At 59.4% G+C, this 56821-nt stretch carries 49 protein-coding genes, 2 tRNA genes and 2 pseudogenes (1 of these 53 running past the window's edge); 35 read left to right on the top strand and 18 right to left on the bottom strand.

Translation table 11 applies throughout. The features are described from left to right. Positions 1 to 600, top strand: the 3' portion of a protein-coding gene (locus RSO68_RS02490) for an energy-coupling factor ABC transporter permease (protein ID WP_315585317.1). 72 nt of this gene lie to the left of the window's left edge; only the last 600 of its 672 coding nucleotides appear in the window; the start codon falls outside the window, past its left edge; its stop codon occupies positions 598 to 600. Between the two features lie 62 nt (positions 601 to 662). Here RSO68_RS02490 and dinB read toward each other — a convergent pair whose 3' ends face one another. Next, positions 663 to 1718: a DNA polymerase IV gene (gene dinB / locus RSO68_RS02485; protein WP_315585316.1), complete on the bottom strand. Its 1056-nt coding sequence runs from the start codon at positions 1716 to 1718 to the stop codon at positions 663 to 665. 145 nt (positions 1719 to 1863) lie between these two features. Further along, a complete protein-coding gene (lexA, locus tag RSO68_RS02480; protein ID WP_315585315.1) occupies positions 1864 to 2520 on the bottom strand; it encodes a transcriptional repressor LexA in 657 nt (218 codons plus the stop codon). Positions 2521 to 2824: 304 nt separating this feature from the next. Here lexA and RSO68_RS02475 point away from each other — a divergent pair, with 304 nt between their 5' ends. Together RSO68_RS02475 and RSO68_RS02470 are read left to right on the top strand one after the other, a co-directional pair. Continuing rightward, on the top strand, positions 2825 to 3493 hold the full coding sequence (locus RSO68_RS02475; protein ID WP_315585314.1) for a TetR/AcrR family transcriptional regulator: 669 nt from the start codon (positions 2825 to 2827) through the stop codon (positions 3491 to 3493). Beyond that, positions 3493 to 4011 (top strand): L,D-transpeptidase, encoded by a 519-nt coding sequence (locus tag RSO68_RS02470; RefSeq protein WP_315585313.1) that lies wholly within the window; start codon positions 3493 to 3495, stop codon positions 4009 to 4011. The genes RSO68_RS02475 and RSO68_RS02470 overlap by 1 nt, the downstream gene beginning before the upstream one ends. A 102-nt stretch (positions 4012 to 4113) precedes the next feature. Here the strand turns inward: RSO68_RS02470 and RSO68_RS02465 are convergent, their stop codons facing one another. Both RSO68_RS02465 and pilB read right to left on the bottom strand, forming a co-directional pair. Continuing rightward, on the bottom strand, positions 4114 to 5346 hold the full coding sequence (locus tag RSO68_RS02465) for a type II secretion system F family protein (protein ID WP_315585735.1): 1233 nt from the start codon (positions 5344 to 5346) through the stop codon (positions 4114 to 4116). Between the two features lie 38 nt (positions 5347 to 5384). Next, positions 5385 to 7172, bottom strand: coding sequence for a type IV-A pilus assembly ATPase PilB (pilB, locus tag RSO68_RS02460; RefSeq protein WP_390882374.1), 1788 nt, complete (start codon positions 7170 to 7172; stop codon positions 5385 to 5387). A gap of 482 nt (positions 7173 to 7654) precedes the next feature. Between pilB and RSO68_RS02455 the strand changes: the two genes are divergently transcribed. The 5 genes and pseudogenes from RSO68_RS02455 to RSO68_RS02435 all read left to right on the top strand — a co-directional run bounded on the left by RSO68_RS02455 (position 7655) and on the right by RSO68_RS02435 (position 12987). Continuing rightward, positions 7655 to 8017 (top strand): pilin, encoded by a 363-nt coding sequence (locus RSO68_RS02455; RefSeq protein ID WP_315585733.1) that lies wholly within the window; start codon positions 7655 to 7657, stop codon positions 8015 to 8017. Between the two features lie 176 nt (positions 8018 to 8193). After that, positions 8194 to 9684, top strand: a complete 1491-nt coding sequence (locus tag RSO68_RS02450; RefSeq protein WP_315585312.1) for an O-antigen ligase family protein — start codon at positions 8194 to 8196, stop codon at positions 9682 to 9684. A gap of 423 nt (positions 9685 to 10107) precedes the next feature. Continuing rightward, the gene (gene cysQ / locus RSO68_RS02445) at positions 10108 to 10944 is read left to right on the top strand and encodes a 3'(2'),5'-bisphosphate nucleotidase CysQ (RefSeq protein ID WP_315585311.1); all 837 of its coding nucleotides are present in this window, start codon (positions 10108 to 10110) and stop codon (positions 10942 to 10944) included. 96 nt (positions 10945 to 11040) lie between these two features. Further along, a complete protein-coding gene (locus tag RSO68_RS02440; RefSeq protein WP_315585310.1) occupies positions 11041 to 12477 on the top strand; it encodes an MBL fold metallo-hydrolase in 1437 nt (478 codons plus the stop codon). A 103-nt stretch (positions 12478 to 12580) separates the two neighbouring features. Then, positions 12581 to 12987, top strand: a pseudogene (locus tag RSO68_RS02435) (arsenate reductase/protein-tyrosine-phosphatase family protein). Positions 12988 to 13026: 39 nt separating this feature from the next. Here the strand turns inward: RSO68_RS02435 and cysQ (RSO68_RS02430) are convergent. The 4 genes from cysQ (RSO68_RS02430) to RSO68_RS02415 form a co-directional block, all read right to left on the bottom strand. Continuing rightward, positions 13027 to 13809 carry a 3'(2'),5'-bisphosphate nucleotidase CysQ gene (gene cysQ, locus RSO68_RS02430; protein ID WP_315585309.1) on the bottom strand — a complete coding sequence of 261 codons (783 nt, stop codon included), beginning with the start codon at positions 13807 to 13809 and terminating at the stop codon, positions 13027 to 13029. Positions 13810 to 13881: 72 nt separating this feature from the next. After that, positions 13882 to 15786 carry a sulfate adenylyltransferase subunit CysN gene (gene cysN / locus RSO68_RS02425; RefSeq protein ID WP_315585308.1) on the bottom strand — a complete coding sequence of 635 codons (1905 nt, stop codon included), beginning with the start codon at positions 15784 to 15786 and terminating at the stop codon, positions 13882 to 13884. Then, a complete protein-coding gene (gene cysD / locus RSO68_RS02420) occupies positions 15786 to 16688 on the bottom strand; it encodes a sulfate adenylyltransferase subunit CysD (RefSeq protein WP_315585307.1) in 903 nt (300 codons plus the stop codon). Before cysD ends, cysN begins: the two co-directional genes overlap by 1 nt. A 38-nt stretch (positions 16689 to 16726) precedes the next feature. After that, positions 16727 to 17557 (bottom strand): helix-turn-helix domain-containing protein, encoded by an 831-nt coding sequence (locus RSO68_RS02415; RefSeq protein WP_315585306.1) that lies wholly within the window; start codon positions 17555 to 17557, stop codon positions 16727 to 16729. Positions 17558 to 17705: 148 nt separating this feature from the next. Here RSO68_RS02415 and RSO68_RS02410 point away from each other — a divergent pair, with 148 nt between their 5' ends. The 8 genes from RSO68_RS02410 (at position 17706) to RSO68_RS02375 (ending at position 27677) form a co-directional block, all read left to right on the top strand. Beyond that, positions 17706 to 19433 carry an SLC13 family permease gene (locus RSO68_RS02410; RefSeq protein ID WP_315585305.1) on the top strand — a complete coding sequence of 576 codons (1728 nt, stop codon included), beginning with the start codon at positions 17706 to 17708 and terminating at the stop codon, positions 19431 to 19433. A 680-nt stretch (positions 19434 to 20113) separates the two neighbouring features. Next, entirely contained in the window at positions 20114 to 21823 is a 1710-nt protein-coding gene (locus tag RSO68_RS02405; RefSeq protein WP_315585304.1) for an ABC transporter ATP-binding protein, read from the top strand. Positions 21824 to 21850: 27 nt separating this feature from the next. Next, positions 21851 to 23455: an aldolase catalytic domain-containing protein gene (locus RSO68_RS02400; RefSeq protein WP_315585303.1), complete on the top strand. Its 1605-nt coding sequence runs from the start codon at positions 21851 to 21853 to the stop codon at positions 23453 to 23455. Continuing rightward, positions 23452 to 24144 carry an acylneuraminate cytidylyltransferase family protein gene (locus tag RSO68_RS02395; RefSeq protein WP_315585302.1) on the top strand — a complete coding sequence of 231 codons (693 nt, stop codon included), beginning with the start codon at positions 23452 to 23454 and terminating at the stop codon, positions 24142 to 24144. Before RSO68_RS02400 ends, RSO68_RS02395 begins: the two co-directional genes overlap by 4 nt. Further along, positions 24141 to 24821, top strand: a complete 681-nt coding sequence (locus RSO68_RS02390) for an HAD family hydrolase (RefSeq protein WP_315585301.1) — start codon at positions 24141 to 24143, stop codon at positions 24819 to 24821. The genes RSO68_RS02395 and RSO68_RS02390 overlap by 4 nt, the downstream gene beginning before the upstream one ends. A gap of 29 nt (positions 24822 to 24850) precedes the next feature. After that, the gene (locus RSO68_RS02385; RefSeq protein WP_315585300.1) at positions 24851 to 25912 is read left to right on the top strand and encodes a hypothetical protein; all 1062 of its coding nucleotides are present in this window, start codon (positions 24851 to 24853) and stop codon (positions 25910 to 25912) included. Continuing rightward, a complete protein-coding gene (locus tag RSO68_RS02380) occupies positions 25909 to 26682 on the top strand; it encodes a sulfotransferase family 2 domain-containing protein (protein WP_315585299.1) in 774 nt (257 codons plus the stop codon). Before RSO68_RS02385 ends, RSO68_RS02380 begins: the two co-directional genes overlap by 4 nt. 29 nt (positions 26683 to 26711) lie before the next feature. Continuing rightward, positions 26712 to 27677 carry a glycosyltransferase family 2 protein gene (locus tag RSO68_RS02375; protein WP_315585298.1) on the top strand — a complete coding sequence of 322 codons (966 nt, stop codon included), beginning with the start codon at positions 26712 to 26714 and terminating at the stop codon, positions 27675 to 27677. 188 nt (positions 27678 to 27865) lie between these two features. Here the strand turns inward: RSO68_RS02375 and RSO68_RS02370 are convergent. Continuing rightward, positions 27866 to 28333, bottom strand: a pseudogene (locus tag RSO68_RS02370) (transposase); the annotation flags it as partial. 118 nt (positions 28334 to 28451) lie between these two features. Beyond that, on the bottom strand, positions 28452 to 28655 hold the full coding sequence (locus tag RSO68_RS02365; RefSeq protein WP_315585297.1) for a hypothetical protein: 204 nt from the start codon (positions 28653 to 28655) through the stop codon (positions 28452 to 28454). A gap of 607 nt (positions 28656 to 29262) precedes the next feature. On the opposite strand from RSO68_RS02365, the gene RSO68_RS02360 reads away from it, so the two are divergent. The 12 genes from RSO68_RS02360 to RSO68_RS02305 all read left to right on the top strand — a co-directional run bounded on the left by RSO68_RS02360 (position 29263) and on the right by RSO68_RS02305 (position 44027). Beyond that, a complete protein-coding gene (locus RSO68_RS02360) occupies positions 29263 to 30090 on the top strand; it encodes a glycosyltransferase family 2 protein (RefSeq protein ID WP_315585296.1) in 828 nt (275 codons plus the stop codon). Positions 30091 to 30182: 92 nt separating this feature from the next. Beyond that, positions 30183 to 31175, top strand: coding sequence for a glycosyltransferase (locus RSO68_RS02355; RefSeq protein ID WP_315585295.1), 993 nt, complete (start codon positions 30183 to 30185; stop codon positions 31173 to 31175). Then, positions 31172 to 32281: a glycosyltransferase gene (locus tag RSO68_RS02350; RefSeq protein ID WP_315585294.1), complete on the top strand. Its 1110-nt coding sequence runs from the start codon at positions 31172 to 31174 to the stop codon at positions 32279 to 32281. The genes RSO68_RS02355 and RSO68_RS02350 overlap by 4 nt, the downstream gene beginning before the upstream one ends. A gap of 1 nt (position 32282) precedes the next feature. Beyond that, the gene (gene galE, locus RSO68_RS02345; RefSeq protein WP_315585293.1) at positions 32283 to 33296 is read left to right on the top strand and encodes a UDP-glucose 4-epimerase GalE; all 1014 of its coding nucleotides are present in this window, start codon (positions 32283 to 32285) and stop codon (positions 33294 to 33296) included. Next, the gene (asnB, locus tag RSO68_RS02340) at positions 33296 to 35314 is read left to right on the top strand and encodes an asparagine synthase (glutamine-hydrolyzing) (RefSeq protein WP_315585292.1); all 2019 of its coding nucleotides are present in this window, start codon (positions 33296 to 33298) and stop codon (positions 35312 to 35314) included. Before galE ends, asnB begins: the two co-directional genes overlap by 1 nt. Before the next feature lie 137 nt (positions 35315 to 35451). Beyond that, the gene (locus tag RSO68_RS02335) at positions 35452 to 36765 is read left to right on the top strand and encodes a hypothetical protein (protein WP_315585291.1); all 1314 of its coding nucleotides are present in this window, start codon (positions 35452 to 35454) and stop codon (positions 36763 to 36765) included. Between the two features lie 46 nt (positions 36766 to 36811). Continuing rightward, a complete protein-coding gene (locus RSO68_RS02330) occupies positions 36812 to 37933 on the top strand; it encodes a glycosyltransferase family 4 protein (RefSeq protein ID WP_315585290.1) in 1122 nt (373 codons plus the stop codon). Positions 37934 to 37968: 35 nt separating this feature from the next. Continuing rightward, a complete protein-coding gene (locus RSO68_RS02325) occupies positions 37969 to 39255 on the top strand; it encodes a sugar transferase (RefSeq protein WP_315585289.1) in 1287 nt (428 codons plus the stop codon). 443 nt (positions 39256 to 39698) lie between these two features. Then, a complete protein-coding gene (locus RSO68_RS02320; RefSeq protein ID WP_315585288.1) occupies positions 39699 to 41021 on the top strand; it encodes an O-antigen ligase family protein in 1323 nt (440 codons plus the stop codon). Further along, on the top strand, positions 41018 to 41923 hold the full coding sequence (locus RSO68_RS02315; RefSeq protein WP_315585287.1) for a glycosyltransferase family 8 protein: 906 nt from the start codon (positions 41018 to 41020) through the stop codon (positions 41921 to 41923). The genes RSO68_RS02320 and RSO68_RS02315 overlap by 4 nt, the downstream gene beginning before the upstream one ends. Before the next feature lie 92 nt (positions 41924 to 42015). After that, the gene (locus RSO68_RS02310) at positions 42016 to 43173 is read left to right on the top strand and encodes a glycosyltransferase (protein WP_315585286.1); all 1158 of its coding nucleotides are present in this window, start codon (positions 42016 to 42018) and stop codon (positions 43171 to 43173) included. Positions 43174 to 43319: 146 nt separating this feature from the next. Further along, entirely contained in the window at positions 43320 to 44027 is a 708-nt protein-coding gene (locus RSO68_RS02305; protein WP_315585285.1) for a hypothetical protein, read from the top strand. A gap of 47 nt (positions 44028 to 44074) precedes the next feature. Here the strand turns inward: RSO68_RS02305 and RSO68_RS02300 are convergent, their stop codons facing one another. From RSO68_RS02300 to RSO68_RS02290, 3 genes are read right to left on the bottom strand one after another with little or no spacing between them, the layout of a single operon-like run. Then, the gene (locus RSO68_RS02300; protein WP_315585284.1) at positions 44075 to 44980 is read right to left on the bottom strand and encodes a glycosyltransferase family 2 protein; all 906 of its coding nucleotides are present in this window, start codon (positions 44978 to 44980) and stop codon (positions 44075 to 44077) included. Positions 44981 to 44988: 8 nt separating this feature from the next. Next, the gene (locus RSO68_RS02295) at positions 44989 to 45726 is read right to left on the bottom strand and encodes a lipopolysaccharide kinase InaA family protein (RefSeq protein WP_315585283.1); all 738 of its coding nucleotides are present in this window, start codon (positions 45724 to 45726) and stop codon (positions 44989 to 44991) included. A 28-nt stretch (positions 45727 to 45754) separates the two neighbouring features. After that, a complete protein-coding gene (locus tag RSO68_RS02290) occupies positions 45755 to 46822 on the bottom strand; it encodes a glycosyltransferase (RefSeq protein WP_315585282.1) in 1068 nt (355 codons plus the stop codon). A 118-nt stretch (positions 46823 to 46940) separates the two neighbouring features. On the opposite strand from RSO68_RS02290, the gene RSO68_RS02285 reads away from it, so the two are divergent. The 4 genes from RSO68_RS02285 to RSO68_RS02270 all read left to right on the top strand — a co-directional run bounded on the left by RSO68_RS02285 (position 46941) and on the right by RSO68_RS02270 (position 51199). Beyond that, positions 46941 to 47948 carry an NAD-dependent epimerase gene (locus RSO68_RS02285; RefSeq protein ID WP_315585281.1) on the top strand — a complete coding sequence of 336 codons (1008 nt, stop codon included), beginning with the start codon at positions 46941 to 46943 and terminating at the stop codon, positions 47946 to 47948. Between the two features lie 94 nt (positions 47949 to 48042). Then, positions 48043 to 49386 (top strand): UDP-glucose dehydrogenase family protein, encoded by a 1344-nt coding sequence (locus RSO68_RS02280; protein ID WP_315585280.1) that lies wholly within the window; start codon positions 48043 to 48045, stop codon positions 49384 to 49386. A gap of 29 nt (positions 49387 to 49415) precedes the next feature. Further along, a complete protein-coding gene (locus tag RSO68_RS02275) occupies positions 49416 to 49874 on the top strand; it encodes a tellurite resistance TerB family protein (RefSeq protein WP_315585279.1) in 459 nt (152 codons plus the stop codon). An 83-nt stretch (positions 49875 to 49957) separates the two neighbouring features. Further along, positions 49958 to 51199, top strand: a complete 1242-nt coding sequence (locus tag RSO68_RS02270; protein WP_315585278.1) for an NAD(P)/FAD-dependent oxidoreductase — start codon at positions 49958 to 49960, stop codon at positions 51197 to 51199. Positions 51200 to 51268: 69 nt separating this feature from the next. Here the strand turns inward: RSO68_RS02270 and RSO68_RS02265 are convergent, their stop codons facing one another. Then, on the bottom strand, positions 51269 to 51694 hold the full coding sequence (locus RSO68_RS02265) for a hypothetical protein (RefSeq protein ID WP_315585277.1): 426 nt from the start codon (positions 51692 to 51694) through the stop codon (positions 51269 to 51271). A 382-nt stretch (positions 51695 to 52076) separates the two neighbouring features. On the opposite strand from RSO68_RS02265, the gene pyrC reads away from it, so the two are divergent. Then, entirely contained in the window at positions 52077 to 53114 is a 1038-nt protein-coding gene (pyrC, locus tag RSO68_RS02260; RefSeq protein WP_315585276.1) for a dihydroorotase, read from the top strand. A 94-nt stretch (positions 53115 to 53208) separates the two neighbouring features. Here pyrC and RSO68_RS02255 read toward each other — a convergent pair whose 3' ends face one another. From RSO68_RS02255 to folD, 4 genes are all read right to left on the bottom strand, one after another. After that, complete coding sequence (locus RSO68_RS02255) at positions 53209 to 54102, bottom strand: alpha/beta hydrolase (RefSeq protein ID WP_315585275.1); 894 nt, start codon at positions 54100 to 54102, stop codon at positions 53209 to 53211. A 3-nt stretch (positions 54103 to 54105) separates the two neighbouring features. Then, entirely contained in the window at positions 54106 to 54840 is a 735-nt protein-coding gene (gene mtnN, locus RSO68_RS02250; protein ID WP_315585274.1) for a 5'-methylthioadenosine/S-adenosylhomocysteine nucleosidase, read from the bottom strand. Beyond that, entirely contained in the window at positions 54837 to 55304 is a 468-nt protein-coding gene (locus tag RSO68_RS02245; protein ID WP_315585273.1) for an S-ribosylhomocysteine lyase, read from the bottom strand. The genes mtnN and RSO68_RS02245 overlap by 4 nt, the downstream gene beginning before the upstream one ends. A 132-nt stretch (positions 55305 to 55436) precedes the next feature. Then, on the bottom strand, positions 55437 to 56297 hold the full coding sequence (folD, locus tag RSO68_RS02240) for a bifunctional methylenetetrahydrofolate dehydrogenase/methenyltetrahydrofolate cyclohydrolase FolD (protein WP_315585272.1): 861 nt from the start codon (positions 56295 to 56297) through the stop codon (positions 55437 to 55439). A gap of 205 nt (positions 56298 to 56502) precedes the next feature. Here folD and RSO68_RS02235 point away from each other — a divergent pair. Both RSO68_RS02235 and RSO68_RS02230 read left to right on the top strand, forming a co-directional pair. Beyond that, a tRNA-Pro gene (locus tag RSO68_RS02235) sits at positions 56503 to 56579 on the top strand. Between the two features lie 68 nt (positions 56580 to 56647). Beyond that, positions 56648 to 56724 (top strand) — tRNA-Arg (locus RSO68_RS02230). Positions 56725 to 56821: the final 97 nt, after the last annotated feature.

The raw sequence follows: 56821 nt of genomic DNA, 5'->3' as shown, positions 1-56821 counted from the left end.
GGCCTGGCGCTGAGCCGGCGGCCCTGGGTGGCGCTGATCGAGGATAACGCCCTGCAGCATCGCTGGCTGGCCGCGACCGTCATCGTGATGCTGTTCTGGCAGCTGCGTGCCCAGGCCGTGGACTGGCTGACCCTGCACCTGATGTTCACCGCGCTGCTGACGCTGATCTTCAAGGCGCCGCTGGCGCTCTTGTCGATCACCGCTATCAACGTCGCCATGGTGCTGCTGGGGCGCATCGACTGGCCGCTGCTCGGGGTCAACGTGCTGGTCACCGGGGTGGTGCCGGCGCTGGTGACCGGCATCGTCTGGCGACTGGTCGATCGTCGCCTGCCCGACAACCTGATGGTCTTCCTGTTCGTCTGCGGCTTCTTCGGCTCGGCGCTCGCCACCCTGGTCGCCGGCCTGGCCATGGTAGGCCTGATGGCCGTGGGGGCCAGTGATGCCGAGGCGCTGCGCCAGGCGCTGGAGTATGCCCGCTTCCTGCCGCTGCTGATGCCGAGCGAGGCCTTTATCACCGGCATGCTGATGAGCATCCTGCTGGTCTACCACCCCGGCTGGGTCGCCACCTTCAACGACCATCGCTATATCGATACGAAGTAAGCGGCCAATGGTTAATCGCCGAGGGGATTATCCTTGCTTCTCGGTGCTTGGCCGCTTGGCGCTTATAACGGCAGCGTCAGCTGCTGCCTCGCGTGTTCCGGTACCAGGCGAACGCCGACGCCGAGCAGGCGCACGGGGCGACTGGCTCTGGCCCAGGCCTGTTCCAGCAGTCGGGTGTAGCTTTCGGGCGCTGGTGACAGCCCGCGGCTCTCCAGGGTGGTCAGGCTGAAGTCGTCGAAGCGCACCTTGACGAAGAGCCCGGCGAGCGGTGGATGGCCGTGGCGCTCGAGGCGGCCCTGGAGCTTGTCGCAAAGCGGGGCGAGGGCGGCGCTGGCGCTCGCCAGGTCCGGAAGGTCGCGGTCGAAGGTGGTCTCCACGCTGATCGACTTGCGTTCCCGTTCGACGCGTACCGGGCGGTCGTCGATGCCTCGGGCGAGTTCGAAGAGCCGGCGGCCGAACTTGCCGAACTCCTCAATCAGCCGCTCGATGGGCAGCTCGCGCAGATGCGAGCAGGTGGTGATGCCCATGGCGTCGAGCCTGGCCCCGGTGGCCGGGCCCACGCCGTGGAGTTTCTTCACCGGCAGCTCGCGCACGAAGGCATCGACCCGCTCCGGCGGGATCACCGTCAGGCCGTCGGGCTTCTCCCAGTCGCTGGCGATCTTGGCTAGAAACTTCGAGGAGGCCGCGCCGACCGAGATCGTGATACCGGTGCGTCGGTAGCACTCCTCCTTGATCCAGCGTGCCATCCAGGTGGCGCTGCCGCGAAAGCCCTCGACGTCGGTGACGTCCAGGAAGGCCTCGTCCAGCGACAGCGGCTCGACCAGCGGGGTGAGCTCGTGAAAGACCGCCTGGATCTGCGCCGAGACCTCGCGATACTTCTCGAAGTGGCCGGGCAGCAGGGTGAGGTGGGGGCAGAGGCGCAGCGCCCGGGCGGTCGGCATCGCCGAGTGGATGCCGAATGCCCGGGCCGGGTAGTTGCAGGTGGCGATTACCCCGCGCCGCTCCCGAGAGCCGCCGATGGCCAGGGGGATGTCACGCAGGCTCGGGTCGTCACGCATCTCCACCGCCGCATAGAAGCAGTCGCAGTCGGCGTGGAGAATCTTGCGAAGTTGGCTCATGCGATCAAGACGGCATGTTCTGAAGCGAGTCGAGCGAAGGCCAGACAAGGCAAAAACCAGCGAAAAAGCGGAGTCTACAAGTCAGTAAATGAGCATTTTAAGCTGATTTTTAACGCAGTATGGCCGAGCGCAGCCCGCTTCAGGGCTAGCCCAGCGCCTGGCCGTTGCCGCCACGGATGACGCCGACGCCGACGCCCTCGATCTCCAGCGGGTCATGGCGCAGGTCGACCTCGATGGGGGCGAAGTCCGGATTCTCGGCCTCGAGGGTGACCACATGCCCCTGGCGATGGAAGCGCTTGACGGTGACCTCGTCCTCCAGGCGAGCGACCACGATCTGGCCGTCGCGGATGCGCTCGGTGCGGTGCACCGCCAGCAGATCTCCCTCGAGGATACCGACATCCTTCATCGAGAGGCCGCGAACGCGCAGCAGGTAGTCGGCGCGGGGGGTGAAATACTCCGGCGGCAGCGGGCAGTAGCGGTCGATATGCTCGGCGGCGAGAATCGGACTGCCGGCGGCCACCTCACCGATGATCGGCAGGCCCTGGCTGGGCTCCTCCGGGGGCTGCTCACCGAGGGATTCAGGCTCCTGGGCCGGCAGGCGAATGCCGCGGGAGGTGCCGCGGATCACCCGGATCGCGCCCTTGCGCTCCAGGGCGCGCAGGTGCTCCTCGGCGGCGTTGGCCGACTTGAACCCCAGGGCTCGGGAGATCTCCGCCCGGGTCGGCGGATAGCCCAGCTCGTTCATGGTCTTGACGATGAAATCGAGCACGTTCTGTTGCCGAGCGGTAAGGGAGCGGCTCATGGGACCTCCGGGGTCGGTAACCGTTGGGGACGATGCCATCGTCGCGTCTGGTCAAGTATACAGCATGTCTTTCCATCCAGTAAAAGCGATAAGCAGCCAAGCAGACTAGCAGCCAAGAAAAACCTCCAGCAGATTTCTCTGCTGGAGGTTTTTCTTGTTGCCATAGATGGGGGGCGAGCACCATCCTGCTCGGCGCTCGGTAGCGTTTCAAACGCCATGACGTTGGTGGCATTGAGCCATCCCATTGTCTGTCATAGACTCCTGCCACATTCAAACAAATGTTTCTAATCACGTGGAGCCTCCGATGGCCCAGCAGCCCGACACCGTCACGCGCATCCTCGATACCGCCGAGGTGCTGTTCGCCGAGCGCGGCTTTGCCGAGACCTCGCTGCGCAACATCACCAGCAAGGCCAAAGTCAATCTGGCCGCGGTGAACTATCACTTCGGGTCCAAGAAGGCACTGATCCAGGCGGTGTTCGCTCGCTACCTCGATCCCTTCACCGTGCGCTTCCACGCGGCGCTCGATGAGCTCGAGACTCGCCATGAAGGCGGCGTCATTCCCCTGGAGGAATTGCTCGAGACCATGGCGCGCTGCGTGCTGGAGGTGCCGGCGGAGCGCAACAGCTTGAAGGTCTTCATGCGCCTGCTGGGGCTCGCCTACAGCCAGGCCCAGGGCCACCTGCGGCGCTATATCCAGGAGGAGTACGGCAGCGCCTTCTCCCGGTTCACGGAGCTGGTGCGCCTGGCGACGCCGGAGTTGCCCGACGCGGAGCGCTTCTGGCGCCTGCACTTCATGCTGGGCACGGTGATCTTCACGCTCTCGGGGCTCGATGCCCTGCGTGACATCGCCGAGCAGGATTACGGGGAACGCGTGGGGGTGCGCGACCTGGTGCGTCGCATGCGTCCGGTGGTGGTGGCGGCCATGAACGCGCCGCTGCCGGAGTCCCTTCACACGCAGCAAGAGGCCGGCTGATGCGCACGCCCGTGCTCACCGAGCTGCCGCCGGAGGCGGGGCCCTGGCTGGAGATCGATACCGCCGCCCAGCGGCTGAGCGTGTGGCGAGGCCGCGAGCGGCAGTGGACGTGCGATGTGTCTACCGGTGCCAACGGTACCGGGGAGGAGGAGGGCAGCGGTGCCACGCCGCTGGGCTGGCACTATGTTCGTGCCGCCATCGGGGCGGGCAACCCGCCGGGCAGCGTCTACCGGGGGCGCCGCCCCACTGGCGAGGTTTATTCCGAGGCGTTGGCGGCCGAGCACCCGGGGCGCGACTGGATCCTCACGCGCATTCTCTGGCTCTGTGGGCTGGAGCCGGGCCGTAACCGCGGCGGCAACGTCGACTCCCAACGGCGCTACATCTATCTGCACGGCACCCCGCCGAGCGAGCCCATGGGCGTGGCCCGCTCCCACGGCTGCGTTCGAGTGCGCGATGACGACCTGCTGGCGCTTTTCGAGATCGCCGTATCGGGCACCCCTGTTTGGCTGCACGACTGAGGGCCAAGCAGCCAACCAGCCAATAAAAACCTCCAGCAGACAACTCTGCTGGAGGTTTTTAGTATCGCCATAGAGGATTTCGAGCACCATCCTGCTCGGCGCTTAAATCACGCTGCCCAGCTCGAAGATCGGCAGGTACATCGACACCACCAGCCCGCCGACCAGCACGCCGAGCACCACGATGATCAGGGGTTCGAGCAGCGAGGTCAGCGTATCGACCTTGTTGTCGACTTCCTCCTCGTAGTAGTCCGCCACCCGGTTGAGCATGGCGTCCAGCGAACCGGCTTCCTCGCCGATGCCGACCATCTGCACCGCCAGCGCCGGAAACCGCTCGGTCATGCGCATGGCGAAGTGCAGCTGCTGGCCGGTGGCCACGTCTTCGCGGATCTGGGCGATCGCCCGCTCGTAGACCATGTTGCCCGCCGCGCCTTCGGCGGTTTCCAGCGCCTCCACCAGCGGCACACCGGCGCCGAAGGTGGTGGCCAGGGTGCGTGAATAGCGCGCCACCGAGGACTTGTCGAGGATGTCGCCGATCACCGGGATGCGCAGCGCCACTTTGTGCACGCGGTAACGAAACGCTGCGGACTGCTTCATGCCGCGGCGCACCAGGAAGATGGCGGCCACGATGCCGATCAGCCCCCACCACCAGTACTGCTGGGCGAATTCCGACATGGCGATGGTCATGCGCGTCATGGCGGGCAGCTCGGCACCGAAGCCGTTGAACAGGCTCTCGAACTGCGGCACGACCTTGATCAGCAGCAGGGCGGTCACGCCGATGCCCACCGAGATCACCGCCGCCGGGTACCAGAGCGCCTTCTTGACGCGGCTCTTGAGCGACTCGATCTTCTCCTTGTAGGTGGCGACCCGCTCGAGCATATGATCCAGCGAACCGGACTGCTCGCCGGCCTCCACCATGTTGGCGAAGAGTCGATCGAAGTGGTCGGGATGGCGCTTTAGCGCCTCGGAGAAGCTCGCGCCGGCCGCCACGTCGTTCATCAGCTCCTGCACGAGCGCGCGCATGGCCGGCTTCTTGAGGCTCTCCGCCACCACCTGGAAGGCCTGCAGCACCGGCACGCCGGCGCGGATCATGGTGGCCATCTGGCGGGCGAAGAGCATGATGTCGCGCGGCTTGATCGTGCCCATGCCGCCGCCGATACCGCTCTTGCGACGCACCTGCTTGACGATGATGTGCTGGTCGGCCAGGATCTGGTTCACTTCCGCGCGCTTGGTGGCGATGATTTCGCCGCCGATCTTGCGGCCGTTAGGTCCCTTGCCCGACCAGCGCCAGCGATAGAGCTTGAGCTTCTGGTGCTTGCGCGTGGGGCGCGTTGCCATGTTCATCGTCTAGGTTCCTGCGTCGCGTTATCGTGGTGTCAGTCCTTGGTGACCCGGTTGACCTCGGCCAGGCTGGTCAGCCCCTGCATCACCTTGAGGATCCCGCTGCGTCGAAGGTCCGGGTAGCCCTCCCGGCGGGCCTGGGCATCGAAGTCCCGCGAGTTGCCCTCGGTCATGATCAGCTGGCTCATGGCGTCAGAGATCGGCACCACCTCGTAGATGCCCACCCGGCCCTTGAAGCCCTGGGTGCAGTGCTGGCAGCCCACCGGCTCGTAGATGGTGGCGCTGGCGACCTCGTCTTCGGTGAAGCCCTGGGCGAGCAGTGCCTCGCGGGGGATCTCTGCCGGCTGCTTGCAGCGCTGACAGAGTCGGCGCGCCAGGCGCTGGGCGATGATCAGGCTCACCGAGCTTGCGATGTTGAAGGGCGCCACGCCCATGTTGGCCAAGCGTGTCAGCGTCTCCGCCGCCGAGTTGGTGTGCACGGTGGAGAGCACCAGGTGGCCGGTCTGGGAGGCCTTGACGGCGATCTCGGCGGTCTCCAGGTCGCGAATCTCGCCGACCATCACCACGTCCGGGTCCTGGCGCAGGAAGGCGCGCAGGGCGCTGGCGAAGCTCAGGCCGATCTTCGGCAGCACGTTCACCTGGTTGACGCCCGGCACCTTGATTTCCACCGGGTCTTCGGCGGTGCAGATGTTGCGCTCCACCCGGTTGAGCAGATTGATGCCGGTGTAGAGCGAGACCGTCTTGCCGCTGCCGGTGGGGCCGGTGACCAGTATCATGCCCTGAGGATCGTCGAGCACGCCCTCGTACATGGCCCGCTGCTCGGGGGTGAAGCCGAGCTGTTCGATGCCCATCTGTGCCGAGCTCGGGTCGAGGATGCGCAGCACCACCTTCTCGCCGTAGACGGTAGGCAGCGAGTTGACGCGAAAATCGATGGAACGGGTGGTGGAGAGCTTGAGCTTGATGGCGCCATCCTGGGGCAGGCGGCGCTCCGAGATATCCAGCCGCGACATCACCTTGAGGCGCGCGGAGATGCGCGAGCGCATGGCGAAGGGCGGATGGGCCACGTCGTGCAGGATGCCGTCGATGCGAAAGCGCACCCGATAGCTGGTCTCGTAGGGCTCGAAGTGGATGTCCGAGGCGCCGCGCTGGATGGCATCCAGCAGGATCTTGTTGACGAACTTGACGATCGGGGCGTCATCGCCGGCGGCCGCCACCGCGGCCTGCTCGTCGGAGGCATCGACCACGCCCTCGTCGTAGGCGAGCTCGCCGACGGCGTCGTCGACGCTTGCCAGCTCATCGAGCATGCCGCTTTCACTGTTGGCGAGATAGCTCTCGAGCACCGGGCCAAGCTGGTCGACCGGGGCCAGCACGCCTTCCAGCGTCAGCCCGGTGGCGAACTGCAGCTCGTCGAGCAGGGTGAGCGTGGCGGGGTAGGGCACGGCGACGGTCAGCCGGTGGCCGTGGCGCATCAGCGGCAGCACCATCAGCCGGCGCAGAATCCGGTCCGGGTAGTCCCTGGCCGGCGGCAGGCTATCCAGGCGCAGGGCATCGAGATCGAAGATCGGCAGGCCGTACTCCCAGGCCGCACACAGCGTGGCCTGGCGCGCCGGCAGCATGCCCGTCACGATCAGGTGTTCGAGCAAGGAGCGCTCCGCCTCGCGGGCCTCGGTCTCGGCACGCGCCGCCGCCGCCTCGCCCAGCAGGCCATCGGCGACCAGGCGCCTCGCCAGGCCGCCGCGCCGTGTCGCGCCCTGCAGGGCGGAAGGCTCGGGCTTCGGCATGGCCGGGGGCTGCTCAGGAGATGGGGGGCGGTAGTCGTTCATGGTGCCTCGTGGTGTGGCGGGCCTCGGGGTGTCGCGACAGGGCGCGGTGGACGTTCGTCGGCTGTGTCGATTCTAGCCCCTGGGAACCCGCCGCGCCCAGCGCCACGTCATGCGTTGGCGAGGTTTTGCCCATCATTAGTCTCATGCTTTAGCATCAAATATCGGGTGATACCTCGCCTGCCGCGGGTAATACCGCTTGCAGGGCGATGGAGCGTAAATTAATGTAACGCCTAGCGAGCGATGTCATGCTTGAGGCACTGGATGGCGGGATTCGTATGATACGTGGCATGTGAGGGGATAGGGCTCTGTGAGCGGGGCTTGCACCGCGAAAACGTACCCCAGCCCCTGACGATCCACGGATCATTCTCATCCCTGACATCAACGTAAATCCGCACGGGCGCCAGATGAAGGCTCACGCCAGGCCCGATACGGCGAACATGAGTAAGGAACAGGTAATGTACGGTATGATGAAGAAAACGCAGATGAACAAGGCGCAGGGCGGCTTTACCCTGATCGAGTTGCTGATCGTGGTTGCGATTATCGGGGTGCTGGCGGCGATTGCGATTCCGCAGTATCAGAATTACGTTGATAGATCTGAAAATGCAGCTTGTCTTTCGGAAGCACGTTCGTTCGCTACATACGTAGCAGCCGAGCGTTCATCAGGCGCTGCTGATCCTGATACTGATGCTGCTTTCGGATCAGGTTACACATCGTCTTGCGATACAATTGGTATTGGCAGTGAAAGTGAAGTATCTGCTCAGGGCGACTTTATTTATTACGAATCTGGAACGGGCCAAGGCGATAGCACAGGCGCGGTACGAATTGGTGTAGCTTTTAATAGCTAATTGGCGATGGCTACTTTGGGACTTCCCCCTTTCCCATCTAGCCTGTACTAACTAGCGGCCGGCAGTGATGCCGGCCGCTGGCGTTTCTGCCTTTCAGTTTTATAGCCGTTTCGCTAGGTGATCGGGAAGTGTAACCATCTTTCCTCCTTGTCCCGAATCGATAATGTCGAGGCATCATGCCCTTTTCCCTTACCTCATCCGCCGATCGTCGCGGAATCGCCCTTTCATGGCCGGTATTCGTCCTGGTCATTGGCATCGCTTTGGGCATATTGCTGCCATGGCAGGCGGGTGGGGCGAGCTCTTTCGCCGCCCAGCGCGGCGCTCAGTTCGTGAGCCTGATGCTGCTTATCGCGGTAGGAGGCTGGCCGATGCGTCGAACGTTGTCGTCGTCGCTGCCCCCGGTCAGCCGCCTTGGGCGTTGGCTGTCCATCGGCGGCGTGTTGTTGGCATCGCTGTCGGTGCTGCTGGCGCCGTTGCCCGCTGTGGCGCTGCTGGAGCTGGCCTATCTGTCGATGCTTGGCGTGGCGGCAGTGCTGGTGTGGCATGGCGCCCGCTGCCTGCCGCGGCTTGGCTGGGTCATCCTGGGGGGGCTCATAGCCCTGTTCATGCTGATCTATGCGGCCCTGGCCGCGGATCACCTGCAACTGGTATGGGCGTTTGCCAACCGCCACGATTTTGGCCCGGGGTTCGCCAATGTGCGCTTCTTTGCCGATGTGGCGGTGGGGTTAATGCCGTTGGCGATGCTCTACGCGCTGGCCCGACGGCGGCCTTCCCTGATCGCGTGCCTGCTGTGTTTCCTGCCGTTGAGCTTTTGGTGGTGGCTGCTGTGGGTATCCGAGAGCCGGGCGGCGCTCCTGGGGCTCTTCGTGGGGGCGGCCTGTGCCTTCCTGGTGGTGGGCCGTGCCGCGCGCTGGCCGGTGCTGCTGCTGGCCCTCTCTGCCGCGCTGGGGCTTGCCGGATGGTGGACCGTCAATCCGCTCGGTGGCGGCAGCGGTGGCGAGGAGGCCGTCTTCCTTCGCGACATTACCTCGAGTTCCCGTCGATTCATCCTCTGGCCCGAGGCGCTGGGCTACGCAGTGGACCACTTTCCCCTGGGTATTGGGCCCATGGGCTTTGCCTATAGCGGCACGTTGCTCGAGGGACACGCCCATAATCTGTTCTTCAATACCGCGGCGGAATGGGGATTTCCGCTGATGGCGCTGTTGGTAGGGGTGTCGCTCTACGGCGCCTGGGTGATTCTGCGGCGCGGCCGCAACATGGGTGAAGAGGATAAGCGGGGCTTTGCCTGCCTGGTGATCGCCTTCGTCGGGGTGATGGTGAACGCGCAGTTTGCCGGCTCGCACATCATCCCGTTGAGCGCGATGGTCATGGTGCTCGTCATTGGTTTGGTTTTCGGTTATCGCCCTAGTCACCTGCGGCCATCTAATGTGCCTGCTAGTCAGGTGCCGTTGGGGGCTACCCTGCTGTGGGCCGCGTTGATGCTGGTGCTGGCATATCTACTTTATGCGGGCGCGGAGCTCTATTGGCTTGCAGAAAATTCGACTTCTCGCTGCTTTCAGGAACTCGGCCGCGCCTACTACTACCCGCGCTTCTGGGCGCAGGGGCGATTGGAGTGCATGCAGATGACGACTCCAGATCATTGGTTGTTCTGGACGTGGCGAGGTTAACCGAGCATCCATGGGTTTGACGCCTCGCTCGGCGGACGCGGTTGTGAGCGATGGCGTCCCCGATATTCTTCTCGGGATCCCCCCAGCGCGTCGAACAGGGAGCTGTTGAGCACAATGCCGGTATCGCCGATGCGCACGCCGCCGCGGTACTCTTCATTGGCCGTCCGTGATGCTCGGCCCAAGGTGGCTTGTGAGGTGCGGCAAGGCTTTGCCGGCGGTACACCAAACGCCGCTATGTTGTTATGTCGCCCAGTAACTGCCATGCATCCCTTTCATGCTGGAGGGGCGGTAGCCGAATGAGTGGGCCAGGTCACCGTAGGCGCCCTGATGGGGCATGCAGGTGAAGCCCCAGAAACCGATCCGAGGCAAGTGTCGAACTGGCGGGGCGGTCGAACGGTGTGCCGGGTAAGGAGGAGAACGCGAATGTGGCTGGAACATGAAACGCTCATGCGGCTGATTGCTGGGGTGGAGGACGCCGGACGCCAGGTCATGGCGGTGTATCGGGGAGACTACGCCATCGAACACAAGGCGGATCACAGCCCACTCACCGAGGCCGATATGGTCGCGCACCATGCGCTTCTGGCGCTGATCGAGCGTGAGACGCCGGGTGTTCCGGTGCTCTCGGAGGAGTCCGGCGATATCCCCTTCGCCATTCGCCGAGGCTGGTCGCGCTACTGGCTCGTCGACCCCCTGGACGGCACGCAGGAATTCATCGCCGGCAACGGCGAGTTCACCCTCAACCTGGCGCTGATCGAGGACGGCGTGCCGGTGCTTGGCATCGTGCATGCGCCGGCGCTTTCCTTGGATACAGTCACCTGGTGGGGGCAGGTCGGGCAGGGCGCTTTCAAGCGCGAGGGCCATCGTGAGGGGCCGATCCATGTGCGGCCGCTGCCGGACCCCGGGCGCGAGCCCTGGCAGGTGGTCGGCAGCCGACGCAACGGCATGCAAGCCTTTGCAGCCTTCTGTCGGGCGCTGCCGGCCCACAAAACCCAGTCCATCGGCAGCTCGCTGAAGTTTTGTTTGATCGCCGAGGGCCGGGCGGATCTCTATCCGCGACTGGCGCCCACTCGCGAGTGGGATACCGCCGCGGCCCAGGCCATCGTCACCGCGGCCGACGGGCAGGTGCTCGACGCCGAGACGCTCAGGCCGCTCGTCTGCAACCGCCGGGAGAGCCTGCTCAATCCTCATTTCATCGCCTGTGGGCAGCGCGATGCTCGCTGGGAGCGGGCGCTGTCCGAGGCCCTGAGAAGCGAGCCCTAGCGCCGCGAGTGAGCATCGTGAGCTTGAGTTAGCATTTGTGCGCTTTGCCTGGCCTACACTGACGGCACTGAATAGTCGGCAGGGAGGCCGCCGCTAATGTCATTGTCACCATCTCACTCGCCACGAATTGTTCACCACGGCGCCGCCGAGGGCGTGACCGGCAGCTGCCATCGTTTGCAAGTCGGTGACGATCGCGCCCTGCTGGTCGACTGCGGTCTCTTCCAGGGTCAGGACGCCGACCATCTCGACAACCTCCAGCAGCACCGGGTGCGCTTTCCGGTTCACGACGTGCTGGCGCTGGTGGTGACCCACGTGCATATCGATCATATCGGCCGGCTGCCCTATCTGCTGGCCGCGGGATACGAGGGCCCGATTCTCTGTTCTGTGCCCTCAGCGCGGCTGCTGCCGCTGGTGATTGAGGACGCCCTGAAGATCGGCTTTACCCGTGATCGTGCATTGATCGAGCGCTTCCTGGCCGAGGTGGAGAAACGCCTGGTGCCGTTGGACTACCGGCAGTGGCATACCGTCATCGACGATGAGCGCCACCGGGTTCGCGTCAAGCTGCAGCGCGCCGGGCATATCCTCGGCTCGGCCTATGTAGAGGTCGATACGCTCGATCGTGCGACCGGTGAGAGTCACCGCACGGTGTTCTCCGGCGACCTGGGCGCGCCTTATGCGCCGCTGTTGCCGGCACCGAGATCCCCCTATCGCGCCGATACCCTGGTGCTCGAAAGCACCTATGGCGATCGATGCCATGAGGGGCGGCGAGCTCGTAGACAGCGCCTCAAGGGCGCCATCGGCCGGGCTTTGGCGAATGGCGGCAGCGTGGTGATTCCCGCCTTCAGCATCGGCCGCACCCAGGAGCTGCTCTATGAGCTCGAGGGCCTGATCCATGGCACTCATGACGCGCGTTGGCAGGAGCTCGAGATCATCGTCGACTCCCCGCTGGCCGCGCGCTTTACTCAGGTGTATCGCGAGCTCAGGCCCTGGTGGGATGCCGAGGCGCATCGTCGACTTCGCAATGGCCGCCATCCGCTCAGCTTCGAGAATCTCTATACCGTGGAGAGCCATGAGGAGCATGAGCAGACCGTCGATTACCTTGCCCGCACCCATCGCCCGGCGGTGGTGATTGCCGCCAGCGGCATGGTCACCGGCGGGCGAGTGGTCAACTACCTCAAGCGCATGCTCGATGATCCGCGCCACGCCGTGGTGTTCATCGGCTATCAGGGGGCCGGCACGCCGGGGCGAGACATCCAGCGCTTCGGGCCGCGCGGCGGCTGGGTAATGCTCGACGGCGAGCGCCTCGACATCCGCGCCCATATCGAGACCGTCAGCGGCTACTCCGCCCACGCCGACCAGCAGAACCTGCTCGACTTCATTCGCCGCATGCGCCATCCGCCGCGCCATGTGCGCCTGGTGCATGGCGAGCGCGATGCTCAGCTCGCACTCAAGGCCCGTATCGAACAGTGGGCGAGGGAGGCGGGACGGCATATCGAGGTGAGTCTGGGAGCCGATCTTCTGGCTTTGCGATGAGCCGGGGAGCAGAAGGTCTTGATGGGAGCCGTGTTTGCGCGGCGATCAATGGTATTCAGCAGGTCGGAGTGCGTCGGCCCCTGCCTACCGCCTGGTTCGAATCATGAAGGAAAAGCCCGCGATGTTTCATCACATCCTGGTGGTTTGCACCGGCAACATCTGCCGCAGCCCTGTGGCTGCGGCGATGCTCGCTCGTGCGCTGCCGAATCACAGGGTGGAATCCGTCGGCCTAGGCGCGCTGGAGGGTCACGGTGTCGAGTCGACCGCCAGCTCACCGTCGAGATGGTTCGAGAGGCCGACATCATGCTGGTGATGAGCGAAGGCCAGCGCCAGGCGGTGGGTCAGCTCGACCCCGAGGCCCTGGGTAAGACCCTGCTGCTGGTGCGCTGGCTGGAGGCGCAGCGGGGCAGGGAGATTCCCGACCCCTATCGGCAAGCTCCTGCCATGTTCGGTAGGGTGCATCGCCTGCTGCGCGAAGCCTGTGAGGCCTGGGCGGCTCGACTCGGTTGAGCCGGTAAAGCCCGTTCGACTTATAGGGCTAAAAGGCAATCAGTGGCTTCCCCAGACCACGAAGTAGGGATTCAGGTGCTGCTCGGGCGTGGCATAAGAGAGCGGCTGCCTCTCCAGGGTCTCGACGCGACCGCCGGCCTGTTCGACCACGGCATGAGCAGCGCCGGTATCCCACAGGCATGTCGGTCCGAGGCGTGGGTAGACATCTGCTGCGCCTTCGGCGATCAGGCAGAGTTTCAGCGAGCTGCCCATGGGGACCATCTTGTGCGCCCCTAGCTTCTCCAGCCATTCGGCGAGATCGGGGCTGGGATGGGATCGACTGCCCACCACCCTCCAGGCGGCGCCTTCGGCGGGCTTGCCGGTGACGCTGATAGGCTCTCGCTCGCCGCTCTGACCTTCGCCCCAGGCCACCTTGAAGGATCCCACCCCTTCAGCAGCGAGGTAGGACACATCCAGCGCCGGTGCGACGACCACGCCGAGCACCGGCTTGCCGTGCTCGATCAGCGCGATATTCACCGTGAACTCGCCGTTACGCTTGATGAACTCCTTGGTGCCGTCCAGCGGGTCGACCAGCCAGTAGCGTCCGTCGGCATCCGGCCCGTCGAAGCCCTCGGTATGCTCCTCGGAAAGCACCGGGATGCTCTCCGGCAGGGCGTTCAGCCCGGCAACAATGAACTCATGGGCTGCCTTGTCGGCCTCGGTGAGCAGGCTCTTGTCGGCCTTCTCTTCGATGGAAAAGTCGCGGGCGTAGACGGCCATGATGGCCTGCCCGGCATCTTTGGCGATGCGCTCGACGTCGTTCAATAGTTGTGCAGATGACATAGCAATCTCAGCAAGCTTTGGGGTCAGCCCCCCCCCTCAGGGAACTTTGGGGTCTGACCCCGCAGGGGGGGGTTAGGCGATGATCTGGCGCTCACGCAACAGCGCGATGATCGCGTCGGCGGCTTCTTCGGTGGTCATCTCCGGGGTTTTGAGGTGCAGATCCGGGTTCTCCGGCGCCTCGTAGGCCGAGTCGATGCCGGTGAAGTTCTTCAGTTCGCCGCGGCGCGCCTTTCGGTAGAGCCCCTTGGGGTCGCGCTCCTCGGCCACGTCGAGCGGCGTGTCGACGAAGATCTCGATGAACTCGCCGTCTTCGACCAGGTCTCGGGCCAGCTGGCGCTCGCTGCGGAAGGGTGAGATGAAGGCGGTCAGTACGACCAGGCCGGCATCCACCATCAGCTTGGCCATCTCGCCCACCCGGCGGATGTTCTCGACGCGATCGGCATCGGTGAAGCCCAGGTCGCGGTTGAGGCCGTGGCGCACGTTGTCGCCATCCAGCAGGTAGGTGTGCTGGCCGGCGGCGTGCAGCTTCTTCTCCACCAAGTTGGCGATGCTCGACTTGCCGGCGCCGGAGAGGCCGGTGAACCACAGCACCGCGGGCTGCTGGGCCTTGGAGAGGGCGCGCGCCTGCTTGTCGATATCCACGTGCTGCATGTGGATGTTCTGGCTGCGCCGCAGGGCGAAGTGCAGCATGCCGGCGCCGACCGTATTGTTGGTCATGCGGTCGATGAGGATGAAACCGCCGGTGTCCTGGCTCTCCTGATAGGGATCGAAAGCCACGGGCTTGTTCAGGCTCAGGGTGCAGATGCCGATGCCGTTGAGATCCAGCTGCTTGGCCGCGGTGTGCTCCAGGGTGTTGACGTTCACCTGGTACTTGATGTCGGTGACGGTGGCCGAGACGGTCTGGGTGCCCAGCTTCATCAGGTAGGGGCGGCCCGGCAGTAGCGGTTGCTCGTGCATCCATACCAGGGTGGTCTCGAACTGGTCGGCGGTCTGGCTCGGCTGCTCGACGCCGGAGATGATGTCGCCGCGCGAGATGTCGATCTCGTCATTCAGCAGCAGGGTGATGGACTGGCCGGCCACGGCCTCGTCCAGATCCCCGTCCCAGGTGTAGATGCGCGATACCGTACTGGTCTTGCCGGAGGGCTGCACGCGAATGGCGTCGCCGGGCTTGACCGTGCCGCTGGTGACCATGCCGGTGAAGCCGCGGAAGTCCAGGTTGGGACGGTTGACCCACTGCACCGGCAGGCGGAAGGGATCGCGCTGCAGGCGCTCGTCGTCGACCTCCACGGTCTCCAGGTAGGCCATCAGCGTCGGGCCGTGATACCAGGGCATGTGGTGGCCGTGCTCGATGACGTTGTCACCCTTGAGCGCCGACATGGGGATGAAGGTGATGTTCTCCAGCCCCAGTTGCTTGGCGAAGGCCCGGTACTCCTCGACGATCTCCTCGAAGCGCGCCCTGGAGTAGTCCACCAGGTCCATCTTGTTGATCGCCACCACGACCTTGCGCATGCCGATCAGCGACATCAAAAAGCTGTGGCGGCGGGTCTGGGTGAGGATGCCGTGACGGGCATCGACCATCAGGATGGCGGCGTCGGCGTTGGAGGCGCCGTTCACCATGTTGCGGGTGTACTGCTCGTGCCCCGGGGTGTCGGCGACGATGAACTTGCGCTTGTCGGTGGAGAAGAAGCGGTAGGCCACGTCGATGGTGATGCCCTGCTCGCGCTCCGCGGCCAGGCCATCGACCAGCAGCGCGAAGTCTATCTCGGTGCCCTGGGTGCCGTACTTCTTCGAATCCGCCTCGATGGCGGCCAGCTGGTCCTCGAACAGCAGCTTGGACTCGAACAGCAGGCGGCCGATCAGCGTGCTCTTGCCGTCATCCACGCTGCCGCAGGTGATGAAGCACAGCAGGCCCTTGTGCTCGTGGGACTTGAGGTAGCCGGCGATGTCATCGGCGATCAGGTCGGAGGAATGAGCCATCAGAAGTACCCCTCTTGCTTTTTCTTTTCCATCGACGCGGCGCTGTCATGGTCGATCACCCGGCCCTGGCGCTCGGAGGTGTTGGTCAGCAGCATCTCCTGGATGATCGCCGGCAGGGTGTCGGCCTCGGACTCGATGGCGCCGGTCAGCGGATAGCAGCCCAGGGTGCGGAAGCGCACCTTGCGCATCATTGGCACCTCGCCGGGCTCCAGCGGCATGCGCTCGTCGTCGACCATGATCAGCGTGCCGTCGCGCTCCACCACCGGGCGTTCGGCGGAGTAGTAGAGCGGCACGATGGGGATATCCTGCAGGTAGATGTACTGCCAGATATCCAGCTCGGTCCAGTTGGAGAGCGGGAAGACGCGGATCGACTCGCCCTTGTGCTTGCGGGTGTTGTAGAGCTTCCACAGCTCCGGGCGCTGGTTCTTGGGGTCCCAACGGTGCTGGGCGGTACGGAAGGAGAAGATGCGCTCCTTGGCGCGGGACTTCTCCTCGTCGCGCCGCGCCCCGCCGAAGGCGGCATCGAAGCCGTACTTGTCCATCGCCTGCTTGAGGCCCTCGGTCTTCATCACATCGGTGTGGATGGCCGAGCCGTGGGTGAAGGGGTTGATATCCTTCTCGATGCCCTCGGGATTGATATGTACCAGCAGGTCCATGCCGACTTCCTCGGCCATGCGGTCGCGGAACTCGTACATGGCCCGGAACTTCCAGCGGGTATCCACGTGCAGCAGCGGAAAGGGCGGCGGGGAAGGCGCGAAGGCCTTGCGTGCCAGGTGCAGCATCACCGCGCTGTCCTTGCCGACGGAGTAGAGCATCACCGGATTCTCGGTCTCCGCGACCACCTCGCGCATGATCTGGATGCTCTCGGCCTCCAGGCGCTGTAAGTGTGTGAGTGTCGTCATGGGCTTTCCATCCAAAGAGAATGTTGGGGTCAGACCCCTCAGCGAATTTTGGGGTCTGACCCCAAGCGAAGGTTCGGCAGCGTGTTGATCAGGTGGAACTGCGGGTGATCCTTGAGCCAGGCCTGGATCTCCGGGCTGGCCTGAAACCAGGCGCCGTGGAAGAGCAGGGCGACGGGACCCTCGGCGGCCAGTCGTTCGAACATCGTCAGGTAGTCGTTGGCTTGGGGTGGCGCCGGTAGGCAGCGAGTGAAGAGGGCGCCGCGCTTGCCATGCAGATAGAGCTGGTAGCGGCGGGGGACGTTGTCCGCCGACTTCGCGGCCATCGCCACGCGAACCCCGCCCTGCCAGTTGGCGCCGCCGGCCTGGCGGACCTGCTCGAGCACCGGCTGCACCTGCTGGCGAACCCAGCGACCCGCGGTGGAGCGCTTGCGGGCCAGGCCTTCCAGCGACAGCGGGGACGGTTTCAGGTCTTGCGCCTCCAGCCAGTGCTCGATGGCGCGCGGCGACACCTCGCGCCCGCTACCATCACCCGGTGCCTCGGCAGTCAGGTCCTTGGCGAGACCAGCCGCCAGATCCTGGCTGCTCCAGGCCGGCCGGGGAGGTTCGGGCTGCTCGGCCAGGAGTCGCCACAGGACGCCTTGTTCACGCTCACCAAGCGAGCTCGCCTGGCCCGGCCGGCGTCCCCGTTGGCGCACCGGCACGGTCTCCCAGCCGCCGTCCCGGAAGGCCTTCCAGGCGGCCGACACCGTGGGCGCGGAAAGCCCGGTCCGCTTGGCCACCTCGGCCACGGTATGGCCATCCAGGCGCAGCCGAACGGCCTCCAGTCGGCGCTCATTCAGCACTTCAGGCGATAAATGTTTAGTGTTCAATACGTTACCAAGCCATTGAATATACTGGATATTAAATCGATAGGCGCAAAACGTATTACCCCGTATTCGACATCATCATAAAACCACCAGTAGAATCCCACAAGCTAGATTCAACCCCGCCCTTAACAACAATCGAGGACGAGCCACCATGATGACCTGGGCGGTACTGATCTCCATCGCGGCCTTGCTGACCCTGCTGATCACCGGGTGGGTGCGTCCGTCCATCGCCTTCGTCAGCCTGGCCGGGGCCTACCTGCTGTTCGGGCTGGTGGATACCGCCACGCTGCTGCGCCAATACTCCAACCCGGCGCTGGCCACCCTCATGCTGCTGCTGCTGGTCTCGCTGGCGCTGGAGCGCACCCCGCTGCTCGACTGGCTCTCCCAGCGGCTGCTGCGGGGGCGGCCAAGCACCGCCACGGCTCGCTTGATGGGCACCAGTGCCGTGTTGTCGGCCTTCCTCAACAATACCGCCGTGGTGGCCGCCTTCCTGGGGGCCATATCGCGGCAGAAGCGCATCGCCCCTTCGCGGTTGCTGATCCCGCTTTCCTACGCCTCCATCCTGGGCGGCATGACGACGCTCGTGGGCACCTCCACCAACCTGGTGGTCAACTCCTTAGCCCTGAGTAGCGCCGGCTTCGAGCTGGGCATGTTCCAGTTCAGCCTGGTCGGCATACCGGTGGCGCTGCTCACCTTCGTCGTGCTGCTGTGGCGGGCCCGGTCTCTCCCGCATCACATGCCGGAGGAGGCTGTCGACAAGCTCTCCTACTTCCTGGCCGCCGATCTGCAGCCTGGCTCCGAGCTGATCGACCGAAGCATCGAGGCCAACGGCCTGCGCAGCCTGGATGGACTCTACTTGCTGGAGATCGAACGGCAGGGGAGGCTGATCAGCCCGGTGGGGCCGGAGGAGATCCTGCAAGCGGATGATACTTTGGTGTTCACCGGCGAGGTGGGCAAGGTCCAGGCGCTTCAGCGCTTCCCGGGGCTCAAGCTGTTCGGGCACCAGGCTGATGCCTTGTTGGCGACCAATCTCGTCGAGGTGGTGATCGCCCACGAATCAGAGCTTGCGGGCCGCACCTTGCAGGAGGTGGACTTTCGCAGCATGTTCAATGCGGGCGTGGTGGGCATTCGTCGTGGGGACAAGCGTCTCGAGGGGCAGCTTGGGCAAATCCCCCTGAGAACCGGCGACTGCCTGCTGATGGCCGTGGGTAGCGACTTCCGTCAGCACCGCAATCTCGATCGCAACTTCCACCTGCTCAGCGGCAGCCTGACACGCCCGAGGCTCCGTCCTGTGGCGAGTGGGCTGACCCTGGCCGGCTTTGCCTGCGTCATCGGCATGGCCGCCCTGGAGTTGATGCCGCTGTTCCACGGCCTGCTGCTACTGATGGCGGGCCTGCTAATCGGCAAGGTGCTCAGCGCGGCCGAGCTGCGCCGTTGTTTCCCCTTCGAGCTGTGGGTCATCATCGGCTCCGCGCTGGCCATCGCGCAGGGGCTCGAGAGCTCCGGCGCCGCCGGTCTGCTCGCCCAAGGCATGCAGGAATTGTTCAATGGCCACGGCGTCTACGCCGCCTTCATCGGCTGCTATTTCCTGTCGCTGCTGTTGACTGAGACGGTGACCAACAATGCCGCCGCGGCGCTGGCCTTCCCCGTGGCCTGGGCCACCGCCCAGGCCTTTGGCGCTGAGCCCATGCCCTTCATCATGGCCGTGGCCTACGGTGCCAGCGCCTGCTTCCTCATCCCCTACGGTTACCAGACCCACCTGATGGTCTACTCAGCGGGGCGCTATCGCGTGGGCGACTTCCTCAGGGTCGGGCTGCCGGTCAGTCTGACCTACTCGGCCGCCGTGCTGCTGATCACGCCCCTAGTTTTCCCCTTCTGAGAAAGGACACGCTGCAGCGCAGTTGTGAGCGCTGTAGGCAGCCTGTATCCTCCGCAAACCAATTCGCCTTAGCTTTCGAGTGCCGCTTTTTTTCGCTGAGTCGGAGCTCAGCGTGGAGCAAGTCTGCGCGGTTGCGTAGAATGGCGCGTCCATCAATGTATATCGGTGCGGGGGCGAGTCCTATCCAGCTACATCTTTGTTTTTTAAGGGCATGGGAAAGCGCCCGGGAAAATTCTCGGGCGGTAGCGTGCCCGAAGCTTTATCAGGCGAGGGTAGTGGTGCTGTCTGCATGCTTCACTCTAATCTCATCAACCCATCTGGTCCGAGCCTGGCAGCGTACCTACGCCTGCCGTCCCTGATTACCAGCTGCTCCAACAACTACTACCATTATCGATTTCCATAGAAGCTGATTCCGCTAGGGTATATTGACGGCTACGGTTGCTGTAATGTTGCACGTTATTTTTACTCGATAGATTATCGTTGACTTTATTGTTTTTTTGAATAAAAGGCTCAGTGATACTCGTGGTGCATCTTTAGAGCACATGCTGAACTTCGTTTAATTCCCTTTTGATTCACCAAACATCTGGCCCCACATGTTCTCTCGACTCAAACGACTATATCAACTTCTCACCACCGAGCAGCGCAAGAGGCTCCTTGGTCTCCAGATTTTGGTGGTGCTGATGGCCTTTTCGGAAGTGGCGGGCGTTGCCGCCATTGGGCCCTTCATGGCCGTGGTCGGAGATGTCAGCCGCCTTGAGGGAGGCGGAACGCTGGCCAACCTCTATGCTTTCAGTGGCCTGGAGACTCCTCGGCAATTCCTTTTTTGGCTCGGTATTGCTGTGTTACTGGCTTTGACTGTCGCTGCACTGATTTCAATGTACGTGACGTGGCGGCTCGCGCTCTACGCACAGCAAATCGGCGCGGAGCTTTCCACTCGGCTGTATCACTACTATATGCATCAGCCTTGGCTTTTCCACGCCAGCGGCAGCAGCAGCCAGCTTACTAACAAGATTGCTCAGGAAACCGCTCGCATTACCAACAATGTTATCCAGCCGCTGATGCAGATGAATGCCAAGGGCATTCTGGCGCTGGTCATGTCCACAGCTATCTTTCTCTTCAATCCGCTGGTAGCGATTACCGGGTTGTTATTGTTCGGGATCGCCTATGTGTTGCTCTACCGAACTGTGCGCCTGCGCCTCTCACGTAACGGAAAAGCTATAACGCGCAATAACCAGCTGCGCTTCAAGTTGATGAGTGAAGGCTTTGGTGGCATCAAAGACACCCTTCTGCTCGGTCGTCAGGCGAACTTTAATCAGCGATTTGCTTTTGTCAGCCAAGAACTTGGCCGCGCTCGAGGCATAACTGCCGGGCTCTCCCAGGTACCGCGCTATGCCATGGAGTTGATCGCTTTTGCCGCAGTGATCTTTTTGATCCTCTACCTGCTGGTCGCCTATGACAGCAACCTTGGTGAGATTCTGCCGGTGCTCTCCGTTTACGCCATGGCGGGTTTCAAGCTGCTTCCCGCCTTCCAGCAGATGTACACAAGCCTGGCGAATGTGAAAGGCAATATCGCTGCCTTCGATAGCCTGGAAGAAGACCTAGTAGCCAGCCACCATACCAGTCCGGATAAGGATGCAACTGTCGCTGGCAAATATTTACCCCAGACGGGGATCGCTCTGGACAACATTCACTTTCGCTATCCTGGCAAGGAAGAGAAGGCTCTGAACGGTCTGACGCTGCATATCCCGTGTAACGAGGTTATAGGCCTAGTTGGTGCTTCGGGCTCAGGGAAGTCAACGGCTATCGATATCTTGCTTGGCCTGATGACGCCTCATCAGGGGGCACTTAAGGTTGATGGCAGCTCACTGTCGGGAGACGCTTTGCGCGCCTGGCAGAACAGCGTGGGCTTTGTCCCGCAGGCGATCTTCCTGGCTGATGCCAGCATCCGCGAAAACATCGCCTTTGGCCTGGCGCCCTATCAGATCAATGATGAGCGCGTAATTCGCGCCGCCAAGATGGCACACCTTGATGAATTGCTAGAACGCCTGCCCGAAGGCCTTGACACCTGCGTGGGCGAACGCGGCATCCAGCTATCCGGCGGCCAGCGCCAGCGCATCGGCATTGCTCGTGCTTTGTATAACGATGCCGAAGTCCTAGTCTTGGACGAAGCTACCAGCGCTCTGGATGGTATCACGGAAAAGCTGGTGATGGATGCTATCCATGACTTCTCTGGAAAGAAGACTATCATCATGATTGCGCACCGTCTGGCCACGGTAAAGCATTGCAACACTATATATGTGCTGGCCAATGGCCATGTGGTTGACCAAGGTAGTTATGGTGAATTGGCAGATCGTAACGATTTATTCCGGCGTATGGCAGATCATGCCTGATTGAAACCGGGTGGACTGAGGTGATATATGATATTTCTGGACTGCACTCTTCGCGATGGCGGCTACTACAATGCTTGGGATTTTTCATTTGATCTTATTAACCAGTACCTGAATGCCACGGAAGCCGCCGGCGTTGATGTTGTAGAGCTCGGCTTCCGCTCGTTAAAAAACCAGGGTTTCCAGGGCCCCTGTGCCTTTACCACCGATGAGTTTATCAGCAGCTTAAACATTCCGGCCAGTTTGGCCGTGAGCGTCATGGTTAATGGTAATGAGCTGGTGGGTGAAGTGCCACAGCAGGAGGCGCTAAAGAGGTTGTTCCCCAATGCGGCGGCGGATTCGCCGGTGGGCCTTGTGCGCATCGCCTGCCACGTCCACGAGTTTGAGGCAGCGCTTCCCGCTGTGACGTGGTTGAAGGAGCGCGGCTATCAGGTTGGCATCAACCTGATGCAGGTGGCGGATCGCAGCGAAGCGGAGGTGAAGGCACTTGCCCGCCAGGCCAAGGCCTACCCCCTGGATGCGCTCTACTTTGCTGACAGCATGGGCAGCATGAACCCGGATCAGGCGGGTCAGATCATCCAGTGGTTCCGCAGCGAGTGGACAGGCTCCATGGGCATACATACCCATGACAACCTAGGCCTGGCACTCTCCAACACCCTGCGGGCGTTGGACGAGGGCGTAACCTGGGTGGACTCCACCGTCACTGGCATGGGCCGTGGGCCTGGCAATGCCCGCACTGAGGAGCTGGCCATGGAGATCGCCGAGCGCCGCGGCAAGCCGGCCAACCTGGTGCCGCTGATGATGCTGCTCCGTGAGCACTTCACGCCCATGCAGGCCCACTATGGTTGGGGCACAAACCCCTACTATTATTTGGCTGGCAAGTACGGTATCCACCCCACCTATATCCAGGAGATGCTCAGTGACTCCCGCTACAGCGAAGAAGACGTGCTGGCGGTGATTGAGCACCTGCGGGTGGAAGGGGGCAAGAAGTTTAGCCTCAACACCTTGGATGCGGCGCGCCACTTCTATCACGGCGAGCCCAAGGGTCGGTGGTCCCCTAGGGAACGCTTTGCCGGTCGCGAGGTATTGTTGCTGGGTACCGGGCCGGGCGTGGCCCGCCACCGTGTGGCCCTGGAGCGCTATATCCGCGACCACCAGCCGCTGGTACTGGCCCTCAATACCCAGAGAGCTATTGATGCCGAACTTATCGACCTGCGGGTGGCCTGCCACCCGGTACGTCTGTTGGCGGACTGTGGGGCGCATACCCGTCTGCCTCAGCCGCTGATCACGCCCTACTCGATGCTGCCGGTGGATGTGCGCGACTCTCTGGGCGAAAAAGAGGTGCTGGACTTCGGTTTGAACGTGCAGGCAGAGTGCTTTGAGTTTGCCGACATGTACTGTACTGCGCCCACATCGCTCGTGATGGCCTACGCCTTTGCAATTGCCGCCAGCGGCGGAGCCGCGAGGCTCTATTTGGCCGGCTTCGATGGCTATCCGGCAGAGGATCCGCGAAATGCGGAAATGAACCGCGTGGTAGAGCAGTTTCAGAAGGCCAACGACACGCTCCCTCTCATCGCCATCACGCCATCGAGGTACAATGTCACCAAGCAAAGTGTGTACGGGATGGACGCATGAGAGATAAGGTAACTTGCTTCCTGCCCTGTCGTGCCGGCAGCCAGCGCGTGGTGAGGAAAAACATCAAGCCCTTTGCCGGTCATCACCATGGCCTGATTCAGATCAAACTCCGTCAGCTGCTCGCAGCGGAAGGGATCGACGAGGTCGTTTTGACCACAAACGATGTCGATATTCTAGCCTATGCTAAATCTTTGGGTGAACCCCGCCTGCGTCTGCATCGTCGTGTCGAGGAACTGTCGTCCAGCGCAACCAGTACGGATCAGCTAGTCCACCACGCGCTTGAGCTTATTCCCAAGGGGCATATCCTATGGACCCATGTGACCTCACCTTTCATCACCGCGAAGCACTATGATGGCGTGATTAGGGCTTACTTCGAACAGCGGAAGCTTGGCTACGATTCATTAATGACCACCACGGCGATTTTCGGGTTCCTTTGGCGAGGTGAGAAGCCGATGAACTATGACCGAACTGTCGAAAAGTGGCCGCGCACTCAAACCCTGGCGCCGGTGCATGAAGTGAATAGCGGTGCCTTCCTGGCCCCTGCCGGCCTTTATCGTGAGCTGGATGACCGTATTGGCCTGCGGCCCTATCTCTACGCCATGGACAAGTTCACCAGTTTCGACATCGACTGGCCAGAAGACTTTTTGATAGCGGAGTGTCTAGTGGAAAAGGAGCTGGCGACGATATGAGCCAGCAGATTTTTGTGGCCGGCTACGCGACCTTGGTCTTCGACTGTGACGGTGTCGTGCTGGACTCCAACAAGGTTAAGACCGAGGGTTTCTACAAGGCGACCCTGCCTTACGGTGAAGCCGCTGCCCAGGCCATGGTCGATTACCACGTTGCTAACGGCGGGGTGTCGCGCTATAAGAAGTTTGCTTACTTTCTGAGAGAGATCGCACCTAACTATGCCGATCAGCAGGGCCCCGACCTGGAGGCGCTGCTGCAGTCCTATGCCGGCCATGTGCGGGATGGGCTCTTGAGCTGTGAGATGGCCCCCGGCCTGGAAGCTCTTCGCCAACAAGCCCCCAACGCCCGCTGGTTGATCGTCTCTGGTGGAGACCAAGCTGAACTCCATGATGTTTTTGCCCGGCGAGCCATCGCCGATTGGTTCGATGGGGGGATCTTCGGAAGCCCCGACACCAAGGGTGAGATACTTGCAAGGGAGCTGGCTAATGGTAATATTCAGCATCCTGCGGTGTTTTTGGGTGATAGCAAATATGACTACCATGCAGCTGTAAATGCCGGCTTAAACTTTGTTTTTGTTGAGAGGTGGAGTGAAATACATAACAAGGAGAGTTTTGTTCGAAAAAATTCAATAAGATCTATTTTTGATGTGAGTGATGTTCAGAAAGTTTTTAAAGAATGAGTCAATATTAGTGTTTTATCGGTGGGCTGATGATAGTTCTGATTGATGGGTTGCCAGCTAGTGGAAAGTCTTTAGTGCGGGGTATGTTAGACAATCATTCCAAAGTATTTTCATGCCCTTTTCACGACCTACTGCCATTGACATTCACTTCGCCGAATTTGGACTATGAAGCACTGAAAGCAAAAGATACGGAGTGGCTTAGAAGTCAATTATCAAAATCCGCTCGATATTATAGGATAGAGCGTATAGCAAGTCAGGAAGAGTTTCATTTTGATATTGGCGGAGGGGAGGTTAAGTCATTTCCGGTGAATCTTGACTTTTATTCATTTGACAGAATGTTTATGTCTTTTCTCCGTAGTATTGAAGAATGGACGCCGCAAAATATCATAGAAGCTTGCTATAAAGTGTTAAATTGTGAGCTGTACGGGAAGATAAATTGTGAAAAGAGAGTGTATGCAACACTAGGTAATGGCGAGATCCATTCTCCTAGGAAATTCTTGGAACGCTTTCCAGACGGTAAAGTTATTTACTTTAATAGAGATATTGAATCAATTGTAGCTGCTTTATGCGAAAGACCTCCTCAGCCTGGAAATTATCGAACACGAGAAAACGAGCATAAAAAAATTTTTAAAAATAGAATAGTCTCAGGTATCGTGCAAGAGTCGTTAGAAAAAAAAATAGAGTTAGATCGTCTTTTCAGAGAATTCCCTGTTAAAGTTCTTTTGCTGGATTTTGATAGCTTCTTTGATGATTTTGAAGTAACGAAAAAGAAGATTGCTCATTTCTTAGGCATTCCTGTCGAAAAGTCGATGGATGAATTCAGTTTTATTGGCTCGAAAATGCCAAAAACTAGTGGGTCGGGGTATTTCGATAAACCCATCGACAACAAAGAAAGTATTCTGTCTAGTGATGAGAGGAACTTGATTGGTTTTTTATACAACCCAACCTTTACTGGGTTGTTTGGTCTTGCGCTAAATAGGGAGTTTTTCTATTTAGCAGTTGAAGCCTACTTAAACTCGTATAAGAAAAAGGCAAAAAATTATTTTTTAAATAAGTTTCTTAAAAAGCCTTTGTTCTCGGGGGTTAGATGATAAAGAAAAGCAATGAGTCATTTTTTTCTAGGCTGGGTAAATTCAGCTTGCTAATCTTAAGAAATCCAAAGCAAGTTAGAACCTATGCCCGTAGTGGTTTGAAGGATAAGTATTCTTTGAGGGATGTGAAAGCAACAGGCATTCTTTTTCTTCATATTCCCAAATGTGCCGGTGTGTCTGTTAATAATGCTCTTTACTCTAGTTTGGGTGCCGGGCATACAGATTTGGATAGAATACTAGTTGGGCTTGGGCCGTTGGAATTTACGAATGTGTTCAAATTCTCTATCGTGAGAAACCCATGGGATCGATTAGTATCAGCCTATTTTTTTTTGAAAAATGGTGGTTTCGGTCAACGTGACAAAGAGTTTTTTGATAGCCATCTTTCACATTATAAAAGTTTTGATCATTTCGTCCGCGATTGGCTGAGTGAAGAAAATGTAATGCGATGGAATCATTTTATCCCTCAGCATAAGTTCTTGTCGATTGTGGGCGGGGTGGTGGATTTAAATTATCTATGTTTTTTTGAGTCACTTGAGGAGGATTTTTCAAATATTTACGATGCTAAGCAATGGGAAAGATTTAAGGGTCTGTCAATGGATAATAAATCTAGTCATAAGGATTACCGTATTTACTACACGGACGAGACAATAAAAGCTGTCGAGTCAGTGTACAAAGAAGATGTGGAGCTGTTTGGCTATGATTTTCACGGTAAGAATTACGAACGACAAGTATCATGGCGTAATAAAGAGTTCCCTTTGGTTTTGAGTTGATTTTGTTTGTTTTTAGCTGGGAGTAAGTGTTGAAGCTTAGCATCGTGATACCCGCGTATAATGTCGAAAGTTATCTGTATGAAGCCCTTTCATCTGTTTTTTCGCAAACAGTTGAGCCGAGCGAGGTCATTGTAATAAATGACGGCAGCACTGACGAAACTTTAAAAATTGCTGAGACATTCTATCATAAGCACCTGAACTATAAAGTGTATACGACAAGAAACAGAGGGTTAGGTCTAGCACGAAATTATGGGATGGAAAAGTCGAGCGGCGATTATATATATTTCTTTGATTCTGATGATGTTTTAGATGCTCGTTTCATAGAGCGGATGCAGGAAGAAATAAAAAAAAATGAAAATCCAGATCTTGTTTTTTTCTCTGGTGAGTCGTTTTATGATGATGGCTACGATAGTGGTTTCTTCCCTCGTTATGAAAGATCCATTAATCAAGTTTTTGCGACTGGAAAAGACGCCTTTAAAAAATTGAACGAAATAAATGGCTGCTTTTCTTCAGCCTGCTTATATTTGGCTAAGAAAAGTTTTTTTGACCAAAACAAGCTCAGATTTAAGCCCATTTTACATGAAGATGAAGAGATTCTTTTTCCGCTTTTTTTCTTGGCCAAAAAAACTGTTGTCATAGATGAAATTTTTTTTTACCGTAGGGTCAGGCGTGGTTCTATTATGCAGTCAAAAAAGACAAAGAAAAACTTCGAAGGTTATTTGTCAATCATGGAAAGCTTGGTTGAGTTTGGTAAATGCTACCCCGACTTGGTTAAAAGTAACGAAACACACTGGCGGGAAAGAGGTCAGGCGATGTTGATTGCCTCTTTTTTGTTAAAAAAAGGTTTCCGTATTTCGTTTTCTGACCACTTCTCGCTTATCAAGTATTTTTTCTATTTCGCAAATCTTAATACCTCCATTAAGCTGTTGTTTTATAGCACGCCTAAGAGTTTTCAAAATTTTGTTCAAGCGAATAGGCGTGTATTTCGAATGTAATAGATAGAAATGGTATAGGGGGCGATCTCAAATTCCAGCGAAACGCTTTTCAGGAGGAGCGCCCCGTTCTCCGCGGCGGCGACACGATGTCCTAGATGAGTGCCCAGCCGTTGTCGAATATCTCGTAGCGTCCTGCCATGGGTCACCTATTCTGCTGTGGTGTAATGACCCTCTGGTTTCTGCACACCCTACGCCGCTAATGCTGGGTGTGCTCGGGGTGCCACATAGTCCAGAGACTGATGTGGTCGCTCTTCGTTGTAGTACCGGATCCAGCGCTCAATCACGACCCTGGCTTGGCCCAGCGACTCGAAGCGATGGAGCTAGATGCACTCTTCCTTCAAGGAACGGAAGAATCGCTCGACGAGGCCGTTCTGCTCCGGGGTATACGGCGTCGTGAACTCTTGGGTAAGGCCATAGGCCTTTACCGTGCCGGTATAGTGGCGACTGCTGAAAACGAGCCCGTTATCGGAGCGAAGGGCCAACGGCTGCTGGACGCGCCCCAGCGCCCCGAGCCGATAGATCAACGCTTCCTCCAACGCCGCCTCCGCGGTCTTGCTGCTGCCATGGCCCGATAACCGCCAACCGAGGATCTCCCGTGTGCAGCAGTCGATGATCACCGCCAGGCTGGCTCGCCGATCCTTGCCACACCACATGTGGGTGAGATCGGTCGCTCATCGCTCATCCTGTCCTCCTGATGGCTGCACTATACCCTGTGCAGCTATGGAGGGGGTCACTTCAGGTCTTCTGAGTGCTCACGGAATGCTTCATCATCTCTCAGGCGTAGTCGTAACTCAGCGACAGGCGAAGGGATTGCGGAACTTCATTGAGTTTGTCACTAAACCCGATGAACGCCGCTTTGGCCGTGGTTCCAACCACTTTCGCCAGGACCACCATCAAATTGGCCCGCTCCTCCAGCGTGCCGACAGCAGAGTGATTGTTGGCGCCAATAATGAGATTGCCTTCCCAATGGCCAGGCATCAGGCGGTCTTTGATCTCAGGTTGCCGCATATGGATGCTGAACAGCTCGGGAATCTGCTGTCATCGATCTTTTCCACGACTGCATGGTCGATGCTTGCCGTTGCCCTGCCGCAGCAGGCTATTAGTTCCTTCTTAAGGCTGCCATGGAGCACCAGATATAGTGCGTTGTAGATGGCTTCATGCGAGACTCAGCACCGTAATCGTTGGGTGACATGCTCTCAGTGTGTGGGCTATCTTTCCCGGTTACCAGAACTTGCGCAGTAGGTAGATCACTACCTCGAACAGTTCCCCATCGGAATGCAGCTTGGGCAATGTCTGAGCCGATGACGCTTCAATCAAGCCCGGAAGCCCGCTAGGCTGGCATCGTAGCTCTTTCGGGATCGACGGTATGGTGAGCGAGCTTCCGCAACACGACGCTTGATGCACGACCCAGATGAGTGGTAATGGCACGGATCAAGTGCGTGGTTCGCATCATCATGATGGCGACTCGGTCTACAGCAGTGATATTGCGATAGTAATAGGTCATGGAGCCCGCCAACCTAGCATGTCGTCAGAAAATACTTTCCATGTTTTTTTTAATTGATGAATTTTTAGTTTGGTGTGATTTATGGAGAATCTTACGCACTCAGAGTTAATGGTGTCAGTTGTTGTGCCGGTGTCAAATAGACATCAGGAGCTGTTGAGGGCTCTTCTGTCTATTCGCGAGCAAGACTACAAGAATATTGAAGTGATTGTTGTTGAAAATAACTCAAGTGATCCTGGTGAAGTTGAAAGTTTCGCTTTGCAGGCTTCTTTGAGGAAAATGAAGTTCTTCAGTATTAGTGAATGTGCCAATGCGAATGTTGCTAGAAATTTTGGCGTTGGAAAATCTTCAGGAACTTTAATCGCTTTTCTTGATTCTGATGATGAGTGGTTGCCAAATCATATTTCGAATTGTATTGGTGTTTTGCATGATAATTGTGCTGATTTTGTCTATGGCGCAGCTGTAATTGACAACGGGGAGCATGAGTTTGTCAGAGATGCATGGCGGCTTCATGGTTGTGCAGTCAATTATCTTGTTGGTCACGATAATGGCTTTGCCCCAACTTCATCGTATTTAATAAAAAAGAATGTCTTCAAAAGGGTTCTTTGGGACGAAACCTTGTCTCGCCATCAGGATTATGATTTTTTTATAAGATGCTCTTTTTTTAGCAAGATGGTTGTAAACAGGAATGCTGATATAAGAATTCATTGGAAAAAAGGCGAGCTACGAAATTTTTCAGCGCTTTCTATGATTGATTTTTATCATAAGTGGCGAGGGTTTATGGAACCCTCAGTTGAAAGAAGATACATTAAGGGTGCTATAAAAGATTGCGCGATACATAAAGAGCTGGCTTTTTCGTTTTATTTTTTCTGTAAGCTATTTTTTCTTTCTTTGAGAAGAAGGTTTATATAAAATTGATAGTTATTTACTCGCCAAGTGAAAGGGTTTGGGGTGGAGGTCAGATTTATATCGATAATTTGTGCCGTTACCTAAACGACAATGGCATGGAGGCGGTTATTTCAACCTCTGAGCCTGAGACCTTTACTTCGCCAACAATGTGCATGCCGTCAGTTTCCAGTAAAAAAGAGCGACTCCTTTCTGCACCGAGTTTCGCCAAGGGGCTCAAGAGTCGAGATGTAGAAGCTGTTGTGCTCAACGACCTTTCATCTCTTTGGCTTGCGCCCATTTTCCGTTTTTATGGGCTGAAGGTCGTCTCCCTGCTGCATCTTTATCTTCAGCGGAAGAACGAGGCAGGTCTTGGCCATGGGTGGCTGGAAGTTCATCTGTTACGAATGGCAAGCCGTTTCGCCCACCGCGTGTATAGTGTTAACAAAGATAATCAGAAGTCATTTCCGGTTCCGGTAGAGTTCGTGGGTAACTTTATTTCTCCATGGTTTTTCGGCGCGCAGGATTCGGAGAATAAGTGTTACGATCTTGGCTTGATTGCCCGCTTATCAGAAGAAAAGAATGTTCCTCTTTTCGTTCGGCTCGTGGCGAAGCTGAACGAAGTCTCCGAGCGTCCTATTACAGCGTTGATTGTGGGTAGGGGTGAGGAAGAGTCCTTAGTGCGCCGAGAGATCGAGCGATTGGAGATGCAGGAATTGATTGAACTTCGCGCATGGATAGATCGATATGATTTGCCAGGCGTTTACGACCAACTTAAGTGCTTCGCCATTACCAGTCATCACGAAGGCTTTGCTACCACTCTGCTTGAGGCTCATGCCCGAAGCGTACCGGCAATTACCACGCATAGCGCTGGCTATTGCTCCGAATTTGTCGATGAGGTTGTCCCTGTTACAGGTTTAGTTTTCGATCCTCGAGATGTTGAATCAGAGTTTTTTCTGCGTAGAGTGCTTGGGGTGATTGAAGACCATGCCTCATACCGCGAAGGATGTCGCTATAAGGCAGAGCAGTTTACGGAGGAGCGGGTGCTCGGACATATTTACGCAGGCATCAAGAATTTAACCGGAAAGCGTGCTGTTAAGGCTGCAGAATGAAAGTGCTGCTGGTGATTACTAGTCTCAGCGTTGGCGGCGCAGAACGGCTTGTCACCTCGCTTGCGGATGAATATGTAGCTAATGGCCACGAGGTCATACTGGTTCGATTTCACGGTGATGAAGAAGTGCGCCCAAGCGATTCACGAGTGCGGCTGGTAAACCTGGAGATGCAACGCAGCCCACTTGGTGTGTTGACTGCCATGGTTCGTTTGCGGTTCTTGATTCGGTCCTTTCGCGCTGACGTAATTAATAGCCACTTAGTGCATGCCAATATTCTTATCCGGGTGTTACGACTGGTCACACCTATGTCACGGTTAGTTAATAGCATGCATAATTCAAACGAAGAAGGTCTTGGACGGATGCTGGCCTATCGGTTGACTGATCATTTGGCGGATGTTTGCACTAACGTCTCTCAAGAGGCGGTGGAGGCATTCGAAAGGCAGGGCGCATTGAAGCCTGGCCGCATGCTGGCTATTCATAATGGCATCGATACGGAAAGCTTTGTCTTTGACTCGGACGAACGGCAGCGTGTGAGAACAGAACTCGGGCTTGCTGAGAACACCTCGCTGCTGCTGGCTGTAGGGCGATTGTCGGATGCTAAGGATTACCCCAATCTATTGAGAGCCTTTGCCCGACTGGAGGCGTGCCCTATGGTTCCACAGCTGGTGATCGTGGGTGATGGACCGTTACGGCACGATCTTGAAGCTTTGGCCGACTCGCATGGTATAAAAGACCGGGTGCGTTTCCTTGGTGTGCGGCATGACGTTCCGGAGCTGATGTCCGCCTGTGACCTGTTTGTACTTTCTTCGGCTTGGGAGGGCTTCGGGCTGGTGGTGGCAGAGGCCATGTCCTGCAGGCGACCGGTAGTTGCTACGGACTGTGGTGGCGTGCGCGAGGTGGTGGGTAGCGCCGGTTTTCTTGTGCCGCCTAAAGACTCAGCCGCGCTGGGCGAGGCCATTGAACGCGCACTGGGCCTGTCTAATGAAAGACGAGAAAAACTGGGTGCTGCGGCGCGCGAACGAGTGGTAGAGCGCTACTCTTTGCAGGCCACTGCGGAGCGCTATCTGGCTGTGTATGGTAATGATAACCACATATCCAAGGAATGACATGAAGATTCTTGTGACCGGAGGGGCAGGCTATATCGGCTCCCACGCCGTGGTGGCTTTGCTCGAAGCAGGCTATCAGGTAGTTGTGCTAGATAATCTTGTGAACGGTTCAGTAGAAGCGGTGAACCGCGCAGCCGAGTTGGGCGGGGGAGAGGCGACCTTCATCCAGGGCGATGTGAGCGACAGGGCACTGTTGAACAAACTGTTTGCGGAGCACGCCTGCGATGCGGTGATGCACTTCGCGGGACTCAAGTCCGTGGGCGAGAGCGTCGAGCAGCCACTGCGGTACTTTGAGAATAACGTGGCCGGCACGATTACCCTCTGCCAGGCAATGGAGGCAGCCGGGGTGTTTCGGTTGGTTTTCAGCTCCTCGGCTACCGTCTATGGCGAAGAGCACCCCTTGCCTTGGCATGAAGGTTTGCCCACTGGCACGCCGAGCAATCCCTATGGCCGTTCTAAGCTGTTGGTGGAACAATTGCTGTATGATCTCCCCGTCTCGAGCCCGCGCTGGCAGATCAGCATACTGCGTTACTTCAATCCTACTGGCGCCCATGAGAGCGGTCGAATTGGTGAGTCGCCTCAGGGAACGCCCAACAACTTGGTGCCCTATATCGCCCAGGTGGCCACTGGGCTTCGTAAGTCTCTGGCGGTATACGGCAACGACTACCCCACAGTAGATGGCACCGGCGTGCGTGACTACCTGCACGTGATGGATCTGGTGGAGGGCCATCTCGCGGCCATGGTGGCGCTGGACAAGCGCCCGGGGGTGAACGTTTGGAACCTGGGCACCGGCCAGGGGTACTCGGTGCTCGAGATTTTACGTGCCTTCGAGCGGGCCTCTGGGCAGGAAGTGCCCTATCATTTCGCGCCAAGGCGTCAAGGTGATGTGGCGAGTTGCTGGGCAGACCCTGTCAAGGCCCGCGACGAGCTCGGTTGGAAGGCCCAGCGGGATCTGGATGCGATGATGACCGATGTCTGGCACTGGCAGCAGGCCAACCCTGAAGGTTACGCCTGATGTGTGGCATCACCGGATTCTGGGGGCAGTCAGCCTCGAGTGAAGCGATTGCCGAGCATATGGCCACGCAGATCATTCATCGCGGCCCCGACGATGCTGGGGTATGGTCTGAGAAGCAGGCTGGCTTGGCCCTGGCTCATCGACGCCTCTCCATCCTCGATCTCTCTCCTGCTGGCCATCAGCCTATGCACTCGGCCTGCGGCCGGTATGTAATCGCCTTCAATGGCGAAATTTATAATCACGAAAGGCTCAGGAGCAAGGTACGGGGGGCGAGGGGTAAGATACCCCAATGGCAGGGGTCTTCGGATACCGAGACACTGCTGGCGGCTATTTCGCTTTGGGGCGTGGAGGAGACGCTCGAGTGCGCTGTTGGCATGTTTGCCATAGCGCTGTGGGATCGCAAGGAGCAGACGTTGACCTTAGCGAGGGATCGCTTCGGTGAGAAACCGCTCTACTTCGGCTTTGCCCAAGGCCACGGCAATGAAGAAGGTTCGTTGACAGGCCGCGGCCCGCTATTGTTCGGTTCCGAGCTCAAGGCGCTGATGGCCCACCCGGAGTGGCAGGGCACCTTGGCAGAGGGCGTGTTGGAAGACTACCTGCGCTTCGGCTGCGTGGGGGGAGGAGCGAGCATTTTCCAGGGCGTGGCCAAGCTACCGCCGGGTAGCCTGCTGGCCATTACCCAGGCCGATGTGCAGGACGGGCGTCTGCCGGCGCCGGTGCGCTGGTGGTCAGCGGAGCAAACGGCTCTTAGGGCCATGCAGGAGGAGCCTCTGGATGATCCCGAGTTGGCGGTATCCGCCGTGGAGCAGGCATTAGGTCAGTCAGTGCGCAGTCGAATGCTGGCCGATGTGCCCCTGGGTGCCTTCTTATCAGGTGGTATCGATAGCTCCTTGGTCGTTGCGCTGATGCAGCAGCAGGCCGAAGCACCGGTGCGTACCTTTTCGGTTGGCTTCGACGATGCTCGCTACGATGAATCCAGCCATGCCGAGGCGGTAGCCGCCCATCTGGGCACCGAGCACCTCACGCTCCAGGCCACATCAAAGATGGCGTTGGATCTGGTGCCGAAACTGCCGGAACTCTATGACGAGCCCTTCGCGGATTCCTCACAGCTGCCCACTGCACTGGTATCAAAGCTGACCCGTGAACACGTCACCGTGGCGCTCTCCGGCGATGCCGGCGATGAGCTGTTCGGCGGCTACAACCGGCACCTATGGGTGCCGCGGATCTGGCACAAACTCCGGCGCTTGCCGCATCCGGCAAGATGTGCGCTGGGAGCTTCTCTCAAGGCGATTCCGCCCCAGGCCTATGATCGGTTGATGCAGGGTGGGAGCAAGCTGCTACCCAGTCGGTGGCAGGTGCGTACCTTTGGCGAAAAGCTGCATAAGCTGGCCGCAGTACTTGAAAGCTCAAGTGAGCGGGCGTTGTTCGCAGGCGTGGCCTCGATGAACCGCCGGCCTGTATCGTTGCTGGAAGGGGCGGGGCAGGGCGTTGGTGTTGATGCCTTGTTCCCCGCGCTTCAACAGTTCAACAGCGTGGAGTGGATGCTGTTGATGGATACGCTTCACTTCATGGTGGACGACGTGCTGGTGAAGGTGGACCGGGCCAGCATGGCCAGCAGCCTTGAGGTGCGGGTACCCTTCCTTGATCCCAAGGTTTACCGTACTGCCTGGCGCATTCCCACCTCGCTGCGTCTAAAGGTAGGGCAGGGTAAGTGGGTGCTGCGCCAGCTGCTCTATCGCTATGTGCCTCGTGAGCTGATTGAACGCCCCAAGATGGGCTTCGACATTCCACTGGATGCCTGGTTGCGCGGCCCACTGAGGGAGTGGGCGGAGGATCTGTTATCCTCCTCCAGCTTGGCCAACCTTCCTATGCTTAACACTGACCGAGTGCAGCGGCTCTGGCGGGACCACCTCAGAGGGCAGGGCCATCATGCCCAGCAACTCTGGACGGTGCTGCAGCTGCTCGCCTGGCAGCGGCGCTGGAAACCTGGGCTGCCGAGTCATCCAGATAAGCCATAAACCTTGTATTTCCCTCATTATTGGGTATGCCAACGCACATGTGGTCAACGTTCAGGTTTTTTTTTAATTCACTAGCCGGCTGGGTGTTGGCCTCCCCGGGCCGAGTTGGTCTGGCCACGGCCGGTTTCGTGCTGTGTGTGACCTGGTTCATCCAACTGGTGCTGCTGGGTATGCTGCTGCCGAGCTGGAGTGATGGACACGGGCTTATCCCCGGCCAGGACGTCAGCCGCTTTCACCAGGTGGCCGCCGAGCAAGCGGCGATGATCTCCCAGCAGGGCTGGTCCGCCTGGGAGCTTCGTCCTAATGGTTGGGGGATATCGGGGCTGATCTCGGCTTGGTATGCGCTGACTGTCCCGGAGCCTTGGGTACTGGTACCCATTCAGGCAGTGTCGTATGGCGTTAGCCTGGCCATTCTGGCCAGGTTCCTTCATGTGATGACGGGTAATCGACGCCTGGCAGCGGGAATTGTGCTGGCGACGTTGCTGCTTCCCTCCGCGGCCATGATCTATGCGCAGCCTCATAAGGATCTCTATGTTTTTACTGGCCTTATGCTGACTTTAATGGGCTGGTGGCTGCTGTGGGGCATGCAGCAGGCTTTCCTCGTGAAGGGCTGCAGGCTGGCGGTCTTCGGTACGGCGCTGGTCGTGATGGGAGTAGTCCTGGCCTGGGCAGTGAGGCCTTTTTCCGTCGAGATCCTTCAGGGAATCGGTCTGCTTAGCGCGATGTTGCTGCTTGTGGGATTCCTCGTCGAATTCTTCCGCACCCGACGCTTGCATGCAGGCAGCCTTGCCAGTCTGTTGATAGCCATTCTTCTGGTCGTCGGCATGAAGGGTCTGGAATCGTTCGATGCCTTCGACGGCGAATTGCGTGAAGAATCTTCGAGTCAGGGGCAGGCGATCGCGAAAGAGGTTCAGCAGAGGGGCTGGCAAGCTTCCATCTGGCTGCCTTCCGCCGTGGATGATTCTTTGCGTCGGTTGGCCGGGGCGAGGGATCATTTCCTGCGTGGCTATAGTGATGGTCGCTCCGCAGTCGATACAGATGTTCACTACCGTGATGTCGGCGACATTCTTCTTTATACACCACGGGCGCTGCAGATTGGCCTGCTATCACCCTTTCCTGCTCAGTGGTTGCCTCATCCGGAAGCGCCGCCCGTGCGAAACCTCTACCGCACTTTGGCGGGGGTCGAGATGAGTGTCATCTACCTGACATTTCCTTTCCTGGTTTACGCTGCCTGGTGCTGGTGGCGTCGACCGGCGTTCTGGTTATTGCTGGTGCCCTCTCTTGCCTGGGTGATGGTATATGCCTATAGCGTGCCGGTCGTAGGGGCCCTGGTGCGCTACCGCTTCCCGGGCTATATCATGCTTTTGGCGCTGGCGGTTGCCGGGCTCTGCCAGGCGGTGCTGAATTGGCGCGCGAAGCGCTTGGCCATATCTGCGGCTCAAGAAAACTGAACAGCGGCCGTTATGTGTCCGTGGATGCTGACAGGGATATGATTTCATGCGTGTGGCTTTTGTCGCCAACTCGGCCTGGTACCTTCGTAACTTTCGTCTTTCGACATTGCAGGCCTTTACGGGAGTTCATGAAGTTTCCGTGCACTATCCGGAGGGCGGTGCCGTGTCTGCCATGAATTCCCTTGGGCTGACACAGCATCCATTTTATCTGGATTCGTCTGGCACCCACCCGTTGAAGGAGCTCCGCGGGCTCTTAGCGCTCTGGCGCAGCCTGCGCCGCGCGCGGCCCGAGGTAGTGTTCAGTTTCAACCCTAAAACCAACCTCTACGCGCTGATGGCCTGTTGGCTGATGAGGGTGCCTTGCATCCCTAACGTATCAGGGGTAGGGAATGCTTCTCAGTTGGGGGGTGCCAAGGGCAGGCTCTATCGCACGCTCGCCGGGTTCTTCTATCGGCGCGCGGCACACGTCTTCTTCCAGAACTCGGATGACTGCGAGGCGTTCTTGCGGGCCGGCTGGGTGCGGGAAGGGTGCTACTCGCTGATTCCTGGTTCCGGTGTCGATCTGGCACGCTTTGCGCCGACACTGCAGACCGGCGCTAAGCCGCGCCCCTTTCGGTTCCTCATGGCAGCACGGCTTCTGGCGGCCAAGGGCGTCAGGGAGTATTGTGCGGCATCCCGCGCACTGCTTGCGGTACACTCCGGTGTTGAGTGCTGGCTGGCCGGTGGCCTGGCAGCTGAGACGCGCGGCGTCAGCGAAGCGGAACTGGATGCGTGGCACGCTACACCGGGTGCCGACTATCTCGGCCATGTGGACGACATGGCATCGCTTCTGCATGAAGTTGACGTCGTGGTGCTGCCTTCCTACTACCCCGAAGGCATTCCGCGCAGCCTTATTGAGGCAGCAGCTTGTGGCAAGCTTCTGATCACCACTACCATGCCGGGCTGCCGGGAAGTGGTGGTTCCCGGTGAGAATGGCTGGCAGGTGCCTCCACGCGATGAGCAGGCATTGTTGGCTGCCATGTCAGCCGCCATGACGCTATCTCCTCAGGAGCGTGCTGCGATGCAGCAGGCGTCCCGTGAGTTGGCCGAGCGGCGCTTCGACGAGCAGATCGTGATTCAGCAGTATCAGCAGGTGCTGGCCCAGCAGACCAGCCAGGGGGTGTCGTGAGCAGGAGTAGTGCCAGGTCAACAGGAGCTCCATGGATGCGGGGTAAGAGAGCCGGCGAGTTTGAGCGGCGGCACTCCCGCTGGTACGAGCAGCTGATGCTGGGGATCCCTGTCCAGTTGCTGGTGGGGCTGCCGCTGGTGCTGCTCATCCCATCGCTGGATCGCTGGGGCTGGGGGTTCTGGGAGGCGCTCCCTGCTTACCGCAGTAACACCCTGTGGGCGATTGTCTTGGCCTTCTTCGCCATCATGATCACCCTGCGGCGCGTAAACCGCTACCCGGGCGCCCAGATGGTGGCCTACACCATTCCGACGGTCACCTTCTATTACCTCGTGGCGGTGGCGGCACTGTTCTTTTTGCGTGAGGAATATACGCGCCAGGTGCTGTTCACCGGCTACCTGTGCAGCCTGGTGTGGTTCTTTGCCGGCAACTTCGCGGGGCGGCGGTATCGCAAGTTGAAACTGGCGGTGGTGCCGCTGGGCAAGGCCCTGTCGCTCAAGCCGACTCGCCAGTTCGAACTACGCCATCTCGAGGGCCCAGCTGTTGCTGGCGTGCGCTATGACGGAGTGGTCGCCGACCTGCACAGTGACGAGCTATGCGCGACGTGGGAACGGTTCCTGGCGCGCTGCACCTTGGCGCATATTCCCGTCTACCACACGCGTCAGATTCAGGAGTCGATCACGGGGCGGGTCGAGATCACCCACCTCTCGGAGAATGAATATGGTGCCCTGTTGCCATCAGGCTTCTACCGTGGCTTCAAGGTCGTGGTCGATTTCATCGTCGCCATGGTGCTGCTGGTCGTGTTGTCGCCGCTGATGCTGGTGGTGGCGGGGTGGATCCGCCGCGACAGCCCGGGTCCGGCGTTGTTCGTGCAGGAGCGTCTTGGCTATCGGGGCGTACCCTTCAAGGTCTACAAGTTTCGCAGCATGCATTGCGACCAGCAGGGCAGGGGGTTTACCGAGGGTGATGATGATCCGCGCATCACGCGGGTTGGCAGGGTGCTTCGTAAGTATCGCGTCGACGAGCTTCCCCAGTTGTTCAATGTTCTCAAGGGTGAGATGAGTTTCATTGGGCCGAGGCCGGAGTCGATGACCTTGTCGGTTTGGTATGAACAGGATGTGCCGTTCTTCAGCTATCGGCATGTGGTGAGGCCGGGCATCTCCGGCTGGGCCCAGGTGGAGCAGGGCTATGCCGCCGAGGTGGACGGAATGATCGAGAAGCTTATGTATGACTTCTACTACATCAAGCACTTCTCTCTGTGGCTGGATATCCTCATCGTGTTCAAGACGCTGAAGACCATCGTGACAGGGAACGGGTCTCGTTGACTTCCCATTTTATTTACGCTGAGAGCCGCTGCTAATGACTTCATCTCAAATGGTGGTCCAGTGCTCGGCTAGTTATCGTTGCCAAGTTAAAGCAGGTTTGGAGCACATCTCGTCGAAAATCTACAGTAATGGGTCCCATCACCGCTCCATGGGAGGGAGAGCTACTCGTTACCAGATTTTCCATGGCGATGTCTGCTCTTATCTCTGTTAAAATCCAAGAAAAGGTCAAGGAGCTGATGCGGAAACTTCCAATTCCCAACATCTGCTTGAATTATCTGTAGTGGGCGAAGCGGCGAGAACAAGCTGTTTTATGGTGCGTCTTGTTCTATCTGTCGTTGTGATATCTGGTATCCTATGAGTGCTTGAATATGCATGAAGACTTGGTTGCTAGGCTTGTTGCATTAACATCGAATTGAGAGTTTAGATGCGGGGTTTTTTAGCAGATGGAATCTGGTAGACAAGTGTTTTGGAATGGGTGGAGGGCGAAAAATCATGCGTTAGGCTGGGTGGCCTTGTCTGTTTATGCCTTTTCATGGCTGATTAGTTTTGACCTTTCACGTGCGGCAGAGTCCGTCTTTATCCTTTGCTTCGTCATTGCGTGGTGTTCGGAACCTGATCCTGCGATCAAGTGGAACAGGGTTTTTCTTCTTCTCCTTGCATTCGTCCTGCTTCAGGTCTGGGTGCATTTCTTTGCGGTAGATCGCTTTCCTGCGTTTTCTGATTTACAGTTGAAAGCTGCCAGGCACATGACCAAGTTATTCCTGTGCATTGCAGTTGCTTGGTGGCTACGGGGGGTCGTGAAAGCCGCCAAATACCTGTTGTTGGTTTTTCTGGCAGGTATTGTCGTGTCTTTACTTATGAACTCCAGTGTCGAGGAGTGGATGGCTGGTCTTTCAGGAAGTCGTGTGGATTTCGGTTATACCAACGCTCAGCATACGGCTTTCTTTCTTGGGCTTTTGCTGATCGTGGGGGTGGGCTGGCTTTACAGGTGCCTGTGTTGTGAGAGAAGCAAGGTTGAGTGGGGGGCGGCGTTTACACTGACACTGCTTGGTCTGGTGGGTGTCGTCGTGACCCAGACAAGAGCGGTATTATTGGCTTTGACTTTGATACTTCTGGGGTTGTTGGTAGTGAAGCTGGTGAATCTCTTGAGACAAGGGGCACTCTCTTGGTTTCGCCCGAGATTGTTATTACCACTTTTTGTCTTGGTCGGCGCGTTTGTTTTAATAGTGAACTCGATTGTGCCAACCATTGAGAATCGCTTGTCGGATGAAAATGAAGTAAATGTGGTCCAGTCCATTCTTGACGGTAAACTTGATGACGTTCCATATAGCAGTATTGGTAATCGTGTTCATAGTTGGGTATATGGTTGGGAGAGAGTCCAGGAGCGGCCTCTGACAGGATGGGGAGCGAGGAGTCGCACACCGTTGATGGATGAGGGACCTTTCCCGGAATGGGTAAAACGAGTCTATGGTCATTTCCACAATTCCTATCTAGAAATCTTGCTCGCGTATGGTTTTCTGGGGATGTTGATATTGGGGTTGCTAACCTCGATGATCCTCAAAGGTACTCTTGTGCTGTTTGATCGTGTTCAGCGGTATTGGGGAGTGGGGCTGCTAACAACTTGGGTTTTTTTCTTCATAATTAACTTGTTTGAATCTTATTTGATTTTTAATTCGGGTATGTACTTCTTTATTATCGTTGGCGGGGTCGGTGTGAGCTTCTATCTGTTTGACGGGTCTGAAATGTCGAGAGGAGCGGCACGATGAATATTGTTCTTAGTGCAGATGAACACTATGCTCGATACGGTGCCGTAGTGATGGCTTCTGTCATTGCCAATACGAGCGACCCTGAATGCCTGAACTTCTTTATGCTAACCCCTGGCCTCCGCGAAGAAACCAAGAGAAGCTTGAGAGATTCAGTGGAGAGGATCGGTGCAGTTCTCCATGTTATTGATGTTGATGCAGATGAACTGGTGGGCGTGAAAGCCGGCCGCTTTGGTGTTGCGGCGTTACTTCCTTTGATGATGCATCGTTACCTTCCTGAAGACTGCGAGCGTGTCATCTATCTGGACTGTGATGTTCTTGTGCGCGGTGATCTTTCCGTACTTTGGTCTGTGCCACTGGAGGGGCATGTTGTTGCGGCAGCCTTGGACCTATGTAATCCCTCTAGCAGACGTTCCCGGATATTGCCTGACAGCTACTTTAACTCGGGAGTGATGCTCGTTGACCTGACAGCATGGCGTGGCAGCGAAGTAGGAGAGAGGGCCTTGGCATGCCTAGAGAAAGAGGGAGATGACTTTCGTTATCCGGATCAGGATGCCTTGAATAGGGTGCTTGAAGGCGGCTGGTTACGGCTTGCTCCAGAATGGAACTTTCAGCCAACCGCCTATGCGGCTGTTGAGAAGCGCTATGAGCATCTTGTCCCGTACTTATCTGAGCTGAAGGCTGCTATTCGTCATCCGCGCATCGTGCATTTCATCGGGGCTGTGAAGCCATGGCATGGGGGATGTGTCCACCCGCTCCAGTCAGACTTCATCGCGTACTCACGCCATACTCCTTGGCCCATCGATAAAAAAGCATTGAGATCTTCATTGCCTTGGTCTAGACGCATTCGACTGCTATTCAAGAAATTCAAGATTCGCCGTCGCCGTAGATTGACTGCCTCCTAGTATGGGCTTATTAATTAAAAAAATGTGATTTTTATCAAGCACGTTTAGACTAGGGGCATCGGCCCTGATGCAGCTAACTTATGGGAGGGTGGATGCGCACTCTGGTGGTAGTTCGCTCGCTCAAGATGGGTGGTATGGAGCGAGTGGCGGTGAACCTGGCGGATGCTTTCGCCCAGGCGGGGCACGAGAGTCACCTGCTTAGCTTCCGACGAGTGAAGGAGGCGCTGTCGCCGGAGCACCCTGGCGTACAGCAGCATCATCTGGCGCTTCGCTGGTGGACTCGCCTAACCGGAGTGGGCCTGATACTTGAACAGCTGGTTCGGTTATTTCTGAATCCGATCATTAAACGCTCGCTGTTTCTCGGTGCCGGCCTTATGGGAGGCGTGGTGTTCCGGGTATGGCTCAGGGCCTTTGAGCGTCGCCATGGCCGCGTGGATCGTATCGTATTTCGTGGCATTGGTACCTTTGAGCTGGTTTGGACCTTCCGGGACGATAGGGCGCGCTACGTGCTGGAAAACATTCTGCATGTGAACGGCGCGAACTGGCAGCGAAGGGTATTTTCGCGTTGCCTCTATCATTGCCGCGATCTGGTGGCTGTTTCAGAGGGTGTGGCTGAGAGTGCGCAGGAGGCCGTGCGGGCTTGGCATTTCACGCCTAACTCGATCTCTGTGATCCCCAACCCTTGCCCGATAGCGAGCATCCGTCGGCAGGCGGTCGAGCCAGAGGCAGGCCTTCCTGCGACACCCTATATCGTCAATGTGGCGAGAATGGTTGCGGCAAAGGACCAGGCTTTGCTGCTGCGGGCCTATGCCCGCTCCGGCATTACCCTGCCATTGGTGCTGGTGGGCGATGGTCCTGAGCGCGGCCGGCTAGAGCTTCTGGCCAAAGAGCTGGACATCTCCGAGCGTGTTGTCTTTGCAGGCCAACGTTCCAATCCCTACCCATGGATGCACCATGCTCGGCTGTTCGTGCTCAGTTCGCGCTTTGAGGGCATGGGTATTGTGCTTTTCGAGGCGCTGGCCTGCGGCACGCCAGTGCTCAGCGTGGACTGCCCCGGTGGCATTCGTGAGATTCTGAAGGGTGAGCTGGCGAGCTGTGTAGTACCCCACGACGAAGAGAGCCTGGCCGAGGGCATACGTAAGGCCGCACAGGGCGAAAAGCCTCTCATCAAGAAGGGATGGTTGGATGACTTTCGGCCCGAGATGGTGGCGAAACAGTTCCTTGATCAGAGTCGACATGGTGATGCATGAAGCCACCTATCCTTATGCCTCCCGGGGGTGACCTGGCTTTCGCTCCATTGACGGATTCTCGGATGTACTGGCCCGTTCAGCGTACTCGTCTGCAGTGGGCTGTGCGCGAGAGATTCCAATCGGCGGTAACCACCCCCTTGGAGAGGATGTTGTTTGGTGTGTGGCTGCACCGTATGCCTGGTGCCGCCCAAGTGGAAAGGTTCGGTCTGCTGCGGCGGGTGGTCGAGAAGGAGCTGGGAAGTAATCTCGTGGTCCACGTGAATCCTCTCGATCTGATCAGAATTACTCATTGGCGCGGGGTGCCCAAACATCACCGTCCATCATCCACGACCTTCATCTGGGACGGTCAGTGGGACCTTCGCCGTGACGACCTACGCTTGAAGTCTCGCTACCGTTTCATCAGTGATCTGGACGAACACCGTAACGACCTGACCTGCAGCGAGTCGTTCCAGCATTTCATGTCGCAATTGGAGGCAGGGAAGCCCTGGCGCTCACATCAGAAGGGCGTGTTGCTGGACAGCCAAGCACGTATTTTGGCCTATCTGCGTGTGTATCTAAGCTTTCTCGACGACATGGCGGCACGCGGTTTCGATGCCGGTCGCGGAAAGGATCAGCTAGGGGTCGCCGTTAGTCGCGAAGGCCGGCTCATCAAGATAAACCGGGGGCTACATCGACTGGCCATGGCACAGCGGCTCGGTTTGCCCTCGGTTCCCGTGGCGGTGAAGGCCGTGCACCGGGAGTGGTGGGAGAGTGTCACGCAGGGTATTTCGGGGCAGGAGGCTTTGGATCGTGTCAAAGCCGCACTGGCCGAGTGTCTTCCCGAGACCGGTCCCGGACCGCTAGATCCGGGGTAAGACTTTGTAGAAAACTATCAGTTTTTTCTTTGATGGAGAGTCGAAATCTACCAAAAAAATGATAATAAGTAGCGTTTAAACATGCGGAAGTCTGGCCGAATTTTACCGGCTGTAATTGCTTCCCGCATGGTGCGCCGAAATCTTCTACTCTGTTTCATTCGGTAGAGCGATTGCAATGCAGACTTGGTGTCGGCTCTCACGAGTTTCTTTTTTTGATCCTTAGTCAAGGTGCAAGACAATTTTGGAATTGTTTGGACTGCTTCGATAAAACGTTGTCCCTGCTCAATGATACGTTCATGGTCATGTCTCGCTCTTTGCGTGTCCAAATCTCTCACCATGCAACACGCGCCTTTCGCATAGCGGGCTTCATGGATTGATAGTGCCCGAAGGAAAAACTCCACATCTTCTTTTTTTCGAAGCGATTCATTAAACCCGTTGAGATCGATAAAAGCTTTTCGTTTCATAATAAAACTGTTGGTACACAGCCAGCCCATGTTTTCAATATATTCAGAAAGTATCAGACTTTCTGCATGTGGCTTTTTGCCGGGAAGAAGAGACTGTTTTGTTGTTTCATCTACCTTTTCACCAAAAACGATGCCCTCGAAGTTGGGATGGTCCTTGGCCAGCTGTATCCTGCTGGCTACGGCCGTGTCCACAAAAAGATCATCGGAATCCAGAAAACCTATGTAATCGCTATCACTGAGTTCGACGCCGCGGTTTCTAGCCGCTGACTGCCCCTGGTTACTTTCCAATTGATGGATCGTTACTTTGGGATGTGTTTCATAATGTTCCTTGAGTCGGGCGAAACTGTCGTCTGTGGAGGCATCGTCCACGACAATGCATTGAGTATTCGACCAAGTCTGTGTGAGTACTGATTCGATGGCCTCCTGGATATGCGGCCAGCGATTGAAGCAGGGGATGATGATGGCCACTGTGGGCTGCATATCTTGCATGGTCGTGATTACCTGAAAATTTTCGTTGAATCATGTTGCTGGTCATTGAGCCACAGTGTTTCAAGCCGTTGCTCTACATGGTCACGGTTGTCTTCGCCTCTGAGCTTGTTAACCGTCAACGATCGCTTCAGCGCCGGCCACTGGTCGGCGCGTTTCGTTGGTAGCTGGCGAACGTGAGCATCGATCCAGATCAGTGAGCCGTCGGCGTCGACCAGCAGGTTGTTGTAGTGCAGGTCGCGGTGCACGTAGCCGGCGTGGGCGAGCCGGGCCACCTCCTGGCAGAAGACCTCCAGGAAGACGAGACGCCCCGGCTCGTCCAGTTCGTCGAAGACCTCGCCGCCCGGCCGTGCGTTTTGTACGTGCTCCATCAGCAACAGCGAGCCGTTGCGGTTGCCGGGATCGAGCGATATCCCCCAGCCGTGGCACTGGGGGGTGGCGAGGCCGGCACGGCGCAGGACCTGCAGGCTGAGATACTCCTTGCGGGCGTCGGACTGGCCCAGGCAGCGTTTCTCGAGGTAGTCCCTCAGCAGCCACTTGAACGGGGCCTGACGTCTGGCGAACTTGTCCGGCACCACCTTGGCGAGAATCCGCCGATCCTGCGAGACATAGAAACGACTGCTGCCTACGGCCTCGAAGGCCTGGGTGGTGGCGGTACTGACGAGGCTCAGCCGATCCGGCAGGCCGTTCGGGTGAAAGACCAGGTAGCGGTGCTGGACATCATCGAAGGGGAGCTCGAGAAGTTTCACGTCATGCCCTGATGGCGGAGCACTTTGATCATAGGGCCTCGAACTGGGGCAGTACGCTTTCCTTGAGGAACTGCCGGTAGTGGCGTTCATCGATCTTCACTGGGGCCTGGTCCATGCGAGCGAGCGCATCGGCCAGGCCCTTTTCGTTCTCGGGTGCCACCAGGAAGTCGGCGAGTTCCTGGGTCAGGATCTCCTTCGGGCCGCTGGGGCAGTCAACGCTGATTACCGGCGTGTGCAGGAGCAGGGCCTCGATGAGCACTCTCGGTAGCCCCTCGGCGTCGGAGGCCAGGATCATCGCCTTGGCGTTGGCGATCCAGGGATAGGGGTTGTGATGATAGCCGGCCACACTCACACGATCGCTCAGGCCCAGCTCGACGATCTGCTCGTGGATTGCCGCTTCATGCTCGGGCTTGCCCTTACCCATGATCAGGAGTGGCGTGACGACGCCGCTCTCGGCGTAGGCGCGCAGCAGGCGGTCATGGCGCTTTCGCGGTTCCAGGGCGGCGACGCAGAGAAAGAAGTCTCCATCAGGCAGCGCGGCGGGCTCTTCCGCCATCGCCACGAAGGGCTCGCGCTCGTAGGGGTTGTAGATGGGGAGGATTCGCTTGGCCTTTAAGCCCACCACGCGTTCCAGGTTCTCTTTCACGCCCTTTGAGACGGCGATGACCTGCCGGCCGCCGTAGAAGCGGCGTACTTTCGCGAAGGCCCGCTCGCGCTGTCGTGGGTCGCTGAACTTGGCCGAGACATCCGACTTCACCCAGAAGTAGAGATTGGGGTGATCGAGGTGGCGGGTGATCTTGTCACAGGAGCAGGAGATCACCACGTCGGGTCGCCAGTGTTTCAGGGCGCGGGCGATGCGTGATGCCTGCCACTTTTCAGTAAGCACCGTGGTGGTGGCCTTGGTAAGCGCCGTTACCACGCCGAGGTTCTCGATTTCGAGGCCTTCCGGCAGGCGGTGTTCGATGCGCTCGCGAAGCGTGTAAACAATGACGTCGTGGCCGCGCTGGCGCAGCTGATCGGCCGTGTAGAGCAGCGACTTCTGGGCGCCGCCGCCGTACAGATCCTCGATAACGAAGGCGAAACGTTTTGGGGCCATGGGGCTCTCGTGGCTGTAAATCTGCGCAAGGCTATCATAGTGAGCTGGGCAAGTGGCGGGGACGCGGCGTTGGAGTGATTGCGTTACAATTCCGCTCGGCGCCACTCAAGGAATCATCATGAAGATCTTAATTACCGGCATGGCCGGTTTCATCGGCCATGCCGTGGCCAGGCGATGGGCCGGCCAGGGTCATGAGATCGTCGGCATTGATAACCTCAACGACTACTACGATGTCTCGCTCAAGCGGGCACGTCTCGATGACCTTGCCGACTGCGACGGCGTGCGGTTCATCGAGCTGGACCTGGCGGATCGCGAGGGCATGGCGGCACTGTTCGCCAAGCATCGTTTCGATCGGGTGATTCACCTGGCGGCCCAGGCCGGGGTGCGCTACTCGCTGGAGAATCCGCACGTCTACGCCGACAGTAATCTAGTGGGGCATCTGAACGTGCTCGAGGGCTGTCGGCAGGCGGGCGTGGAGCACCTGGTCTACGCGTCGTCGAGCTCGGTGTATGGCATGAACGAGAAGGTGCCCTTCGCCACCGGGGACGGTGTGGATCACCCGATCAGTCTCTATGCGGCGACCAAGAAGGCTAACGAGCTGATGGCGCATACCTATGCGCATCTGTATCGGGTGCCGATGACCGGGCTGCGCTTCTTTACGGTCTACGGGCCCTGGGGGCGACCCGACATGGCGATGTTCAAGTTCACCCGCGCGATTCTCGCCGGCGAGCCGATCCAGGTCTACAACCATGGCAACATGGAGCGAGACTTCACCTACATCGACGATATCGTCGAGGGCGTCGTGCGAGTGCTCGATGTCATTCCTCAGGGCGATCCACAGCGGCCGTCCAGTGACTCGGCGCCTGATTCATCCAGTGCGCCCTATGCGCTCTACAACATCGGTCATGGCAGCCCAGTGCCGCTGATGGCCTTCGTTCGGGCGGTCGAGGCCGCGATCGGTCGCGAGGCGATCTGTGATTTTCAGCCGATGCAGCCGGGCGATGTGCCGCGCACCTGGGCCGATACCGAGGCGCTCTACCAGGCGACGGGGTATCGCCCCGAGGTCAGCGTGGAGGAGGGCGTGAGAAAGTTCGTGGCGTGGTACCGCGAGTTCTATGGGGTGTAGACAGGCGTCCTTTTATCGCCATGAACAAGCACTGCCCACAACCACAGCTTCCACTGGATAGAACAGAACATCGAGACTGATCAGGAGACAGGGAATGAAGATCACCATTTTTGGAACGGGATACGTGGGCCTGGTCACCGGCACCTGCCTGGCTGACGTCGGGCATGACGTGCTGTGCATGGACGTGGATGCCGACAAGATTGCTCGCCTGGAGGCCGGGGAGATTCCCATCTACGAGCCCGGGCTCGAGAGCATGGTGCTGGCTAACGTATCGGCGGGTCGCCTCTCCTTTACGGCCGATTCGGCTGAGGCGGTGGCCTTCGGGACCTTGCAATTCATCGCCGTGGGTACGCCGCCGGATGAAGATGGCAGTGCCGATCTCACGTACGTGCTGGCGGTGGCGGAGACCATCGGCCGTCACATGAACCAGTACAAGGTGATTGTCGATAAGTCGACGGTGCCGGTCGGCACGGCAGATCGCGTGCGCGAGACGGTGACGAAGACCCTCGAGGCCCGCGGCGAGCGCCTCGATTTTGACGTCTGCTCCAACCCCGAGTTTCTCAAGGAAGGGGCCGCTATCGAGGACTTCACCCACGGTGCGCGGATCGTCGTCGGCACCGAGTCAGAGCGGGTGAAGGGGCTGATGCGCGAGTGCTACGCGCCCTACATACGTCAGCAGGAAAAGCTGATGTTCATGGACGTGCGGGCCGCCGAGCTGACCAAGTACGCCGCCAACGCGATGCTGGCGACCAAGATCAGCTTCATGAACGAGATCGCGAATCTGGCCGAGCGGCTGGGTGCCGACGTGGAACAGGTGCGCCGCGGGATCGGTTCCGATCCGCGTATCGGCTATCAGTTCATCTATCCGGGCTGCGGCTATGGCGGCTCCTGTTTCCCCAAGGACGTGCAGGCCCTGGCGCGCACGGCGGCCGACGTGGACTATCGGGCGGAGCTGCTCACTGCCGTCGAGTCGGTGAACCAGCGCCAGAAGCAGACGCTCTTCGCCAAGCTCCGCCAGGCCTTCGATGGCGACCTGGCCGGCAAGACCATTGCGCTGTGGGGTCTTTCCTTCAAGCCCAATACCGATGACATGCGCGATGCCCCGAGTCGCACCCTGATGGAGGCGCTGTGGGACGCCGGTGCCCGTGTGCAGGCTTACGACCCGGAGGCGATGCGGGAGTGCCGCCGGATCTACGGCGAGCGTGACGACCTGGTGCTGGTGGGCGATCGTATCCAGGCGGTGAAAGGGGCAGATGCCCTGGTGATCTGCACCGAGTGGAAGGAGTTTCGCACTCTGGACTTCGCCTGGCTGAAGCAGCAGCTGGCCACGCCGGTGGTGGTCGATGGCCGCAACCTCTTCGAGCCTGACGCGGTGAAGGCGGCCGGTCTACTCTACTTCGCCGTGGGAAGAGGCCATTCGCTGCGCCATACTGAGTGACTCTACGAACGACGGGGAGACCGCCTGCGATGATGGATTCGATTCAGCGCTTCTTCAGCGACTTCATTGCCGGCGGCGGTGAGGCCAATCCGCCGGCTCACAGCCTTGAGCTGGCCGTGGCCGCGCTGCTCTTCGAGGTGGCCCGTGCCGACTATCACCTCGATGATAGTGAAGTGGCCCTGCTGCGCCAGCTGTTGCAGCGACGTTTCGACCTGGCGGAGACGGATCTGGACGACCTGATGCGCCTGGCGCGGGAAGAAGCCGAGTCGGCCGTGGATCACTACCAGTTCGTCAGCATGATCAAGGAGCATTTCGACTACGATCAGCGCTGGGAGCTGGTGCGCATGATGTGGTCGCTATCTCTGGTCGATGGCGAGCGCCACCACCTCGAGGAGCATCGCATTCGTCGTCTGGCCGAGCTGTTGCACGTCAGCCACGCGGATTTCATTCGTGCCAAGCTCAGCGTGCAGGAGGGCGACTCACGCTGATCTCGTGCTCATCGCTTTCCCTTGCCTGGCAGAACATGCAATCCTATTGAATTGCCTAAGGATTTTTCACAAGGAGTGACTCGATGTCGCGTGAGATTGTGGTGATGGGCGCTGGAATGGTAGGTGTGTCGGTCGCCTGGCACCTGGCCCGGCGCGGACACTCGGTGACCTTGGTCGATCGCCGTGAGCCCGGTCGAGAGACCTCGTTCGGCAACGCCGGCATCATCCAGCGTGAGGCGGTACGCCCCTATCCCTTCCCGCGCGATCTCGCCACGCTGCTGCGCGTGCTGCCCAACCGCCAGGTGGACATTCGCTATCGCCCCGGCGGCATGCTTCAGGCGGCCGGGCCGCTGCTGCGCTATTGGCATAACTCCTCCAAGGAGCGTTACCAGAAGATCGTGCCGGAATACGCCTCGCTGATCGGGCTGTCGCTGGAGGCGCATGCCCCGATGATGCAGGCCGCCGGTGCCGAGCAACTGGTGCGCAAAGAAGGTTGGCTCGAGGTCTATCACACGGCGGCGGAGCTCGAAGCGCGGGCCGCAGCGGCCCGTGACGACGAGCAGCGATTTGGCGTGCGCCACCGCGTGCTGGACGCCGCCGAGCTGGCCGCCTTCGAGCCTGGTCTCGCCAAGGGGCTGGCGGGAGCCATCCACTGGCAGGATCCCTGGACGGTCGCCGATCCCGGTGAGCTGGTTAAGGCCTACGCCAAGAGCTTCGAGGCGGAAGGCGGGCGAGTGCAGCAGGCCGAGGTGTCGGGCATCGCGCGCCAGGGCAGCGGCTGGCGGATATCCACCAGCGAAGGGGAGCTCGACGCCGAGCAGCTGGTGATGGCCATGGGGCCCTGGTCGCGTGAATGGTTGAGCGACCTGGGGCTTGAGATACCGCTGTTCGTCAAGCGGGGTTACCACATGCACTATGCCAACGCGGGGAGCGAGCCGTTGCGCCACTGGGTCATGGATGCCGAGGTGGGTTACGTGTTGGCGCCCATGCAGGCCGGCATCCGGTTGACCACCGGTGCCGAGCTGGAGCGACTCGATGCTCCGCCGCACCTCGCCCAGCTGGAGGCGGCGGAACAGGCGGCGCGGTGGCTGCTCCCTCTGGGCGAACGGCTTGAGGCCGAGCCTTGGAAGGGCGCACGCCCCTGTACGTCCGACATGAAGCCGGTGATCGGGCCCGCGCCGGGACAGTCAGGGCTGTGGCTGGCCCTCGGCCATGGCCATCAGGGCTTCACCCTGGGTCCGGCGACCGGTCACCTGCTTGGCCAGCTGATGGATGGTGAGACGACCGATATCGACATGGCGCCGTTCCGGGCCGATCGGTTCTGACGTTAGTGGGGTTCGGTCGACAACTCATCGCCGTGCTGGCACGGCGAAGATCGGCGGCGAATAAGGAGGTTAACGCTTCTCCTTGCGCCTTTGCTGCATGAGGTGGATCACGAGCTTGAAGAGCAGGGTGACGACGAACACCAGCCAGCCAGCCGTGGCCAGCGTATTGAATAGCAGCATCTTGTGCTCGCCGTTCATCGGCGTGATCAGGTGTTCGATGACGATGGCCAGCAGGAAGGCCAGAGTCAGGGGGAGGGCGAGGATGTGCATCCACATCTCGGTGCGTCGCTTGCGGACGTGGTAGCGCCCCAGCAGGACGCGGATCGGGCGGTGCACGAAGCTGATCAGCATTAGACTGCCCACCATCAGCAGCGCGGCCAGCGACGGTTCAATGCTGCCCAGATGGGCCGAGATGCTGACTGACCAGTAGAGCACCAGCCACATGAAACCGGCCAGGATGGCGACGATGTCGGCGTAGTGTCTTACCTTGGGCATGCTGTCCTCGCGAATGGTGCGGCCTGTCAGGCTGGGGACACATGATACGGCATTCGGCGTCGCTTGAAGAGTCGCTGTGGCCGGATGCCCAAGTATCCGCGTGTTATCGCGAAGTGAGGACGTGCGGTAATCCTCCCGGGTGGGAGAGCTTATCCGGCAGTAGTCGGTCGAGAGGCCAGGCGAGCTCATCAAGCGCATCGTGGCCTCGGGAACGCGGGATGGTTGCGATATACTGGCGGCTGCGCTTCTTGCCGCTCGACGCAGCTCGTTTGGCACAGCCCCGACAGCCTCCATTTTCATCCTGCCGTCTCAGGCGGCAGGTGCTCTCGATACAGACCCTCGATACAGACTTTCGAAACAGACCCTCGACACAGGACCTTCCGTGAACTCGATTACCCTGACCCGCCCGGACGACTGGCACCTTCATCTGCGAGACGACGAGGTGCTCTCTTCCGTGGTGGCCGCCAGCGCGCGCCAGATGGGCCGCGCGATCATCATGCCCAATCTCAAGCCGCCGGTGACCACCACCGAGCAGGCGCAGGCCTACCGGGAGCGGATCCTGGCCGCCTTGCCCACCGGGTTGAGCTTCGAGCCGCTGATGACGCTCTATCTCACCGACGCCACCTCGGCCGAGGAGATCGAGCGGGCTCATGCGAGCGGCCTGGTGCATGGCGTGAAGCTCTATCCGGCCGGGGCGACCACCAACTCAGCCTCCGGCGTGACCGATCTGGCGCATTGCGATGAAGCCATCGCCGCCATGGCGCGGCTGGGCATGCCACTGCTCGTGCATGGCGAGGTGACCGATGCCGAGATCGACATCTTCGATCGCGAGGCGGTGTTCATCGAGCGTGTGATGAAGCCGCTGCTGGAGCGCCACCCGACTCTGAAGGTGGTGTTCGAGCACATCACTACCGCCGAGGCCGCGGCGTTTGTGTCTAGCGCACCGGCCAACGTGGCCGCCACCGTCACCGTTCACCACCTGCTGTTCAACCGCAACCACATGCTGGTCGGCGGCATTCGTCCGCACTACTACTGCCTGCCGATCCTCAAGCGCGAGCGCCATCGTCAGGCGCTGCTGGAGGCCGCGACCTCGGGTAGCCCCAAGTTCTTCCTGGGCACCGACAGCGCACCCCATGCCCGGGGCGACAAGGAGAGCGCCTGTGGCTGTGCCGGCGCCTACAGCGCCCCGGCGGCCCTGGAACTCTACGCCACCGCCTTCGAGCAGGTCGGCGCCCTGGAGCGTCTGGAGGGCTTCGCCAGCCATCACGGCCCGGATTTCTATGGCCTGCCCCGCAATGCCGAAACCGTGACCCTTAAACGGGAGGACTGGCAGCTGCCCGAGACGCTGCCCTATGCCGACGGGCAGGTCATCGTGCCTCTCGCCGCCGGCGAGACGCTCGGTTGGAAGCTCGTCGATTGAGGCCGGGCGCTCGGCTCAGGTAACAGGCCGACGGCCGCCCCCGAGGGGCGGCCGTCGTCGTTTGAGCCGTCGTTGGGGCTCGCCAGGAGAGTGCTTACTCGTCGTGTAGCTGGCGATCCAGGAAGGCGATGCCGGCCTCGATGGCGCTGTCGCGCAGTAGGAAGCTGGTGAAATGCCCGCGGTAGTGCTGCAGGTAGAGCTCGCTCGTAACGCCCTGCGCCTTGAGAGCCGCATGGAAGTCGGTGGCGTGATCCACCGGGACCAGGGTGTCCCAGCGGCCGTGGAAGAGGAAGTGGGGCGGCGCGTCGGCATTGACGTGGTTGATTGGTGAGGCCTGTCGATAGGCCTGGGGTTTCTCGGCGCGGGTGCCGCCGATGAACTCGACCACCAGGCGGCCGTCATCGAACTTCATTAGATCGCTGGGCAGGCCGCCGGCCAGCACCGCGGCTAGTCGACTCTGTTCACCTGCCTGCTCGCCTGAGAGGGCCAGCAGGCTGATCAGGTGGGCGCCGCTGGAATAGCCGACGCCGGCGATGCGCGCGGTATCGATGCGCCAGGCCTCGGATTGCTCGTGGATCCAGTCCATGGCCTGCTCGAGGTCATCCAGCTGGGCGGGAAAGCGGTATTCGGGAGCGAAGCGGTAGGCGACGTTGATCGTGACATAGCCGCGCCTGGCGAGTCGCTCGGCGATCGCCTCCATGTCGTCGGGCGTGCGCCGCTGCCAGCCGCCGCCGTGGACGAGCAGGGCGGCGGGGCGAAGCGCATCGGCAGGCGTGTCGGGCAGCAGCACGCGGGCCTCGAGGGGCTCGGGCCAGCCGGGCGGCGTATAGGGGCGCGGCGGGAGGCGTTGGAAGCCGACGTCGGGGCCTGGCCCCGACTGGGCGATGGCGGGCGCGTCGGTCGTGGAAAGGTGCGTGGCGCAGCCCGCCACCAGCAGCGGCAGGCACAGGGCGATGGCTCGCGACCAGCCGACTGCCGGGAGGAGCATGGCTCAGCCCTCCACGGGCTCCGCCTGGGGGCAGGGCTGGCCCAGGCGGTCGACCATGGCCGTGACCATGCGCATCGAATGGTCGGCGGCCTGCTCCAGGAACTGCTCGAAGGAGAGGTGGTTGTCGCCGCCGCCGGCGATATCGGACAGCGCGCGGATCACCACGAAGGGGCAGCCGTAGTGGTGGCAGGTCTGGGCGATCGCCGCGGCCTCCATCTCGGCGGCCAGCATGGTGGGAAAACGCGAGCGCGTGGTGGCGACGAGCTCCGGGCAGGCCATGAAGACATCGCCGGTGGCGATCAGCCCCTCGACGACCTTGACCTCGCCCAGTGACTCGACGCACTCCCGCGCGATCTTGACCAGGCGCTCGTCCGGCATGTAGGCGGCCGGCATGTTGGGCACCTGACCATGCTCGTAGCCAAATACCACGGCATCGACGTCGTGGTGGCGGACTTCGCTTGAGACCACCACGTCGCCGATCGCAAGCCCCTCACCGAAGCCGCCGGCGGAGCCGGTATTGATGATCGCCTCGGGATGATAGACATCGAGCAGCAGGGTGGTGCCGATGGCGGCGTTCACCTTGCCGATCCCGGACTGCAGGATCACCACCTCGACGCCATGCAGCCTGCCGAGGTGAAAGGTGCAGCCGACGTGATGGCGGGTGCGGCGATCCTCCAGCTGGGCGGCGAGCTGCTCGACCTCCTGGGCCATGGCGCCGATGATGCCGATGCGCTTCATGCGAAAATGTCCGCCCACTCGTTGCGCTTGGCCAAAAAGCCGCGGGCGATCTGCTGGGCGCCCTCCAGGCTATGGCTGGCGGCCCAGCCGCACTGCATCTCGTTGCAGGCGGGTACGTCTGTGGCCTCCAGCACGTCCTTGAGGGTGCCCTCGACCAGGTCGAGTACGCCGTCGTAGTCGTCGTGATTGATCATCGCGATGTAGAAGCCGGTCTGGCAGCCCATCGGGCTGATATCGACGACCTTGTCGGAGTGGTTGCGCGAGAGTTCGGCCATCAGGTGCTCGAGCGAGTGCAGCCCGGGCATGTCCATGTGGTCCTGGTTGGGCTGACAGATCCGCATGTCGTACTTGTGGATGGTGTCGCCGTGCTCGCCGGTCTTGATGTCGGCAAGGCGGATGTAGGGGGCCTTCACCTTGGTGTGGTCGAGGTTGAAGCTTTCGACGTTCATCTTCTTGTCGGTCATCGGACGACCTCGCGAGTCGGAAAAAGTGGATCAGCGATTCTAGCGGAATTCGCAGTGTGGTGCATTGTGGATGCGGTGCTTGCACCGCGCCCACCACCCAGAACCCTTGTTGAGTGCGGGGCTCTTTTTGTCCTATTCCGCGGCGTCGTGGAGGTCGGCGGCCTGCAGGGTGTTCTCGAGCAGGGTGGCCACGGTCATCGGGCCGACGCCGCCGGGTACCGGGGTGATCCAGCTGGCGCGCTCGGAGGCGGCGGCGAAGTCGATGTCGCCGATCAGGCGCCCGTCTTCCTGGCGATTGATGCCCACGTCGATGACGATGGCGCCGGGCTTGATCCACTCGCCCTTGACCAGCCCTGGTTTGCCGACCGCGACCACCAGCAGGTCGGCGCGGCGCACGTGCTCCTCGAGATTGCCGGTAAAGCGGTGGCAGACCGTGGTGGTGCAGCCGGCAAGCATCAGCTCCAGCGACATGGGGCGGCCGACGATGTTGGAGGCGCCGACCACGGTGGCATCCAGCCCGCGCACCGAGAGGCCACTCTGCTGCAGCAGGGTCATCACGCCCTTGGGCGTGCAGGGACGCAGCAGCGGCAGGCGCTGCGCCAGGCGGCCGAGGTTGTAGGGGTGGAAGCCGTCGACATCCTTGTTGGGCAGGATGCGTTCGAGGATCGGTCGGGCGTCGAGATGCTCGGGGAGCGGCAGCTGCACCAGGATGCCGTCGATGCGCGGGTCGTCGTTGAGCTGGTCGACCAGGCGCTCCAGCTCATGCTGGCTGGTATCTGCCGGAAGCTGGTGCTTGAACGAGAGGATGCCGGCCTCTTCGCAGGCGCGATGCTTGTTACGCACGTAGACGGCGGAAGCGGCGTCTTCGCCCACCAGGACCACGGCAAGCCCCGGGATGCGCCCGCCGGCCTCGCGGCGCGCCTGCACTTGGCGCGCGACCTGCTGGCGGACTCGGGCGGCAATGGACTTGCCATCGATCAGTTGGGCGGTCATCGAGCTTCCCTCTGGTGGTTCGGGGTGAGAGTGGGGCGTGGCGAGTGCACGCCATGTTCGGGCGGGATTTTCGCATGCCGGGACCCGCAGGCAAAGCGCGGGGCGGCAATGCTGCGGTTGTCGCTTGACCCGCCGCTAAAGTTACGTAGAATACGCATCGCTTGACGAGGCCCCTGCGGCGACGTCAAGGCCGTGCAAGAGCCGGCGGGGTGTAGCGCAGTCTGGTAGCGCGCCTGCTTTGGGAGCAGGATGTCGGGGGTTCGAATCCCTCCACCCCGACCACAACCTGTTGATTGGAAAGTTTTATTTTTCCTCCAAGGGTTGCGGTCAGGCGCCCGGTTACGTATTATGCGCCCATAGCTCAACCGGATAGAGCAACGGCCTTCTAAGCCGTAGGTTGCGGGTTCGAGTCCTGCTGGGCGCGCCATGCAACGCATGGAAGTGTCGGCAACGGTTCGAATCGTTCGTTAGAGCTTCGCGCTTGCATCAGCAAGTGCATTGGCAAGACTCATGTCGTAGTGGTG

Origin of the sequence: Halomonas saccharevitans (genome assembly GCF_032333995.1) — a bacterium.
GTDB lineage: Bacteria > Pseudomonadota > Gammaproteobacteria > Pseudomonadales > Halomonadaceae > Halomonas > Halomonas saccharevitans.
This window is presented reverse-complemented; position numbering and strand designations above follow the sequence as displayed.

Bases quoted from the DNA above. Each gene is read 5' to 3' on its own strand.
- dinB (WP_315585316.1), bottom strand. From the start codon at position 1,718: ATGAGCCAACTTCGCAAGATTCTCCACGCCGACTGCGACTGCTTCTAT.
- lexA (WP_315585315.1), bottom strand. From the start codon at position 2,520: ATGAGCCGCTCCCTTACCGCTCGGCAACAGAACGTGCTCGATTTCATC.
- RSO68_RS02475 (WP_315585314.1), top strand. From the start codon at position 2,825: ATGGCCCAGCAGCCCGACACCGTCACGCGCATCCTCGATACCGCCGAG.
- RSO68_RS02470 (WP_315585313.1), top strand. From the start codon at position 3,493: ATGCGCACGCCCGTGCTCACCGAGCTGCCGCCGGAGGCGGGGCCCTGG.
- RSO68_RS02465 (WP_315585735.1), bottom strand. From the start codon at position 5,346: ATGGCAACGCGCCCCACGCGCAAGCACCAGAAGCTCAAGCTCTATCGC.
- pilB (WP_390882374.1), bottom strand. From the start codon at position 7,172: ATGAACGACTACCGCCCCCCATCTCCTGAGCAGCCCCCGGCCATGCCG.
- RSO68_RS02455 (WP_315585733.1), top strand. From the start codon at position 7,655: ATGAACAAGGCGCAGGGCGGCTTTACCCTGATCGAGTTGCTGATCGTG.
- RSO68_RS02450 (WP_315585312.1), top strand. From the start codon at position 8,194: ATGCCCTTTTCCCTTACCTCATCCGCCGATCGTCGCGGAATCGCCCTT.
- cysQ (WP_315585311.1), top strand. From the start codon at position 10,108: ATGTGGCTGGAACATGAAACGCTCATGCGGCTGATTGCTGGGGTGGAG.
- RSO68_RS02440 (WP_315585310.1), top strand. From the start codon at position 11,041: ATGTCATTGTCACCATCTCACTCGCCACGAATTGTTCACCACGGCGCC.
- cysQ (WP_315585309.1), bottom strand. From the start codon at position 13,809: ATGTCATCTGCACAACTATTGAACGACGTCGAGCGCATCGCCAAAGAT.
- cysN (WP_315585308.1), bottom strand. From the start codon at position 15,786: ATGGCTCATTCCTCCGACCTGATCGCCGATGACATCGCCGGCTACCTC.
- cysD (WP_315585307.1), bottom strand. From the start codon at position 16,688: ATGACGACACTCACACACTTACAGCGCCTGGAGGCCGAGAGCATCCAG.
- RSO68_RS02410 (WP_315585305.1), top strand. From the start codon at position 17,706: ATGATGACCTGGGCGGTACTGATCTCCATCGCGGCCTTGCTGACCCTG.
- RSO68_RS02405 (WP_315585304.1), top strand. From the start codon at position 20,114: ATGGCCTTTTCGGAAGTGGCGGGCGTTGCCGCCATTGGGCCCTTCATG.
- RSO68_RS02400 (WP_315585303.1), top strand. From the start codon at position 21,851: ATGATATTTCTGGACTGCACTCTTCGCGATGGCGGCTACTACAATGCT.
- RSO68_RS02395 (WP_315585302.1), top strand. From the start codon at position 23,452: ATGAGAGATAAGGTAACTTGCTTCCTGCCCTGTCGTGCCGGCAGCCAG.
- RSO68_RS02390 (WP_315585301.1), top strand. From the start codon at position 24,141: ATGAGCCAGCAGATTTTTGTGGCCGGCTACGCGACCTTGGTCTTCGAC.
- RSO68_RS02385 (WP_315585300.1), top strand. From the start codon at position 24,851: ATGATAGTTCTGATTGATGGGTTGCCAGCTAGTGGAAAGTCTTTAGTG.
- RSO68_RS02380 (WP_315585299.1), top strand. From the start codon at position 25,909: ATGATAAAGAAAAGCAATGAGTCATTTTTTTCTAGGCTGGGTAAATTC.
- RSO68_RS02365 (WP_315585297.1), bottom strand. From the start codon at position 28,655: ATGCCTGGCCATTGGGAAGGCAATCTCATTATTGGCGCCAACAATCAC.
- RSO68_RS02360 (WP_315585296.1), top strand. From the start codon at position 29,263: ATGGAGAATCTTACGCACTCAGAGTTAATGGTGTCAGTTGTTGTGCCG.
- RSO68_RS02355 (WP_315585295.1), top strand. From the start codon at position 30,183: ATGGAGGCGGTTATTTCAACCTCTGAGCCTGAGACCTTTACTTCGCCA.
- RSO68_RS02350 (WP_315585294.1), top strand. From the start codon at position 31,172: ATGAAAGTGCTGCTGGTGATTACTAGTCTCAGCGTTGGCGGCGCAGAA.
- galE (WP_315585293.1), top strand. From the start codon at position 32,283: ATGAAGATTCTTGTGACCGGAGGGGCAGGCTATATCGGCTCCCACGCC.
- asnB (WP_315585292.1), top strand. From the start codon at position 33,296: ATGTGTGGCATCACCGGATTCTGGGGGCAGTCAGCCTCGAGTGAAGCG.
- RSO68_RS02330 (WP_315585290.1), top strand. From the start codon at position 36,812: ATGCGTGTGGCTTTTGTCGCCAACTCGGCCTGGTACCTTCGTAACTTT.
- RSO68_RS02325 (WP_315585289.1), top strand. From the start codon at position 37,969: ATGCGGGGTAAGAGAGCCGGCGAGTTTGAGCGGCGGCACTCCCGCTGG.
- RSO68_RS02320 (WP_315585288.1), top strand. From the start codon at position 39,699: ATGGAATCTGGTAGACAAGTGTTTTGGAATGGGTGGAGGGCGAAAAAT.
- RSO68_RS02315 (WP_315585287.1), top strand. From the start codon at position 41,018: ATGAATATTGTTCTTAGTGCAGATGAACACTATGCTCGATACGGTGCC.
- RSO68_RS02310 (WP_315585286.1), top strand. From the start codon at position 42,016: ATGCGCACTCTGGTGGTAGTTCGCTCGCTCAAGATGGGTGGTATGGAG.
- RSO68_RS02305 (WP_315585285.1), top strand. From the start codon at position 43,320: ATGTTGTTTGGTGTGTGGCTGCACCGTATGCCTGGTGCCGCCCAAGTG.
- RSO68_RS02300 (WP_315585284.1), bottom strand. From the start codon at position 44,980: ATGCAAGATATGCAGCCCACAGTGGCCATCATCATCCCCTGCTTCAAT.
- RSO68_RS02290 (WP_315585282.1), bottom strand. From the start codon at position 46,822: ATGGCCCCAAAACGTTTCGCCTTCGTTATCGAGGATCTGTACGGCGGC.
- RSO68_RS02285 (WP_315585281.1), top strand. From the start codon at position 46,941: ATGAAGATCTTAATTACCGGCATGGCCGGTTTCATCGGCCATGCCGTG.
- RSO68_RS02280 (WP_315585280.1), top strand. From the start codon at position 48,043: ATGAAGATCACCATTTTTGGAACGGGATACGTGGGCCTGGTCACCGGC.
- RSO68_RS02275 (WP_315585279.1), top strand. From the start codon at position 49,416: ATGATGGATTCGATTCAGCGCTTCTTCAGCGACTTCATTGCCGGCGGC.
- RSO68_RS02270 (WP_315585278.1), top strand. From the start codon at position 49,958: ATGTCGCGTGAGATTGTGGTGATGGGCGCTGGAATGGTAGGTGTGTCG.
- RSO68_RS02265 (WP_315585277.1), bottom strand. From the start codon at position 51,694: ATGCCCAAGGTAAGACACTACGCCGACATCGTCGCCATCCTGGCCGGT.
- RSO68_RS02255 (WP_315585275.1), bottom strand. From the start codon at position 54,102: ATGCTCCTCCCGGCAGTCGGCTGGTCGCGAGCCATCGCCCTGTGCCTG.
- mtnN (WP_315585274.1), bottom strand. From the start codon at position 54,840: ATGAAGCGCATCGGCATCATCGGCGCCATGGCCCAGGAGGTCGAGCAG.
- RSO68_RS02245 (WP_315585273.1), bottom strand. From the start codon at position 55,304: ATGACCGACAAGAAGATGAACGTCGAAAGCTTCAACCTCGACCACACC.
- folD (WP_315585272.1), bottom strand. From the start codon at position 56,297: ATGACCGCCCAACTGATCGATGGCAAGTCCATTGCCGCCCGAGTCCGC.